This window comes from Methylophilus sp. (assembly GCF_052173275.1).
Lineage (GTDB): Bacteria > Pseudomonadota > Gammaproteobacteria > Burkholderiales > Methylophilaceae > Methylophilus.
This window is the reverse complement of record NZ_JBQMUL010000002.1, coordinates 3043541-3101211: the sequence shown is the minus strand read 5'-3', so window position 1 is coordinate 3101211 and position 57671 is coordinate 3043541. Positions and strand designations below refer to the sequence as shown.

The following is a 57671-nucleotide window of genomic DNA, read 5'->3' as shown; positions in this document are numbered from 1 at the left end:
ATTGTCGTTGGTGAATATATCGCTATCAATCAAACAAAGGTTTGTGATTCCAGACATACACAACAACTCAGCTACTCTTGAACCGATTGCCCCGACTCCAGCAATAGCAACCCGAATATCTTTAATTTCAGTTCCACCACGCTGAGCATAGTAGTAGGGACTTAATTCTTTGACTGCATAAAAATTCAGTTGGGATATCTCAGAATTCTGACTTCTTACAAATGAGATGGCGAAATTTGAATAACCAAAGACATTGGCTACCCTGATTACTAATCCCCCGATTCTTTTTTTTGATAACTGCAAATCAGGATGATTATTTAAGAAAGATTTCAACCAGTTAATATCTGGCTTTGAGCCCATGGAGGGTATGCGTTCAATGCTAGTTTTAATGACATTGGCCGTATGAAAAGTTGCTTGCTTCCCAGCAGTTGCTTGACCTGAAGCGGTAATCGAAACTAGTGAATGCTCTTTCTTGCCTACATTCACATTGAAAAAGACTGAATCAGCTGATCCAAATCCACCTTCAATCATCCGATTGCCAGTAACAAATCTCTCGGATAAATAATCCTGAAGCTCATTGGCAAATGCCTGAAGTTTTTCAGATGCGGTTAGTTTATTGGCATCCTCAATAATTACTAGTGCGGATTTGACGACAAACTCAACTACACCATCCACATCATCGGGATTGAAAACTACACCTTGTCTATCGGAAATGCAGATGTTGCCACACGGTGAAATGTGAGGGTGCCCCCAGAAGTAATCTGGATTTCTAATGTAAATTGTAGGCAACTCAAACATCAAGTCACCCTTAAACGATATTTGTAATGGAAGTTCGTTGATTGAAAAATTAATCTTCAGTAAAGCACTCGTGGATTCTTCCACGCAGACATCTACTGCTTTTACGTTTGTCAAAGCAGTAGATGCTAGTGCTTCAAGAGGATGAGCTTTTTTCAAGCAGAACTCCCTGTGACAGTCACAGATCGCGGAGTATTAGACTTCGCAGCCTCTGCTTCAGGCACAGGGAATTCATCACCAAATTGTTTAGCTAGTTTTTTACAAGCTTTATGAGTGTCAGTCTCGCTTTGAGCTTCGTTTAAAACTGAAATTAAACATTCAAGTTTGTCTTGCAAGTTTTCTTTCTGAAGCTCTGTGAGTTTGGCTACCAAACTTGTAAATGGTGAAACCGGGAGGTGAATGTCGAACATACCCCAATCCAGTTTATTTTTCATCATTTCAGCTAAGTCTTTCAGAGCCAGTAAATCACGTGGTTTATTGTCATTAAAAACATCATGATTAGGGACAAAGTACTCGCCTGCAAATACGGTCAAAGCAATACTTGGAAGGTTAGAGTGACCAAGTTTAAGATCACGCCATCTTTTAAGGTATGAAATGACTCTGAGGAATTGCTTACGGTCATCACCGCTAAATCGCTCATATACCCAGTCGATTAGCTCTTTGGGAGCTGAATCTTCCCAGAGAATTTTGTCTTCGTCTGAGTTGGTTTTTCCCTTGGCGATGTAATAATCATTATCTTCTTTGCAATAAATTGCCAAGTCCACATGGAAATCTACCTCGCTGCCCTTCATATAGTTAACTCGAACGCATGGATATTTGATTTCCACTGAACGATTACCTTTGTTTAAAGCGAAGAACACCTCTTTTTTAATTTCAAGTGCTGTGTACTCAGTACTATCCATGTCGAACACGATACCAACATCGATATCGTAATTTCCGTCCAATGGCATAACACCAGTGCCCATGGCATAACTACCCTGATTGAAGTGAGTCCAGGTTGGGACTTCTTCCGAAAGGCCTGCACTAAGGGCCTCTAGCAGGATTGTGCGTTTCTCACGCAATCCTGCTTTTTCATCACTGATCTTAATTTCTTCGTAATACTCTTTGAACTGTTGCTGACAATACATTCACTTCCCCTTTACGATTGAGAGTTGTGCCTTGCAATGATTACAACATATAGTACTTTAAGTCGGCACATATTCTATATGTAGGGGTGCTTGTAGGAATTTCAAGCCTTCTTGTGATTTTTTTTATAATATTTATTTTGAATAATGTTTTGTAATTTAACTTATAGAAGTTATATACCCAAACTGCAATATTGGTGGCAATTTGGGTATGGGCGAACTAGGTTAGCGATCAGTCAACTTTTTCTTTGCACGCAATTTCCGCATAGACTCACCTTTCAAATGCAGAACATGCGATTGGTGTACCACGCGATCCAATATAGCGTCTGCTAGTGTTGGATCAGGAAACAAATCATGCCATTGCTCGAAGGGATATTGAGTTGTGAAGAGTAAAGAGCCTGAGCGCATTCTTTGATCGATAATATCCAATAGAACATGACCCACCGAGATATTTATCTGGCCATGTCCAAAATCATCAATAACTAATAATGCTGGTTTAATGAGTTTGGTTTTCAGGCTGGCTAATGACCCGTCAGCCAATGCTGTCGCAATATCTGAAAGCAGCTGATTACTACGTATGTATATCACCGATATGCCGAGCCTGCATGCTTGGGTTCCAATAGCAGTTCCTAGCCAGGTTTTACCTGTACCAGTCGCGCCGCGAATCGTTAAGTTTTGCTTTCGATGTACCCACTCACATGTCGCCAATGTTGAAATCAATGGCTTATCCAAGTCTCTACTAGGCCTGTCATCCAGATCCTCTAATGAACACCTTTCCGGAAGGGAGCATCACATATTCAGTTGAAAGTGAACTATTAAATATACGATTATTAAGTATCTGCCCTCCTGAAGCACAAAGACCGTATTTTCAAGAGGGATTTTTAGTTGGAAGTTTCCCAGCTTATCGTATGCAAAGACGTCCTAATTTAGATATTGGAGTTAGGCTCATAGCCAAATTTGAATTAAATAGCCTCAACTTTTGGGAAAAGAATTTTCATGCCATTCCAGTTGATGCCCTATTTCCAGAAGGGGACAAGCTTCAAGATATATGCTTGGAGCTAAAGTCTGAATATGGTCTATAAATAACTTAGTAAGAAAATTATTTAAACGAGAATTGCTTTATTAAATGTTTAATTCAAACTCGTATGTCAAATGCACTTTGTGACCTGGCTTTCTCGAAATTAGGATTTAATGCCCTTTGGTTTCTTCGTCCTGTCTCGGTTGATTAATGGTAGTGGCGTATTCAGGAAGTCCAGATCGAGCTGTCGTGTTGATGCGTTGTATGCCCATCGCACGAATTGCTCTAGTAGCGTATTGTTTTCACGGGTAAGACGAGCTATCTCCGCCTCTAGAAGTTTGATACGCTGGGCGGCAAGTTGAAGCTCAGGAGACTCGGTATTTTTACTCTTTCGCTCCTGACCAGTAAGTTCTTTTTTACGGGCTACAAACCCAGACCTGATGCGCTCATGATTGTTTAACGTCTGACGTGCATATGACAGGTGCAGCTGTATGGTGATAGCCTCTATGAATAATTTCCAGCTAAGCTTACCGCTCCAGCCATCAAGAATCTGAACGATGCGCTCGATTGTCGCATCATCCAGATTGGGTGCTCTAGAACTAGTTAATTTAGGCATGGTTATTCTCTATTTTAGTTGATTGGTTTTCTAGGTATTGCTTAAGCTCGTCCAGTGATTGGAAATTAATGCCGCATACCGAGCCGTGTTTTTCGAGGCGCAGCTCCATTGATTGAAGTATTCTGCTCGCCCCGTTGGGGCCTGCCAACACAATTCCAGCGCCATCGACGATTTCTGTATTTTCAAAGAAACCTATAATTTGTGTAGTGCGTTCAAGCACGCTTTCGTAACCAGACACCCACTTATCTGCTCCATATTCTTCCTCAGTCAACGCTTTATGGGCAATATCTAATAAGGTTTCCGTTTCCTTGTGCAAGAAACGTACCTTGTGCTCACACTCGCTGTCCCCTTTGATATAGACAGACTTTTCGCAATGGATATGATCGCCATGTAGCGGACAGGGCTCGCTTGCAAAGTTGTGGATGCAATAGCCGAGTTCGGTGGTGTGTGCCGATATGACCTTGATGCCTGGGAATTCTGCTCGTAACTTATACACACGCGTGTCGGTAGTAACTAGCTCGTTATCTTCCTGACTTTTGTCACCAATAGCTTTAGCGACCTTGGACACCAAGTCTGGCCCTAAGGCTTTACGAACTTTGTCAACCACGTCCCGATCCGACTCATGGTCATAGGCACGGTTTGTCGTCACTTTTCGACCCGAGAGTTTAGCAATTATCATTTCGTCTAGGCCACCAGCCTGCATCACAGTATTGCCGTAGTGCCGTAGCATATGTGTAGTTAGGTGAATCCTAGTACCATCAGGATTGCGAAGATTATGTTTCTCGAAGATATTTTGGATTTTGGAAGTGGTTTTTGCAGAAATCCGTGAATTTACTTGGGAATAATTAACAGGATGGATCATTCCAACATAAATAGCTCTACCAGACATTTCATTTAGTCTGGAAACACAGAGAGCTTCACTATATTTTAGGTTTTGGGTTATATCGAGGACAGGAAACCCGGCAGGGAGCAAAGAAAGAATTGCTTGTTCGACCTCTTGGAATCTCAACAGATTTGTCCTGCCGAATTTGCGTAAATTCAACTTCAGATAGTGGCAATAGGCAGTAATAGAGGTATGTTTGCCATCAAAAAGGATGGCATTCAGTTCATCATAAGATAGCCATTCCTGAGTACGGAAGTGCTCATGTTTGGACAATAGATATATCTGGTCGGGGTTCTCTTCATACCATTTCGCCACTACCCTCGCTTGATCAGTCATGGCAATCAGTTCATCGACCGCAACTTGGGCAACATCCTTCATAATAGGTAAAACATCTTTTACCAAAGGTGCGTTGTTCTTTGCAGGAAACCATCTTAGGCCCATCCGTTGCTTCTTCGAGCCGTCCTTCCAGACAATACAATTCTTGGGCAAGGTTAGCGTTTCTACGATACGGTCAGGTGAACATAACATCAAGTAGGTGATGTTGCCAATGAAACGTTCAGCAAAGCCTTGGCTGTGGTTTCTAATATGAGCAAGTGCTAAAAGCGCTTCGGGGGATGGCAGTCTTTTATTCCGGACCGCGTCAAACTCCTTATCGCTTCGGCGACGTTGTATCTCTGGCGACGGAACAAAGGTTGTCCATACTGTAGGGAGTGATACCAACCTTTGATCTACCATTTCCCTGTAGATTAAATCAAGCTGATTGCTTATGTAGTATGCGGATTCATAGTTTTCTACGATCTTCTGAGTTGCAAAATTTAACTCTTGAGGCGTAATACTCCAGGGATCAGAATTACCATTTAGGGTCCTTTGTGCATACTCCATGTACCTTAGGGCTGTGAGCTTGCTGTCAGCACTTCCGAGCCCTCTAGTTGAGTGTAAATGATTGAACATCGCTTTAGCAAAAGACAGGAAAGGTTCATTAAATGGCGTGCCTTGGTACTTTTTGCCAGTTGAAAGCTCATCTCCATACATATCTAGACGGGTGAAGTGCAACCTATTCTCAGACTTGGCCTTATTCTTAGGAAACATATGCCCAAATCCCCAGGCGTTACTTTCGAATGATTGGTCATAGCCTAATGGTTTTATAAGTCGGTTATTTTTAACAAATAGCTCGAGTGACGCTTTAGCATCAAGCTCTGAACGCGAAGGGATGATTAGAATATTGTTCATGGATGCTGTCTGTTGAGTTCTCTGCAACGTAAGATGATCTCGGCGCAAGCAAGGATTGCGCGATCATTGATACTGGCAATTCTAAGATCGGTGGTTTTGATTAATGCCTCGCGCCTGGCTAGCATAAAGGCCAGTGCCTCTTCATGAGGTCCATCTAGCCATGGCTCGAAGCGATTACAAGGGTAGCAGGCAATCGGTTTACAGAAATTGCAATCTCCATGTTGCCCGCAACTGCCCATCCCACTGCCACTTTGGTCCACACGAAAGTCGATTATCCGGCTCGAACGGTTTGGCTGGGAGGCTTCATCTTCACCGGAGATCAGCCGTCCCATAAACGCCTTGGCAAGAGGTGCCATGGCATACGCCGTTGCTGCATCAATTTTGTCCATTAGTCGCTGTGTTAAGGCGATGTACACCTGTGCGGTTGAATTTTGTGTGTGCCCGAGACAGCGTGCTATAACTTGAACCGGATGCCCTTCTTCCGCTAGACGAGTGCCGTAGGTATAGCGAAAACGACGAGCACTAACTTTCATAGCACTTTCTAGTCTCTCCGACGGGACAGCAAGACGATCAAACAATGCCATGATACGAGTTATGATGTCTTGGTTTGTAAAGTGAAACTCAAACCCTTTTGGGTCAGGATCTTTCTTAATTTCTAATGCTGGGAATAGCGGTGCTTGCCAAGGGTCAGGAAGTATGTCCTTGTACTGTTGCCACACTGACAACACGTACAAATAAAGGGGTTCTCCAAGATGCCGGCCAAGCAGGCATGGCATAAATTTGTCACGAGCGATAGTGTTCGTCTGTTTGGCAATCGGCATGTTTAGCCAGTAGTCAGCACCTTCAGATTCGGGTGTATGAAAATCTACCAGCTTAAGAGCCGCAAATTGGATTGGGCGTGCACCTAGCGCCATCAAAAGTTTAACTAGGAAATAATCGGCTTCGTTCCATTTGCCATCAGCATATGACTCGTTGGTTTGCTGGTCAATGGACTCGAATTCGAGATCAGTAAACGGCCCCTTCTTTGGGCACAGCGTTGAGACTGCAATCATATCGGGTGGGCGTTTAATCTTGATTTTGGCTAACAGGGGATTTAAATTAGGATCAATTCCCTGCACCCCCAAATTGCACCACTTGCGGAGCAACATCCTGCAACCCTGTGTGTACTTATATGCTGTTTTGCTACTCGCCATGAAGTTTTGGATGTCAACAACACTGATTGTGTTGATGAAATCTGATTTTTCAGAGACTATGAATCGAGTGAGTGCTATAAAAGAATGAAATTCTCGATAAATGGTATTGCTTGCCCTTATTCCCAATAGATTGATAAGGGTATATTTCAACCCAAAGATCAATGGCTCAGCTTGTGGCGGCAACAAGTCAAAGTTAAAGTTAGAGGTTGAAAGTTGATCTCTGATTCTCCAATGCTGAAGACGAGGATTGTATTCAATTCCAGACTTTGTGTGGGCAACCTCAGGAAGGTCATTTGGAAAGGTTGCGAGAAACTTTTTAGCGGCAGACTTCATTTTTTTCAACCATGGATATATTGTTCTGATATGTAATTTGTGCAGAATGAGCCCTGCGCATAGTCGAACGTTTTGTGTAGTAGTCTGGACTATTGCTGTTATCGCTCCACCCATTAAGGCGAATCATAGCTTTCCTTATTTCCACCTGGCTCATTCCAGCCTTATCAAGTGATTCATACAAATTGTCATTGAAGGTGTGCCTCAGGATGTGAGGAGTAAGAAAGTTTAGTAATGACGATGATTGCTGGAGAGGAACAAAAAGCTTGTTAACAGAACTGAGCGAGAGTTCCTGACCTTCTTCTGAAACAATTAGCATTGGTTTTTTTCGCGCCGCTTTGATTGCATAGCGCGTACCATTCACATACTCATAGATTCGCTGCGAAAGTGCTCGTGAAAGCGGAATTGGTCTGGCTTTAGTTTTTGCATTGGGTTCGTCTAGTCGACTATCGAGTTCATCGTCTGGTCGCCTAGCCACGTAGAGTTCATTGCTTTTTATATCGTTAATCCTCACGCCAAGCAATTCACCCCTTCGTAGGCCGAGTTCAATCATCATATGGACGATCAAAGCATTTCGCTCCTTGGAATGCGAAGTATCCCATGGGTTATTCAGGTGGTCTGGTTCAATGATTTCCATAAGGATTTTTTGTGATTCAGGAGTGAGTCCCATACGTTCTGGTTCTCCGCTGCGACCTCTAGACGAAGGAGTGCGCTCCTCAATTGCACTTAGTACAAGATCTCGCAATTCGATCATGTCGCTTCTGTTCGAACCTTGATGCATCCTCATAATCCGACTGTTTGCAAACCAAACAAGGTACTTGCGGATATAAATTAGTCGGATTGCCGAAGTCCCAGGTTCTACCTCGCCCATTGCTTTTTTTCTGGTTAGATTCAATCTTGCTTGTTCTAACGAAATCATCTTGCGTGGTTGACCAATAGGTTTATCTATTTCCCAGATTGCGTCCATTTCAAGTTTTGTTAATGCGACTAAGCGGTCGATTTCTCCATAAGTCAGAAATTCACCCTGCTCAAAGCGCCGATCTAAGTTAATGCTCTCTCTATCTAGCATTGTTTGTAGCACCATCACCCCACGAAGCGCTTGTTTAATTGTGTTAGAGGCGAGGTTGCGTCCACGCAATACAGAGATAGCAAATACCGTAGGCTCAAAGAGTGGTATTCCACTTGAATCTATGAGAAGCGGTAACCGCTCACCGGTTTGTAATCGAATAGATTTGATACGATATTGTTTCATTTGTGGACAATCTTATTAGTTGCTCAATAACAATACTAATGTTATTTCTAAAAAAAATGTCCATAAGTAAATTACCAATATATTTACTGGTTTAAATGATATATGTAGTCATTTACAGTGTAGTTCCGTATAAGTGGATAACGGCATTGCCAGTATAGACGGCGTCAGTGCCGCCAAAGCCTTAGGCATGCAGGTGCTGATCACTGACCACCATTTGCCAGCCGAACAAACGCCAATCGCCGATTGCATTGTCAACCCCAATCAGCGAGGCTGCGATTTTCCGAGTAAACATCTGGCTGGTGTAGGGGTGATGTTTTATGTGCTGATTGCCCTGCGCGCTGAACTCAAGCAACGCGGCTTATTGGCAGATGAGGCAGTGCACCTGGGCAGTTTGCTGGATCTGGTGGCTTTAGGCACCGTGGCTGACTTGGTTAAACTGGATGCGAATAACCGTATCCTGGTGCGGCAGGGCTTAAAGCGCATCCGACAGGCGCAGGCTTGCCCTGGCATTCTGGCGATTTTAAAACTGGCGGGGCGTAATGCCGAGCAAGTCACGGCACAAGATTTGGGATTTTATGTAGGTCCACGCCTGAATGCAGCTGGCAGGCTGGATGATATGACCATCGGTATCCGTTGCCTGCTGGCAACTACGCCACAAGAAGCCATGGTTTACGCGCAGCAGTTACACGTGTTGAATGCCGAGCGTAAACAGATCGAGGCTGAGATGCAGTGGGATGCCATGGCCGACCTGACGCAGGATTTCCAGGATAGCCAATACACCATCAGCGTGTTCCAGCCAGACTGGCACCAGGGGGTGATCGGCATTCTTGCCTCGCGCATCAAAGAAAAGTTTCACCGGCCGGTGATTGCATTTGCCGATGCTGGCGAAGGCCTGATCAAAGGCTCGGGGCGTTCGATTGCCGGGCTGCACCTGCGCGATGCACTGGATCTGGTGACTAAGTTGCAACCTGATTTGATCCTCAAGTTTGGCGGGCATGCCATGGCGGCTGGCCTGAGCATACGCGAACAGGACTTTGCGCGTTTTCAGCAGACGTTTGAGCAAGTCGTGCAGCAACTGATCAATGCGGAAACCCTGCAGCAAGTGCTGGAAACAGATGGCGCGCTGGCGGTACAGGAAATGACGCTGGACAATGCGGAAATCCTCGGCCATCAGGTCTGGGGCCAGGGCTTTCCACCGCCATTGTTTTATGATGATTTTGAAGTCATACAGCAGCGCATTCTGGGTGAAAAACATCTTAAATTGCGCCTGCAAAAGCAGGGCGCGCAGTTCGAGGCCATTTATTTCCAGCATGCCACCTTGTTGCCTGAGCAGGTGACGCTTGCCTATGCCCTGCAAATCAACGAATTTAATGGCACCAGGAATCTGCAATTACAAGTCGTACATGCCGATATTACTTGACGCAGCAGACGCGCATTTAAACGCCCTCACGCAAGTTGCATGCATATTGCCGTTCTCAGCGCAGGGGTTCAGCCAGCGTTTTCCAGCCAGGCAAGATTTAGCCTTAGGGTGAAGCTCTTAAATACGGTAAAATACAGCCTTCATTCAAGAGGTTAAACATGGCGCGTCCATTTAAAACACCTAAACCAGGTTCCCCCGTAAAACGTCCAGCAGCCCCCCAGCCACCTGTTGCAGAAGTAGAAAGCGACGAGCCGGGTGCTTCCGCACGTGCTGGACATCGCTTGCATAAACTGCTGGCACTGGCTGGGTTTGGTTCGCGGCGCGATATGGAAACACTGATTGAAAGTGGCCGCATCACGATTAACGGTCAGGTAGCGCTGCTAGGGGCCGTTGTCATTGAGCAGGATATCGTACGTCTGGATAGCCGTATTCTGCATTTGCCGTTTGAACCTGAACTGCCGCAGATATTGCTTTACCACAAGCCGGAAGGCGAACTGGTCAGCCAGGATGACCCGGAAGGGCGCGCCACGGTATTTGATAAATTGCCTAAAATTAAGCAGGGCAAATGGATTGCGATTGGCCGCCTGGATATGAACACCAGTGGCTTGCTGATCTTTACCAACTCAGGTGAGTTGGCTAACCATTTTATGCATCCGCGGTATGAAGTCGAGCGCGAATATGCTGTGCGTATCCTCGGTGAGCTGACCGAAGATCAGCTCGCGCAACTGAAACAGGGTATTGAGCTGGAAGACGGCCCGGCCAACTTTGAGAGCATCCATGCCAGTGGTGGCGAAGGTGTCAATAAATGGTACCAGGTGGTGATTAAAGAAGGTCGTAACCGCGAAGTGCGCCGTCTGTTCGAGGCATTTCATTTGCCAGTCAGCCGCCTGATGCGCGTGCGCTTTGGCCCGATCAACTTACCGCCACGCCTGAAACGCGGCACCATGCTCAAGCTGGAGCAAAAACAGGTGGTGGGTATCCTGGAGTGGGCTGGTTTACCGGTGCCACATAAGCCACTCAAACAATTAAGTCCGCGTGAAAAAGACCGTGCGACCAGCGTATTTGTGCCCAAGGTACGCAAACAACGCCGCAGCCTGCTGGAAAGCGCGAATGGCCCCGCGCCTGCAGAAAAACCTGCACGTCCGGCGCCGCCACCCGGTTCTCGCCGTATTCGTCAGGATTCCGATCTGAAACAGGCATCGCGTCAGAATGCACGCGTGAACACCGGTGCTAAAAAGCGCAGCGACCGTGACCGCGGACGCGGTTAACTGCTTAAATAAACCACAATGAGGTTTATTTAAGCGATATGAGACGCATTGGGTAAGTTTTTTTACGTTTTATGCGTTTAAAGCTATGACCGTAAATCAAGTATCGAAATACTCAAACTGATTCCTTAGCTGGCTTGATACTTGATCAATACCTGCAAGGGTTGGCCGTTAAATCATGGTTTTGCACCGCAAGCGATGAAATCTGGGCAAGCTGATTGCCGGCGTTTGATGGGCGATATTGCTCCATGACAGGCCATGTTGCTAATAGCGCACGCAGGCATCCACTGCCCTCAATACCGACCTATTTACAAAACAATGACCTTCTATAACCAGTCCCTGGACTGCGGGAAGTCACTTTTTCTTTAGGTCTGCTTATTCTTTAGGTCTGTTTGGCGTTACTCTGCTTGCAAGCCAGCTTCGATCAAGTCTTCTTTAGTCAGCATAAATACAAACTGGTCTCCACCACTGGTATCCAGCCAGGTGAATGGCAGGTCAGGGTAGGCTTCATGCAATGCATCCCGGTTGTGACCTATCTCTACAATCAATACGCCACCATCATTCAGGTAGTCACTGGCCTGTGTCAGCAAGGTGTGTGTATGGTCCAGCCCGGCTTCGCCGCTGCCTAGTGCCAGTTGGGGTTCCTGGCGATATTCTGCCGGTAATTCAGCCATGCTGGGCGCATCGACATAAGGCGGGTTGCTGATGATGACATCATATTTGCGCCCTTTAAGTGCCGTAAACATATCGGACTGCACCGTTTGTACCTGTGCTTCCAGGCCGTAGCGCTGAATGTTGATATTGCTGACCTCAATCGCATCCGCTGAAATGTCGATGACATCTATGTGCGCATTCGGGAAAGCTTCCGCCAGCAAAATGCCCAAACAGCCGGAACCGGTGCAGATATCGGCGGCGGATTCGACCATTTCCGGAAACTCTACCCAGGGTTGCAAACCATTTTCCAGCAGTTCGGCGATAAACGAACGTGGCACGATCACACGCTCATCGACGTAGAATTTATATCCGCGCAACCAGGCTTCGTTGACCAGGTAAGCGGTCGGTGTGTGCTCGGTGACACGTTTTTCAATCAGTGTGGCCAGATGCTGGTTTTCTTCGGTGGTCAGGCGTGCGTCCAGAAAGTTATCCAGGGTGTCATGTGGCAGGTGCAGGGCGCTCATGACCAGCCAGACGGCTTCGTCATAGCTGTTGTCGGTGCCATGGCCATAAAAAATATCTGAATGTTCAAAACGGCTGACCGCGTAGCGCAGCCAGTCACGAATGGTTTGTAGAGTGTTGGTCATTAATTTATTTCAGTAGTAATTGCATGGTGCGCTTGTAGGTTTCCTTGAGCGGTTCAATATCCGCCACTGCTACGCATTCATTCAGTTTGTGGATAGTCGCGTTCAGAGGCCCGAACTCGATCACTTCGCGGCAAATGTCGGCAATAAAGCGGCCATCAGAAGTGCCGCCTGTGGTGGATAATTCAGGTGTGATGCCGTAACTTTGTTTAATCGCCTCGCTGATGGCTGCCACCAGTTCACCGCGTGGCGTGATGTAAGACTGGTTATGTTCCCAATCCAGCGTATATTCCAGCGCATGTTTGTCCAGAATGGCATGCACGCGTGAGCGCAGGCTGGTTTCTGCACTGCCCTGGCCATCGACTTCAGGGCAATAGCGGAAGTTGAACAATATCTCGACTTCGCCCGGCACGACATTGGTCGCCCCGGTGCCGCCATTCATATTGGAGATTTGCCATGAGGTAGGCGGAAAGTATTCGTTACCGGTATCCCACATGGTTTCCACCATGTCTTTAATCGCCGGGGCAACTAAATGGATCGGGTTTTTCACCAGGTGCGGGTAAGCGATATGGCCCTGTATGCCTTTGACGGTGAGTTTGCCGGATAATGAGCCACGTCTGCCATTTTTGATCATGTCGCCTACCAGCTTGTTGCTGGTCGGTTCGCCGACGATGCAGTAGTCAAACGTTTCGCCACGCGCCTGTAGCGCTTCTACCACTTTCACCGTGCCTTCAATGGCAATAGCTTCTTCATCAGAAGTGACCAGCAAGCCAATCGAGCCGGGATGATCGGGGTTCTCGGCAATGAATTCTTCAATACTGGTGATAAACGCCGCCAGCGAGGTTTTCATATCGGCTGCACCGCGGGCATACAGCATGCCGTCTTTGATCGTCGGTTCAAACGGCGGTGTATGCCATTGGTCCAGCGGGCCAGTAGGTACTACATCGGTGTGCCCGGCAAATACAATCAAAGGGCTGGTCGTACCACGGCGTGCGTAAAAGTTATCTACCTCGCCAAAGCGCATGCGCTCGATCTTAAACCCCAGCGGTTCAAGGCGGTCTATCATGGTTTGCTGGCAGTCGGCATCTTCCGGCGTCAGCGAACGGCGTTTGAGTAAATCAATGGCAAGTTCCAGTGTCTTGGACATAAGCATTATTCTTTGGCAAAAAGTTGGGAGTAATCGGCTTCGTTAAAGCCAAGCGCGATGATCTGGTCGTTATTGACCAGCAACGGGCGTTTAATGACTGAGGTTTTGTCCTGCATCAGCGGTAATGCACTGGCTGCATCCAGCACGGCATTTTTTTCGGCATCGCTCAGGTTGCGCCAGGTCATGCCACTGCGGTTGACCAGCTTCTCCCAGGGTTGCTGGGCTAGCCATTGCTGTGCGGTGGCGGTGTCCAGGCCGAGTTTTTTGAAATCGTGGAATTCATAAGCGATGGCGTGCTGGTCTAGCCAGACGCGCGCTTTTTTGACGGTGCTGCAATTGGGGATGCCGTAAAGTTTCATGGCGATAATTCTTGGTCAAAGAAACCATTTTACCAGCCAGTGAGTTGGGTGTTGCAATTTATTCGGTGTACATGGCACGGATGGCGCATTCAGCTTGCATGCAGGTGATGCGCGTGAAAGTTAAAACAGGCTTTTGGTGGTCGATCTGAGTTGCAATTCACTGAATACATCAAACAGGAATTTCTGTTCTACCGGTTTGGAGAACAGGTAGCCCTGCATCTGGTCGCAGTTGATGCTGACTAAAGCCTGGCGCTGGTCTTCATCTTCAACACCTTCGGCGACCACATTCAGATCCAGCGCATGCGCCAGCTTGACGATTGCTTCGACAATCGACAATGAGGTGTGTGAAGCGGCCACGCTTTTGGTTAATGACCGGTCCAGTTTCACTTCGCTGATTTCCAGATCTTGCAGATGGCTCAGGCTGAACGGGTGTAAACCAAAATCATCCAGCGAGATCTTTAAGCCCTGCTTTTTAAAGTGGCGCAAGGTCTCTTTAAACTGGGCCTGGTGATGGATAGCCGTCGTTTCCGAAACTTCAAGGATCAGGTTACGCGCTTCCACCTTGTGCTCTTCCAGGATGGACTGGATATGCGCATCCAGGTGTTTGTTCCTGAATTGCTGGTTAGACAGGTTGACTGAAATGCTCAGGTCTATGCCGCGGTCGCGCGCCTGGCTAATGGTGCTGCAGGTTTGTGAAATCACCCAGGCGTTGATTTCTTCAATCATGCCAAAGCGCTCGGCAGCCTCGATAAAGTGGGTAGGCGAGAGCAGGCCGCGCGTTGGGTGTTGCCAGCGTAACAGGGCTTCTGCGCCATGCACCAGGCGGGTAACAGCATCGACCTTGGGCTGGAACAGTAACCTGAACTCCTGCTCGGTAATGGCTTTTTTCAACTCGATGCGTGTTTGTTGCATCTCGTCTGAAGCCTGCTCGATTTCGGCGTCGAAGAAACGGTACTGGTTTTTGCCGTTTTCCTTGGCCTTGTACATAGCGGCATCGGCATTCAATTTGAGTTTTTGCAGATTGCCATCCTGCGGATACATGGAGATGCCGATGGAGCAGGAAATCTCGATCACATGATTTTCGATCACAAAAGTCTCGCGCAGCGAATCAATAATGCGCTGGATGACAGTCACCGCGCTCTGGTGATTTTCGATCTCGCTGAGCACTGCAATAAATTCATCGCCGCCAGCCCGTGCCACGTAATCACAGTTGCGGATAGCGTTGCTGATGCGTTTGGCGACTTCGATCAACAGCAAGTCACCAATGTGGTGACCAAACTGATCGTTGACCGGTTTAAAGTGGTCAAGATCGATATAGGCCAGCGCCAGCGATTCGCCATTGCGGTCACAGCGCTTGGCGCTGATGGCGAGATGCTGGTTGAGCGCATCGCGGTTAGGTAAATGGGTGAGCGGGTCGTAGGCGAGGAATTTTTTGTTAGCGGTTTGCGTATTGCGGAAAGTCAGTTTGCTTTGCGTGATATCGACATTGCGCTCATAAAAAATCACCAGGATAAATGAGGTGATAAACAGCAGCACCGGCGCCAGGGTGAGTAGCAGCACCAGATAATTACCCGCCTGGTCGGTAGGCTGGCCGATAAACATATTGTTGTGCAGGATGCTGAGGTTGATCGCTGCATGCGAGGCCAGGAAGCCCAGCGCGATCTCAATTGAAAACATTATTTTCAGGCGTTGCAGGGCTTTGCCTTCGTAACTCTTGATCCAGAGCATGGTGACAATGGCGAGGGCGGAGGTCAGGCAGGTGAGAAAGAATGCGAATAGGGCGGTCCATGTATCAATGCGGGCGTTGATCGTGCCAGCGCTGATCTGGTAGAAATAGGAGAGCAGGTAACCACTGATGGCGGCTGCGAATGACGCGTATAGCAGTTCACGCAGCGGCAGTTTCTTTTTATTGACGGTATTGAGTAAGGAGAGCGCCAGCATATAGGCGCACAACAGACTGCCGATAAAATCGACCGGGTGTTCAGTGATTTTGGGGAAGTTATCTGCGGACATCTGGTAGCCGCAATGTAGCAGGAAGACACCCAGCGCCACGATAAGCGCATTTTTCCTGAGCATGGAATCATGGTGTTTGGCAGTGACTTTGCGCAGTCTTTCAACCAGTTCAAACGCAAAATAGCACCCGACCACACTGAGTGTGAACAGAATCGGAATGAAAATTTGCGTTGTCGTCATATGAGTAAGTACACGATTATTTTGATTGTTTGTGTTGTGACACTACTACGGTTTTTTACCTGTACGGTTTGTTGCTGATCAATTTGTTGCTTGTTAAGTATGTCTCCACATTAAATACTTCCTGTTGTGATACATCATGACGGGAATCATATGCATAACGACCTTTACAACTGATAACTTGAGCCCGGTCAAAAAACCAAGCCAAATCAGACGCAGCCACCTGGCTAAGCCAGGCAAGGTAGGGGCAGTGATTCCCGTTGATTTAGGCTTGAATTAGATGCCGCGTAATAATTCGTTAATGCCAACTTTGCTCAATGTTTTGGCATCGACTTTTTTCACGATCACAGCGCAATACAGGCTGTATTTGCCATCGCTGGAAGGCAGGTTGCCAGACACAACCACTGAACCAGCTGGCACGCGGCCATAATGAACTTCGCCGGTTTCGCGATCGTAGATTTTGGTAGATTGACCAATATATACACCCATGGAGATCACGCAGTTATCTTCAACGACTACGCCTTCAACCACTTCAGAACGTGCGCCGACAAAGCAGTTGTCACCGATGATGGTTGGGCCTGCCTGTACTGGTTCCAGCACGCCGCCGATGCCTACGCCGCCGGATAAATGCACGTTTTTACCGATTTGTGCGCATGAACCTACTGTCGCCCAGGTGTCGACCATAGAACCTTCACCGACATAGGCGCCGATGTTGACATAAGAAGGCATCAGCACGGTATTTTTGGCGATGAAAGAGCCTTTGCGCACGATTGCGTTAGGCACCACGCGGAAACCGCCAGCTTTGAAATCTTCTTCAGTGTAGTCGGCAAATTTCGGGTCTACCTTGTCAAAATAACGGGTGACGCCATCGTCCATCAGGTAGTTATCTTTCAGGCGGAAAGACAGCAGCACGGCTTTTTTCAGCCATTGATGCGTTTCCCATTGCTGTGTGTCGCCGATACGGCTGGCTACACGCAGTTTTCCAGCATCCAGGTCATCAAGAATGGAAGCAACGGTTTGCTTGATTTCTGCGGATGCATTCGCAGGGTTGATGTTGGCGCGGTCTTCAAAAGCCGCCTCAATAATGCTTAGACGTGGATCCATGATGTTCTCTAATGATAGGGATGAGTAAAACCCGAAATTTTAACCTAATTTCGGGTGTTTAGTGCTGATTGTATGTGGCAATGGTTGTGCCACGCACGCAGGCAGTTATTTAGACTTTGCCGCCAGGTAAAGTGGCATCACCTTTGGGGTTAACGCTTGCAGATCTTTGATGCGATTTTCGCTGGAAGGGTGGGTGCTTAAAAACTCAGGTGGGGCTTCTTTGTTGGCCGCCATCATTTTCTTCCACAAGCTGACAGCCGCCTCAGGGTTGTAGCCAGCGCGTGCGGCTAACTCAAGGCCCATGCGGTCGGCTTCGCGTTCCTGCTCCCTGCCATTCGGCATGGAGAACAGCAGTTGGCTGCCCATGCCGGCACCTTGCGCAGCCATGCTCCCGGCTGTGCCGCCGACGACTGTCGCCAGGGCCTGTAAACCGAATTGCTGGATATAGGCTTGTGACATGCGCTCGCGTCCATGCTCACGCAAGGCGTGGGCGATCTCATGACCAATCACGGCGGCCAGTTCATCGTCTGTGGCATTCAGTTTTTCAGCCAGGCCAGAAAACACCATGATTTTGCCACCGGGCATACAGTAGGCATTCAGCTGGTCATTCTTTTCGACATTGACTTCCCATTTCCATTTCGCTGCATCCGGGCGGAAAACGCCGACCTGGGCAATCAGCCGGTTTGAAATGGTGGTGACACGGTTCAATAATGCTTTATCCGCGTTCAGGGTGTTGTTCTTCTTGGCGGTCTGCAATGTTTCGGTATAAGACTGTGATGACATCTCATTGACGGTGCTGGTAGGCAGCAGTAACAACTGGCTGCGCTGCACACCGGACACGCTGTTATTGGTTGTGCTGGCGCAGGCAGAAAGCAGGGCGCACATGACGGCGACGGAGGTGGTTTTAATCAATGACATTTGCTTTTCCTTTCTCGGTGCTGGAGCGTATCCAGTCCGAATAGAGTGTTATTTTTATACTGTTTGTGTGTGACAACAGAATGTTACCATCTCTAAATCTTGACTTGTGAACCCAGTTCTACCACCCGGTTAGGCGGTAGCTTGAACTGGTTGGTGATGGTTTCCGCAGTCCTGAACAAACCAATGAAAATCTTTTTACGCCAGAATGCCATGCCCGGTTTGTCCGAAGCGATCAGGCTCTCTTTGCCGACAAAGAAAGAGGTATCCATGGTATCCAGCGTCAGGCCTTGCGCTTCGGTCAATGCCAGGTCGCGCGGCAGGTCAGGTTCGTCCATATAGCCATAACGGATGGTGACGCGATAAAAGCCATAGGCCAGGTTTTCAACCGCGATGCGTTCTTCCTGGCTGGTGTAAGGGTAATCCTCAAAGCGCACGGTCAGGATGACCACGCTGTCATGCAAGACCTTGTTATGTTTGAGATTATGCAACAGTGCATGCGGCACACCGTCCGGGTTAGGCGTCATGAACACACCTGCACCATTCACGCGCGCAGGCGGGTGTGCGCCTATCGCCTGAATAAACGGCACCAGTTCCATCGATTCTGATCTGAGGATGCGATATAGCAATGCGCGCCCGGTCTTCCAGGTCCGCATCAGGGTGAAGATGATCAGGCCCATCAATAATGGCACCCAGCCTCCATCAGGGATCTTCAGGATGTTGGCGGTAAAGAAAGACAGATCAATCACCAGGAACACTGAGATCAGGCAAGCAGTTTTCAGTTTGCTCCATCCCCACAAATGATGAAAGACGACTGCCGCCAGCAAGGTGGTGATGACCATATCACCAGTCACCGCAATGCCGTAGGCCGCAGCCAGATCGCCGGAGCTGCCGAAAATCAAGACCAGGCCCATGGTGGCAAGCATCAGGCCCCAGTTCACCCTGGGCATATACACCTGGCCTTCGGTTTGTTCAGACGTATGCGCCACGTGCATGCGCGGGATAAATCCAAGTTGCAAGGCCTGGCGTGAGACTGAAAATGCGCCGGTAATCACAGCCTGCGATGCAATCACGGTAGCCAGTGTCGCCAGCAGAATCAGGGGGAATAGCGCCCAGTCAGGGGCCAGGTGATAGAAAGGGTTCTGGATAGATTCAGGGTCGGCAAGAATGAGTGCGCCCTGGCCGAAATAGTTACAGATCAGGGCAGGTAATACGAACAGGAACCAGGCCAGACGTATCGGTTTACGGCCAAAATGCCCCATATCGGCATACAGCGCTTCGGCGCCGGTCACTGCGAGGACGACAGCACCTAGCGCGATAAAGGCAATTTTGGGTTGGGTGCTAAAAAACAGGTAAGCGTAATAAGGGCTGAGAGCTTTGAGGATTTCAGGGTGGTGGCTGATATTGATGGCGCCAAGGATGCCAAGTACCGCAAACCATGTCAGCATGATAGGGCCAAAAAACGCGCCCATCACCGCGGTGCCTTTGCTTTGTGCCCAAAACAACAGAAACAGCACAAACAGAGTGATAGGTACTATCCAGTCATCCAGTTGTGGCGCGGCCACTTCCAACCCTTCGACCGCCGACAACACCGAAATCGCCGGGGTGATCATGCCATCGGCATAAAACATGCAGGCGCCGATAATGCCCAACATCATGATACGTTTACGCTGGTCCGGATCGCCACCTGCGTAACGGCTCGCTAATGACAGCAGCGCCATAATGCCGCCTTCGCCGCGGTTATCCGCCCGCATGATAAAAGCTACATACTTAAAGGAAACAATGAGCAGAAGCGCCCAGGTGATCAACGATAAAATGCCGTAAACATTGTCTTGCGTGAGCAGAAGCGGGTGATGGCCTACCGCAAATACTTCTTTCATCGTGTAGAGGGGGCTGGTTCCAATATCACCAAATACCACCCCGAGTGCGGCAAGCGCCATAGTATGGAGTGCCGCAGGCTGACTTTTTGTATTGTCCATTGTGTGAACGACGTAAAGCAAACGGTCATTATCTGTCAATTTGACAGCTTAACCAAAGACTTTCGCTGCTGCTTGCGTATGGGTGTGTTAATAGTAATTAATTATTGTTAATTGTCAGTTTTAGCGATTTGCGTGACCACGACCTCGGCAGCACCCTGGTGCAAGGTGAGGCGCAAAGGCTCGTCTTTCGCTAGTTGCTGCGAGTCTGTGACCGGTTGGCCATCCGCTTTCTGCACAATGGCATAACCACGCGCGAGCACCTGGTGAGGGTTGAGTTGTTGCAGGCTGGTCGCAAGATGGTCCAGCCGCCGCGATTGCTGATGCAACAGGTTTTGCATGGCCAATTGCAGACGATGCTGCCATTGCTGTAGTGATTGCTTTTGCTGCTGCAATTGCTGTGTAGGCGAAACCAGTCTGCGGGATAAGTAATCCAGCGTCTGTGCCTGTTTTTGCAACAGGGATTGCATGGCACGCTGCAGGCGTGACTCTAATTGTGTCACCTGTGCGCGCAACTGTGACTGGTCAGGGCAGGCGAGTTCTGCCGCTGCTGTCGGCGTTGCCGCGCGCAGGTCGGCCACAAAATCAGCGATGGTAAAGTCGGTTTCATGGCCTACGCCACTGATGGTGGGCAGGCGGCAATCTGCAATCGCGCGCGCCACCACTTCTTCATTAAAAGACCATAAATCTTCAATACTGCCACCACCACGGCAAATCAATAGTGTATCGACTTCCTGTCGCTGGTTGGCCTGACGGATGGCATTGGCGATCAGTTCTGCCGAGCCTTTGCCCTGCACCGGTGTCGGGTAAATGATCACTGCCATGCCGGGGTAACGTCTGCGTATCGCTGTCAATACATCGCGCAAGGCGGCAGCATCGGGCGAAGTGACCACGCCGATACGCTGTGGGTCTGCAGGAATAGGTTTTTTGCGGGATTGGTCAAACAAACCTTCGGCCTGCAAGCGCTGTTTCAATTGTTCATAAGCCTCATACAGCCGCCCCAAACCGGCGGGCTGCATAAACTCGATGGTCAGTTGGAAATCACCACGTGCTTCATACAGGGTCACAGTCGCGCGCGCTTCGATCGAATCGCCTTCGCGCGGCATGTTTTCCACCAGGCTGTTGCGGCCTTTAAACATCACGCAACGCACTTGCGCCTTGGCGTCCTTGAGTGAAAAGTACCAGTGACCACTGGCCGCACGCGTGAAATTGGAGATTTCACCGCTGATCCAGAACAAGGGGAAACTGGTTTCCAGTAGCTCTTTAGTGAGTCGTGTCAGGTCGCTGACACTTAAGAATTGCTTGGAAGACGTCGATAACAAACTAGCCATAGGCGCACATTATCCAACAGCTGGTTGTGGTTTGGCTATTTTTCTATCAAAAGCGGCAAGATTTTTCTGTGCATCCGGCAAGCGGATAGAGATGAAAGAATCAAAGATAAAAGTAACTTTTCCCCTCGGCTTTGTCGCCAGAATTTAACGATTACAGCGGATATTTAACACGTGCAGCGGGCACTTTGTCAGCGCATATGAGTCACTCATTAAAGCGTTGAGCATGGAGAGGTTGCTATCGTCATACCTAAAAAGGTGTCAAAAATGCAAGTAAAAACAGATATATATGCTGCACGTCAGGCACTGTTACTGATTTCGCTATTGTTTACCATGGCGTACCTGTCGCTATGGTCGTTATCGTCTTATGCGGACGAGGCTGAGGTGATGAATGAGGTGGTGAATCAGCCTGCGGAAGAGAGCGAGATCGAGAAAATGGTTCAGGCAAGTGAGCCTGAACCCAGCTATAGCCGCGAGCAGTCGAAAATGCAGAATGATGGCTACAAGCAGTTTATCAAGCTGCAAACCAGCCTCGCATCAGGTACTAAAAACGCGCTTGGTTTGAGCAGTTATGAGCAGGCCTATACCCATTATTGTGCGCTGGCGGGTGACGCACACAATGCCGATGCGCAATTTGCCATGGGCTGGTTTTACAGTACCGGCAAAGGGGTGGAAGTGAATCATGATATTGCAGCACGCTTTTTCAGCCTGGCTGCGATCCAAGGGCATAGAGACGCCAGGGAATGGCTGGATAAGGAGCCGGGGGATATGGCGCTGGCGAAACTGCCTGCGTGTATGCATAACCAGGAGAATTCTGCTGCACAAGTGTTGTTCCGCAAACGCGGCCCGGTGTATCAGCTGGTGAAAAAACATGCGCCGGTGTATGGAGTGGATGTCGATTTTGCCATGGCGGTGATCGCGGTAGAATCAGGCTTTAACCCGAAAGCCACCTCGCGAAAGAAGGCGCAGGGCTTGATGCAGTTATTACCGGATACCCAGGCCAGGTTTCATGTCAAGGATGCCTATGATCCAGAGCAGAATATCAAGGGTGGGTTGTCGTATCTGCGCTGGCTGATCGGTTATTTTAAAGGGGATGTGGAACTCGTTGCGGCTGCCTATAACGCGGGCGAAAATGCCGTGCAGCGGCATCAGGGAATTCCGCCTTACCCCGAAACGCGCAATTATGTGAAACGCATTGCCGTCTATTACAAAAAGAAACATCACGAGGTCAGGCAAAAATCCGCTATGCGCCAAAGTGAGATCGCCGCTGCTGCCTCCTGATACAGGTTTTTTATGCCACATGCATAAAAATGCGAGAACCATCTACCTGTCTAAGTCATCATAAGCGCATTATCTATTACAATTTCAGTCTTATTTAATGCGCGGGAGCATGCGATGTGTCAATGGTTTAAAGGCAAGGGTGGCTATGTACTGGGGTTTCTGGCCTGTTTCGGGATAGTGGCGCTGGCCTTGGCGATACAGGTACATTACAAGCTGGAACCCTGTCCACTCTGTATTTCACAGCGTATTATCTTTATGAGTATAGGCGTACTGTTTCTGGTGCATGCTTTTGTGCCGCCTAAATCCTGGTTAAGCAGCGGGCTGGTCGTGGTGGAGGTGCTTACCGCTCTGGGTGGCGTAGGGGTGGCTATCCGCCACTGGTGGTTACAAGTGCATAAAGATGAAATCATTGCCGACTGTGGTGTGGGCTTTGATTACATGTTTGAAAACTTCCCGTTGAAGAAAGCCCTGACGCTGGTGTTCCGCGGTACCGGTGATTGCGCTGCGATAGACTGGACTTTTCTCGGGCTCACCTTGCCGCAACTCGGCTTGATTAGCTTTGTTGTGTTTGGCAGCTATGCCCTATTCCTGTACCGCGCGAGACGTTGCAATCGCTGATTGTCAGCCGATCTTTTAAAGTAATACCGTCACAAAACACTGCCCTGGTTTTACGCCAGGGCGTTGTTTTTATAGCCTGGCAGATTGCCTGGAGATCGTCTCATGCCACTCCTGAAACTGGCTTTCGCATGAGTGCTCAGCCAATTGCGGCACCATATCATTGGGGATGTCGGAGGCGCGTAATTTGGCAGTTTCGCGTTTCAGGCAACCCAGGTATTTTGCCTTGGCATAAATCTCTTCGGTATGCATGCTGGCAATCGCCTGGTCTGCCTGATTGAGAGACTGGCACAACGGCGCTTGCTGGTTGTGTGAGGCGTAGCTGGTATTCTTTTGCATATGGATCACGTTGGCAATATCTTCGCCGCGCTTGTGTATCCAGCCTTCCAGGATCTCGTTGCCGCAACTTTCGTTCTGGCAACGCATGACACTTTTGATCAGCCAGGCGGCCTGCTTGGTCATGCGGTCTTCTGAAATGCCGCAGTTGTGGATGACATCATGCGAGCGTGACATATACAGTTTGTAATTGGCGCGCCAGCTGGCATGGCTTGCACAAGCGACTTTGCGCAAGGGGTTGGACGCTGTGCATTGGTCAGTGGGCAGGCTTTGCAATCGCTCGGGAGACCGGTTGCCGACACGGCGGCAAGCCAGTGAGATCGCTTGTCCATAAGCCTGTGTGATACCCCAGAACGACAGTCTGGCGCGGCTGAATTCCGGGCTGCTTTTCAGCGAACCATCATTTTTCCAGTCCAGCGTTTCTGATGACATGTTCGATTTATGAAACACGACCTCTCGTTCAGCTTCCATCGAGAATTCACTGCAAGAAGCCTGCACGAATTTGGTGGTGATAGTGTCGTCATGATCGTCTGCCCTGAGCTTGAAGCGGATCATATCGTCGAGTTGCCCGACTTGTAATGAATCCAGGTCTACAGCAACTGTCAGGAATTTTTCGCGGCCCTGCACCGTTTGCCATTGCTCTGCATGCACATTCAAGCTGATGAATAATAAAGCTGCTACAAACACTAAACTTCTGAACATCATAAATAAAAGCTAAACCGAAAAATAATTAGAAACACCAGCGAATATCACTTAAGCGATCGCTGAGGAATAGACACTATTGCGGCCAGCCTGTTTCGCTTCATACAGCGCTTTGTCCGCGCGGTTTATAAGCTGCGAAAGCGTATCGCCTGGTTGCAAAACGGCCACCCCGGCACTGATGCTGATGGGACCTGACTCGCTGATCTGCAAGGCGTGGATATGTTTGCGTATCTTTTCGGCCAGCTGGCAAGCCTGCTTCAGCGTGGTACGAGGTGCATAGATGATCAATTCATCGCCGCCCCAGCGCACGGTCATGTCATAAATGCGGCTGTGCTTTTTCATACATGTCGCAACGCTTTTCAGCACGGTGTCGCCCAGCACATGCCCATAAGTATCATTAATGGTTTTGAAATTATCGATATCGATCAGGATCAGCGCATCCGCTGTCTTCCTGTTGGCAGCGGGCAGGGAAGCCGCAAACGTGGTTTCAAAATGGTGGCGGTTACTGAGCCCTGTCAGGTGATCGGTACTGGAGAGCCGGGTTAAATTGAGTTTTTCTACTTCTAGCGCGTGATTGGCTGCTGCCAGTTGCTCTGTACGTTGCTTGACCTGGATTTCGAGGTCGCTGTTCAGGGCTTTTAAATAGCTTGTTTGCGTTTCACGCAGGCTCTCGTAATTGTGGATGATGAAAAACTGCGCCAGCAGGTAAAAGCCCAGGCTCAGCAGGTCCAGGTTGCTGTAATCAGAGGGGAACAATTCAAGCACATGATTGCCTATCACCAGGGAAAGCAAGATGGCCAGCATGGAATAACCGGCGACACGCCCTTTCAGGTAAAACGCTGCAGCGAGGATCAGTAATAACAGGCCGCTGCGCGTCGCATTGCCGTTACCGACAAAAAATACCGTGAGAAACTGTACAAAGCATAGCCAGAGGGCGATGCTGGCAATCAGCTCCACCATTTTGTGGTATCTATGTAGTATCCATAGCAGTATGAAAGCGATGCAGGAAAACAGGAGATCGACTTTGCCGAGGAAAGGATTGCTGTTCCAGCGGACCACGCTCATGGCCAGTGAGGCCAGCCCGGCGAAAGTAAATACGTTGTTAAGGAAAATGACTTTATAGCGAACGTTAACGGTGTCGGTTAACTCCGGAAAAAGCTGGATCGGACGTAACATGACGACCAGCACCTTGCTAATCCAGTTTTTCAATATTCGTTTCCCTTGGCAATTATTGTTTTTGTGATGCGGTCAGTTTATGTAAAATGGCTACTTGGTCAGCTAACTCAGGAACACCATGAGAATTTTACATATATTAAGCTGGCGAGTGTATTAAATTATCACCTCAATTCTGGATATTTGGATGGCGGATGATTCCGGGTCCGGAAAAACCTCTGTCGGTCTGTTATGAAACCATATAAAACTTTAGATGACTTTGTTGGCAACACGCCGCTGGTTGCTTTGCAGCGCATCAACCCCAATATCAGCAACACGATTTTGCTCAAGTTAGAAGGCAATAATCCGGCCGGTTCTGTCAAGGACAGACCTGCCTACAGCATGATCCTGCGGGCCGAACAGCGAGGCCAGATCAAACCTGGCGACACTCTGATTGAAGCCACCAGTGGCAATACCGGCATTGCGCTGGCCATGGTGGCCGCCATGCGCGGCTATAAAATGATTTTGGTGATGCCGGAAAACCAGACGATAGAACGCAGGCAAAGCATGAAAGCCTATGGCGCGGACCTGGTGCTGACACCCAAAGATGGCAGCATGGAACTGGCCCGCGATGTGGCGATGAAAATGCAGGCGGAAGGTGAGGGCATCGTGCTCGACCAGTTTGGTAATTCAGATAATCCGCTGGCGCATTACGAAGGCACCGGGCCGGAAATCTGGCGCGATACTGAAGGAAAAATCACACATTTCGTCTCCAGCATGGGCACCACCGGCACCATTATGGGCACGTCGCAATACCTGAAAGAACAGAATCCGGCTATCCAGATCATCGGCGTGCAGCCTGAAGATGGTGCCCAAATTCCAGGCATCCGCAAATGGCCAGAGGCATATATGCCGAAAATCTTTGATGCCAAACGCATAGACGAACTGCGCTACGTCAGCCAGAAGCACGCTGAAGACACCACGCGCAAACTCGCTCAGCAAGAAGGTATTTTTGCCGGCATTTCCAGCGGTGGCGCTTTGTACTCCGCACTGCAATTATCCAAGGAAGTGAATAACGCCGTCATTGTCGCCATCGTGTGCGATCGTGGTGATAGGTATTTATCTTCCGGAGTGTTCCCTGACTGATGCGCTGCTTGTGCCTGAGCCTGATTCTCTGGTCAGCACAAGCCTGTGCCATTACTCAGATCAGCCTCAGCGCAGACAGCATCAGCAGTGACCTGTTCCAGCTGGACCAGCCGAATGCGGTGCTGGATTTACGTAGCAAACAGCAAGTAAAAGTCACCGCCCAACGTTTGCAACTGGGTGATGCCACGCTGGATAAGCCGAATATCTCGCTGGACATCAGCCAGCGTCCGACCTTGCTGATCACCTCCGATCAACTGCAGATGCAGCCTTACCAGGTCAGGCATCCGCGCATCTTCCTCGATTATCGCCAGAAAACCCGGCAACCGGTGTTGTCGCTAGATGCCGAAGTCAAAGCCTTGCGTGACGAAATCTGGGGCAAGTTCCACCTGAATTGTCTGGTGCCTGCCCAGGCCGCCACCGAAACCTGGCGCTGCGAGGACGGCCTGTATGTGGATAGCCGTTCGCATATCCCGTTTAATCTATTAGTCACGCCAACCTGGAAAAGCATTGATAAAAGCGGCGAGATGGCAAAAGGCCTAGACCTTGAATTATCAGTCAAGCAGGCAAAGTTCAGCGATGCGGAAGGTTTGCACGCGGCGGACAAGCTCACTGGGAAAATCAATCTTTCCGCCCACGAGCAGGCGGGCGGCTGGCGCTGGCAAGGCGTGTTCGACTGGCAACAGGGCGAGCTGTTCTGGCAACCGTTTTACTTTGCTGATGGCAACAAGCGGTTTGAGATACGCGGGTTTTACCGCCAGCCGTATATGGATATCGAGCAGGCCACACTGAGTTTGCAAGGGGTGGGTACGCTGCATAGCCAAAGCCGCGTCAACCTCGTCAGCAAAGAATTCGAGTTTTTAAAAGTCGATGCCAGCGATGTGGATTTTAATGGTGTCTACCAGGCATTTATCCAGCCGCTGATCCCCAACTCTGCCTTCGGGCACTTGCATGTGTTCGGCAAGGCTGACTGGTCATTTGAAGCCAAAGGATTGCAGCCATTGAAATTCCATCTGCATATTATGGATGCCAGTGTGGAAGACCAGCTGGGCAAGTTTGGCTTCAGCCATTTGAATGCGGATATCCCGTGGGATTATGACCAGCCTAAACAGATCGCCATGGGTTACCAAGCCGGTCATATTTTAAAAATCCCCCTGGGGCAAACTAAATGGCAGGCTGAGGTCAACCGCTACTCAATCACATCGCCCAGCCTGAAGTTGCCTATCCTGGATGGCGCATTGGACTTTCAGGATATTTCTGCCGCCTGGATCAACCAAAGCATGGTCTGGCATGTCAAGATGGATATGCAGCCTATCAGCATGTCACAATTCAGCCAGGCGCTGGATTGGCCCACCATGCGTGGCCAGATCACCGGCGCGGTACCATTGATCACTTATGCCAACCATGAATTGCGCATGACGGGCGACATGCAGTTCAGGCTCTTTAATGGCATGGTTGGCATGTCTGATCTCGATATTGATGACCCGTTGGGCGCGGTGCCCAAATTGCACGCCAATTTCACCATGCGTGATATTGACCTCGGCGAGATCACGCGTACCTTTAACTTTGGCTCTATCAGCGGTAAGCTGGAAGGCGATATCAAGCACTTGCAGCTGCAGAACTGGAAACCGGTGTATATGGATGCTGTCATCCAGACCGCCGATGGCCCGTTTGAGAAGAAGATCTCGCAACGTGCGGTGGAGAATATCACGGCTTTGGGCGGCGAGGGCACGGCGGCAGCATTGCAGCGTACTTTCCTGCGTTTTTTCAAAGAGTTTGGCTATGAAAAGATAGGCCTGCGCTGCGAATTGCGCGGGGATATCTGCAAAATGGGTGGTGTGGAAGCGCTCCCGGATGGCTTTGTAATTGTAAAAGGCAAAGGCGCGCCTTCAGTCAATGTGAATGGCTATACGCAATATGTGAGCTGGAAAGATGTGCTGGCGCGCATGCAGCGCGTGACGGATAGCAATAGTAAGATCATTATTGATTAGATGGCAGGTCGATAAATAGGTTAATGCCTGCGAATGAAATCAAAAGCGGCAATAGATGATAGGAAAGGAAGCAGATTGAATTTTGCGATGGGTAAACAATATATGCGATGGCTGCATATGCCATGGCTAGCCACCAGCGTGACGATGGCTGCCGCCACTGTGCTGACTGCGTGCGTCACTATCAATATCTATTTCCCGGCGGCGGCAGCGGAAAAGGCGGCGGATAAGGTCATTGACGAAATCTGGCAAACGCCTGCCGGGCAAACGCCGGCCCCTACACCTAACTCATCATTCGGCCCAAGCCTGGCGCCTGCAGCCACACCCGCTGTCGCCCCGGCCGTTCATCAGGAGTCTGCCCCATGAATATCATCACCACAACAATCCGCCAATGGCTGCTACAAGTGCAACTATTTCAGCGTCAGGGCTATCACACCTTTAGCAAGGTGCTATTCAGCGTACTTGTGTTGGGTTTGTTCACAGCACAAGTACAAGCCGCAGCCGACCTGGATGTAAATACACCGGCGGTTGCCGCGGTGAAAGCCAGCATGCAAAGCCGCCACCAACTGCTGGCGCCGCATTACCAATCAGGTGCGGTCGGTTTGACTGCTGACGGATTTGTCGCGGTAAAAGACGCTGGTTTGGTGCCGCTGTCCCAACGTAGTGCGCTGGCGGCACTGGTCAAAGACGAAAATGCAGACCGCTCACGCTTGTATCAAGGCATCGCTGCCGCAAATGGTCACCCCGAGTGGGAAGGCGAGATACAACGTACTTTTGCCCAGCGCTGGATAGACCGTGCGCAACCTGGCTGGCTGGTGCAGCGTGACGGGCAGTGGCTGAAAAAATAACAGCTAAGGCCTTGTATAGAAAAGCATTATTCAGTAATTGCCAATGGACCGTGAAATATAGACCCTGTCTGTGACTTTTTGATTGCTCTGGTAAATCGAAAAACAAAGCAGTAAAAAGCCCGGCTTTCAATTTCAGGCATGGTCATTGCATGCAAATAAAGTGCATATTGCGATGGAAGGAGTTTGTTGTGGCAAATAATCTTTTCGTTCTACCTCGTCTGGGCCAAACCATCCGGCAGGAGGATTCAGGCATTTACTATATCCTGAATCAGCAGACCGGCCGCGTCCGTTCCCTGATACAACTGGTGCGTGAAAATCTGCACTGGTATATCTTGCAGTTACAGCCGATTGCCGATGGCCTGGATTATCGATGGTCTGTGTTGTCGCGTGAAAATGATTGCGCGTTGAAAACAGCGACCGACAGGCAAATCGCACATTATTTCTCCAAACCCGAATATACCGAACCTGTGGGCGCATGGCAAGTCATGCGCAATGCTGATTTTGGCTTTGGCAAATTCACCCCGATCGAAGCACCAGAAGATATCAGCTATGCCATCCTGACGTTTGAAGGTGATGAGATGAAAGCGCCTGTCCGCTTGCACAAAGCGCCGACAGAATGGCTGCACGAAAATAATCAGCAGGACATTCTGCAACTGGAAATTGCCTGAGGTTTAAGCGCTGCTTCACTTGTTCGGGGCGTGTATGCTTCCGAGTAAGTGGGTGGCGATGATTATATTTCTATAGCGAGCAGCCCGAAGATGCGTATTTTCGGCTGGTGAGGTCGCCACCGCCTGTGCTATGGTTACGACCATATTATTTTTGTGGGCAATCCTGCCGGATTGTGGCGCTCATGCTTCGCAGCCTTGTATTTGATATCGAAACCATTCCCGATGTTGACGGCATTCGTCAATTGCACGACCTGCCTTCCAGTTTGAGCGACGCTGACGTCGCCAATGTCGCTTTTCACCAGCGCCGCCAGCTAAATGGCACGGATTTTTTACCGCACCATTTACAACGCGTGTGTGCAATCTCTTGTGCCATGCGTGAAGGCAACCAGTTCCGGGTATGGACTTTAGGGGATGAAGCTTCAAGCGAAGCAGAAATCATCCAGCGCTTTTTTGATGGGATCGAGAAATACACACCCAACCTGGTGAGCTGGAATGGTGGCGGCTTTGATTTGCCGGTATTACATTACCGCGCGATGGTGCACGGCATTGCCGCGCCACGCTACTGGGACCTGGGTGAAGATGACAAAGATTTTAAGTGGAATAACTACATCAGCCGCTATCACACGCGGCATCTGGATCTGATGGATGTGCTGGCCATGTATACCGGCCGCGCCAATGCGCCACTGGATCAGATGGCCCAGTTGTGCGGCTTTCCCGGCAAGCTGGGTATGGATGGCAGCAAGGTGTGGCAGGCGTATTTAGACGGCGAAATTAAAGCCATCCGCGATTATTGTGAAACTGATGTTGCCAATACGCATCTGGTTTATTTACGTTTCTTGAAAATGCGCGGCCATTTAACTGATGCGGTTTACGCAGAAGAAATTCAACTGGTGCGTGAAACATTGGCCGGATACGCTGGCACGCACTGGAAACAGTTTTTAGCGGCTTGGGCCCCAGGTAGCTAATCTATCAACTGCTGCCCGGTAATGCGGCCCTGGTGTCATTGTTAATCTCGTCAGGCGTGACGTCATCCTGCCTGTTTTCTTCCCGTGAATCCTCATCGAGGGTGGCGTTCTTCCAGTTGAGTATCACGCGCTGATGCTTTTTAGCATTCGCGTTGAGCGTGTAACGCTGAGAGTTGCCTTGGTAACTGGCAATCACCGTATATTTGCCACTTGGTAAGCTGAGTAATAATCTTGGGGCTGCGTGTTCCAGGCTGAACACCGTCTGTTTCTTGGCATCAAGGATACTGATATTAACGTCATCCACCAAGCGGCCGATTTTGCCTTCAGAAAACAGAAAATATAAATTGAATTGTTTTTTGAATGATTCCAGCGCTTCGACTTCTTCTGAGCCTATGCCGCCAGTCACATAATTCACACCCTGTGCATCCTGCTGAATGGCGATCTCGTCTGCCAGGCAGACTGGCGATGTAAAGAGTGCCATCACCAGTGCAATACTCAGACTCCATTGTTTTAACATATGGTCTCCCTTATTTTGCAGTGCTTGTTGAGGGATTGTAAGCCCAATTCAGGTAAAATAATAGCTATGAGAAGCAACCGTCAAAGAACCCGCCTGTCGCCAGCGTCCATGGCGAAACAAACTCCCCGCATCGCTGTCATCGAATCCCTGGACCAGGAAGGCCGCGGCGTCGCCCATGTCGATGGCAAAGTGGTTTTTATTGAAGGGGCCCTGCCGTTTGAGCAGGTGCGATTTGCCACGCACTATTCAAAGCCTACTTATGAAGTGGCGGCGACGCTGGAAGTATTGAAATCATCCAGCCAGCGCGTCACCCCAGGCTGTAGCTATTTTGGTACCTGTGGCGGTTGCGCTATGCAGCATCTGGAGTTTTCTGCGCAGGTGGCTGCCAAGCAACGCCTGCTGGAAGCCGATTTGTGGCATATAGGCCGTATCAAACCTGAGAAAATGCTGCCGCCGATACAGGGCACGCCCTGGCAATATCGTCATAAAGCGCGTCTGCGCGTTAAATATGTCGAGAAAAAAGGCGGTGTGCTGGTTGGCTTTAATGAAAAAGGCACCAGTTTTGTGACCTTTATGGATAGCTGCCAGGTACTGCCTAAAGCGATTTCTGACCTGATCGTGCCGCTCAAAGCACTCATAGTCCAGTTAAGTGTGAAGCAATCATTGCCGCAGATTGAACTGGCGGTGGGTGAAGATGCAACGGTGTTGTTGCTACGTATCCTTGAAGCGTTGGAAGAACGTGACCTGCCATTATTGCAAGCGTTTGAAGCAGCACACAGCGTGCAATTCTGGACACAGACCAAGGGGCCGGACACCGCCAAGCCTTTGTTCGGGCATAGCGACCGCCTGCATTACAGCTTGCCGGAATACAATCTGGAATACCCGTTCAGCCCGATAGAGTTCACCCAGGTCAACCCTGGCATCAACCGGGTTATGATTCGCCGCGCCATGCAGTTGTTACAACCGCAGGCAGGTGAGCGCATTGCCGACTTTTTCTGTGGGCTGGGTAACTTTACTTTGCCGATCGCCCGTAGCGGCGCGCAAGTCTATGGTGTGGAAGGTGCGCAGGCACTGGTAAAACGTGCGATTGAGAATGCAAATTTGAATCACATCGACAATGTGGAATTCGCTGAATCAGACCTGTTTGATATGACGCCGGAATTGTTGCAAGGCCTGGGCTATTTTGACAAATGGCTGATCGATCCGCCACGCGATGGCGCGATGGAGTTGATCAAGTCACTGCCGGATGATGGTGAGGGCGCACCAAAACGTATCGTCTACGTCTCATGCAACCCTTCCACCCTGGCACGCGATGTCGCCATCCTGACGCAGTCCAAAGGCTATCAGTTGAAAGCCGCAGGCGTGTTGAATATGTTTCCGCATACCGCGCATGTAGAATCCATCGCGCTGTTTGAAAGAGCCTGACGTGTCGTTGAAGAAAGTCGTCGTCGGCTGGCAGCTGGTACTCATGCTTGCATTGTCCGGCTGTCAGCCAGACAGCGAGCCACGTGCTTTGGTATTTGCGGTAGCACAGGCACCGGTGAACCTGGACCCGAGATTTGCCACAGATGCCGCTTCTGAACGTATCAATCACCTGTTGTACCAGCGGCTGGTTGAGTTTGATGCTGCCTCGCGTGAAGTGCCAGGGCTGGCCGCGTGGCAAATGCAGGATCCGCAGCACTACCGCTTTCATCTGCAACAACCCACCGCCAGTTTTCATGATGGCAAGCCCCTGACCGCCGCCGATGTGAAAGCAACTTATGAAAGCCTGCTAGCACTCAAAAACTCGCCGCACACGGCTGAATTCAAGCATATAAAAAACATCACTACGCCGGATACGCAGACCATAGCGTTTGAACTGAGCCGCCCGGACCCGCATTTTGCCGCGCGGCTGATCATTGGTATTTTGCCAGCAGACAAGATCGCCGCTGGACATGATTTCGGGCATACGCCGCTGGGCAGTGGCGCATTCAAACTTGACCGCTGGGACAGTGAATTGCAATTAATCAGACTCAGTGACGGACTCAAAATCCGCTTCAGTGAAGTCAAAGACCCAAACGTGCGCGTGCTGAAACTTCAGCGTGGCGAGGTAGATCTGATCCAGGGGGATCTGCCGCCAGAACTCATCAAATACCTGCAAAAACAATCCGATATCACGGTGCAAACCGTGGTCGGCGCCAATTACTCTTATCTAGGCTTGAACGTGCAGGCGGAGTTCTTGCGCGATGTCAGGGTCAGGCGCGCCATTGCGCATGCGATCGATACGCAGGCGATTATCGATAAAGTGATGGTCAGCCACAGCCGCCAGGCCAATGCCATTTTGCCGCCCGAGCACTATGCGGGCAACCCCGCCTTACAGGCTTATGGTTATCAACCTGCGCTGGCGCGGCAATTACTGCAATCCGCTGGTGTGAAATTGCCATTAACGCTGGTCTATAAAACCAGTACCGACCCGCAGCGCGTGCGATTAGCCACTATTTTGCAATCACAGATGCAGGCCGCGGGCATTGATCTGCAAATCAAGAGCCTGGATTGGGGCACTTTTTTTGCCGATGTGCAAAAAGGTAATTTCCAGATGTCCGGGCTGACCTGGGTCGGCATCAAAACACCTGAAATCTACAGCAAGGTATTTGGCTCAGGCAGCATGCCACCTGCCGGATTCAATCGTGGCGGTTACCGAGATGCCGCGCTGGATGCCTTGCTCAAGAACGAGGACTGGCCGGCAGTCACCCGCCGTATCCATGAACAATTACCGTATATCCCGCTCTGGTATGAGGGGCAGTTTGCGGCCTACCAAAGTAGCGTGAAATCCTACCAGCCTATGCCGGATGGTAATTGGGATGGCCTGGCGAGTATTGTTTTCCAGCCTACGCAACAGTAAGTCTAATTAGCGCTGAAAATCGAATCAGCGCTAGGCATGCACGCCAAACCAGTGGCCTATCAGTGCAGTCGCGGCCATGGCAAGTGCGCCCCAGAGTACGATACGGCTAACGCCTTTCCACACGCTGGCTCCGCCTGCATTTGCCGCCACTGCACCCAATAAGCCTAAAAAGGGCAGGGTGCTGACAATCAGCCAGGTTTGTACCTGTGCGTGAGGAGCGAGCCAGGCGGTGAGCAAAGGCAGGGCGGCGCCACTGGCAAACGCGAGTGCCGAAGCCAGTGCTGCATGCAAGGGGTTCGCCTGGTTCAACTCATGCAAGCCCAGTTCATCACGGGCATGCGCTGCCAGTGAATCATGATGGGACAAAGCCTGGGCGACCTGCTGTGCCAATGCTGGCGATAATCCGCGCTGTACATAGATACCCGTCAGTTCACGCAACTCGCTGTCCGGATTATCCTGCAGTTCCCTGGCTTCACGTGCGAGGTCGGCTTGTTCGATATCCATTTGTGAACTGACCGACACGTATTCCCCGGTGGCCATCGAAAGCGCGCCTGCCACCAGTCCGGCAACCCCTGTCACCAGTAGCGCGCTGTTGTCAGTACCGGCAGCTGCCACGCCCATCAGCAAACTCGCGGTAGAAATAATGCCGTCGTTAGCGCCTAATACAGAAGCCCTGAGCCAGCCACTGCGTTGTAAAAAATGCATTTCGTGATGCGGCATGATGAATACCCGGCAAAATAGAATGGCTGTGATTGTAATGTAAACACGGGGAAAGTGTCTGCGTGAGCTGGAGGGGATGTTGTTTAATAGCCGTCATCCTATATGCCGGTTTTGCATGCTGTGCTTTTTGCACGTCATTGCGTTCCATTGTCCGTGTGAGTGTTTCGTTTCTACATTCATGGCGCGCCGCAGTCTGGCATGAAATCCGCGCCTCATGCCTGATTGTGAATCTAATCGGGCGCAAATCGCTTAGAATAATGTTTATGCATATAGAAATATCTATTCCTGAACAATCACTGACCTTGTTTGACGACAAAGGCACGCAAGTCAGCCGTTATGCGGTATCCACTGCCGCCAATGGCGTCGGCTGCGTCAAAGACAGTGGTTGTACGCCATTAGGCACGCATATCATCCGCGCCAAGATCGGTGCCGATGCGCCAGAAAATACCGTTTTTGTGGGCCGTCGACCCACTGGCGAGATTTTTGCCCCAGACCTGAAAACGCAGTTTCCTGAGCGGGACTGGATATTAACCCGTATTCTCTGGTTGAGTGGCACGGAACCGGGTAAGAACCGGCTGGGCAATGTCGATACCATGCAGCGTTACATCTATATTCATGGTTCGCCAGAGGCCACCGAGTTTGGTGCACCTGGCTCGCATGGATGTGTGCGTATGCGCAATGCGGATTTAATCGCCTTGTTTGACCAGGTGCCGATAGGGACGACGGTGAATATCCTTGATCAGGGCTCCAATGTCCAAGAGGTCGGGCATCAGGCAGTGGGTGATCAAACCGTAAAAAGCCTGATTAGCGAAAGCCGCACTAGTCCTAACCAGGCCAATAGCGATAGCGCCGGAGCGGATAATTAAGCGCATCAGTACATTGCTACCAGTCATTGTCGGGGTGCTTTGCCTAACCTTTGCCTTGTTACATATGGTGCCGGGCGACCCGGTCGATGTGATGCTGGGCGAATCTGCCAGCACGGCAGACCGGCTGATGTTAAAGGCCCAGCTTGGGTTGGATCAGCCACTGCATGTGCAATTCGGGCAGTATGTCTTCAATTTGACCAAAGGCGATTTCGGCGTTTCCATCCATACACAAATGCCGATTACGCAATTGCTGGCGAAGGCCTATCCGGCCACGCTGATACTCGCAGTGAGCGCACTGGCTATCGGATTATTGATAGGGATCCCCCTGGGTATCTGGTCCGCTTTAAAAGCCGGGCACTGGCAGGATGTCATGGTGACCATGATCAGCATACGTCTTGCCGCCATGCCTGCTTTCTGGCTGGGGCCGGTGCTGATGCTGGTGTTTGCCGTATGGCTGGGCTGGTTGCCAGTCAGCGGCATGGGCAGTCCTGCCGCTATCATCTTGCCGGCACTGACCCTGGGACTGGGCTTGAGCGCTATTTTGACGCGCATGACGCGCACCAGCCTGCTGGAAGTATTGAATGAAGATTATATCCGTACTGCGCGTGCCAAAGGCCTGAGTGAGCGACAGGTGTTATTGCGGCACGCGCTGCGCGCAGCGCTGTTGCCTATGGTCACCATTGTTGGCCTCCAAATGGGTAGCCTGCTGGCGGGGGCGGTGATCACAGAAACCATTTTCAGCTGGAATGGCATAGGCCGCCTGCTGGTGGATAGCATAGAAAAGCGTGATTACCCGGTGACGCAAGCCTGTGTGCTGGTGATCGCCTTGAGTTATGTGCTGATCAACCAGTTGACGGATGTGGCCTATCGCTGGCTGGACCCGCGTACCAGAGGCGCACGATGAAGATTTTTTCATTATCTACCCTGGCGTTTTGGTTGTGTGCCGTGATCATTGCGCATATCGCAGGTGCAAACCCCAACCACACCGATCTCGAGGCGATTTTGCAATGGCCCAGCGCACAACACTGGTTGGGCACTGATGACCTGGGGCGGGATATATTGGCGCGCGTGATTCGTGGTGTGGAAGTTTCTTTTCTGGTCACCGTGGTGGTCACGGCAGTGACGATGACGATAGGGATCAGCATCGGCTTGATTGCCGGTTACAAGGGCGGTAAGTGGGATCATGTCCTGATGCAACTGACCAATATTTTTCTGGCTTTCCCCGGTATTTTGCTGGCGATCGCCTTTGCCGCCGTATTGGGCGCGGGCATTAATAATCTGATTCTGGCCTTGTGTCTCACCGGCTGGGTGACCTACGCGCGCTTGTCACGCGGCCAGACGCTGGCATTGCGTGAGCGCTTGCATGTGCTGGCGGCCGAGTCTCTGGGTGCCAGCTCGTTGCGCGTCATGCTGCTGCACATCTTCCCACTATTGATTTCCATTCTATTAGTCGAAGCCGCTTACAGTATGGCGAGTGTGATGATTGCCGAAGCGTCACTGTCTTTTCTTGGTCTGGGCATACAGGCGCCAAACGCCTCCTGGGGCGCCATGTTGCGGGATGCGGTCAGGTTTATGCTGGTGGCTCCGCATTATGTACTAACGGTTGGTGTGTGCATGATGAGCCTGATCCTGGCGATCAACCTGGGTGGCGATGTGCTGCGTGACAAACTGGATGTGCGCAGCGAGAACAGGCCATGAAAAGAGCGCGCTGATGAGAAAACAGTATCGTTATTACGACCTGATCATGGCGGCGTTTGCCGTGGTGCTGGTCTGCTCCAATATCATTGGTCCCGGCAAAATCACCGAGATCCATGCCCCGCTCATTGGCTCACTGACGTTTGGTGCGGGCATTATGTTTTTCCCTATCAGTTTTATTTTTGGCGATATCCTCACCGAAGTGTATGGCTATGCCGCCTCCAGGCGCGTCATCTGGACCGGGTTTATTTGCCTGGCTTTTGCCAGCCTGATGGCATGGGTCATCGTGGCATTGCCGCCAGCGCCAGAGTGGCACGATCAGGCTGCTTATCAGTCTGTATTCGGTTCCACAGCTCGTATTGCCATCGCCTCACTGGTGTCATTTGTGGCAGGCGAGTTTGTCAACTCGTTCGTCCTGGCCAAAATGAAGGTCCTCACCCAGGGGCGCTGGTTATGGAGCCGTACCATAGGCTCTACCCTGTTTGGTGAAGCGGTAGATACGATATTGTTTTTCCCACTGGCATTTTATGGTTCTGGCGAGTTTCCAGATGCTATGATGCCGCAAATCGTGTTGGCGCAATTTGTCGCCAAAGTGCTGGTCGAAGTTGCTTTTACCCCAGTCACTTACAAAATCGTCGCTTTTCTAAAGCGTGCAGAAAATGAAGATTATTACGACACGCATACTGATTTCAGCCCGTTTAAACTTTAACGCGAGATAATCATCCATTCTTTTATCCATATACTTTGCCTATCGGAACCCCATTGAACCAAATTAACTGGTACGAAAAAAACAAAACACAAGCCGCTGACTGGCAATCAGAAGCCGGCAACCTGCCGCCCAAAGCCGTAGTCATCGCTGACGATACCACCAAAGCCGACGAAGCCTATCGCCTAGCGTGCGAAGGCACTGCGTTGCTTTACCGCGGTGATTTTCAAAATGCCAAACAACTATTGCAAGCCATTACGCGGCGTGTAGACCGCAAACCTGTCAAACCAGCCGCCACTTTGCTGGAAAGTTTTCACCAGCACCGTGCGCGCCAGATCGGCCGTGCCAACATCACTAATAAAGTATTGATTGAACTCAAATACGGCCAATGTGATTTGCCAAGAGCACCGGATGTGAAAGCCGCCGTCCAGGCCGCATTGATTGTCGATGAGAAAAAAGACAAACTGCCCGCCAGGCTGGTGTTGTCATTACGTGAACTGCTAGGCATGGTAGGCGCATATGAGTGGCGTAAAAAGGGGGTGCCTATCCAGGCGCTCAATGCCAATATTCACGCGCATTACGGCGTCTATTCGCCTGTGCGTGGTGAATATCTGGACCTGATAGACCAGGCACCGCTCAATAATCCGCAAGTGGCGTGGGATATCGGCACCGGCACTGGTGTCATTGCTGCTGTATTGGTCACGCGTGGCGTGAAGCAGGTGATTGCCACTGATACCAGCCAACGTGCATTGATTTGTGCTGCGGAAAACATACAGCAGCTGAATATGCACACCAATATCCAGCTGGTACAGGCGGATTTATTCCCCGAAGGCAAAGCAGATTTAATCGTGTGTAACCCGCCATGGTTACCTGCTAAAGCCAATACCACCATAGAGCAGGCGGTGTATGACCCTGATAGCCAAATGCTGAAAGGTTATTTAAGTGGCTTGAAAGCGCATTTAAACCCTAATGCTGAGGCCTGGCTGGTGATGTCTGATTTAGGCGAACTGATTGGTTTGCGCAAGCCAGATGACTTGGCCAACTGGATTGCCGAAGCAGGGCTGGAGGTGGTTGAGCGCTTAGAGACACAGCCTAAACATGCTAAAACGCAGGATAAGCAAGACCCGTTATTCGCGGCGCGGTCTAAAGAAGTAACCAGCCTTTATCGTTTAAAATTAAAATAAACCGGATTCTTTAACAGGAAAACATCAGGAAACATTATGTCTTTAGGTCCCGTGATGCTGGATGTGGTCGGCAAGGAATTAACTGCCGAAGATATCCGTCGTTTGCAACATCCGCTGGTGGGTGGCGTGATTCTGTTTGCGCGTAACTTTGAAAGTGGCGAGCAGCTCAAAGCGCTCACCGCCAGTATTCATGCCGTGCGCCAGCCACCATTGTTGATTGCGGTGGATCATGAAGGCGGGCGCGTGCAACGCTTCCGCGAAGGGTTCACCAAGATCCCACCCATGCGCGAATTTGGCCATATCTGGGATAAAAATCCACGTAAAGCCAAAGAGCTGGCGGTTGAAGCAGGGTATATCCTCGCGGCAGAGTTACGCGCACACGGTGTCGATTTCAGTTTTACGCCGGTGCTGGATATGGATTACGGCGACAGCCTGGTCATTGGTGACCGTGCGTTCCACCGTGACCCGCAAGCGATCAATGAACTGGCGTTCAGCCTGATGCAAGGCCTGAAAAAAGGCGGCATGGCGGCGGTTGGCAAACATTTCCCCGGTCATGGGTTTGTAGTGGCCGATTCGCATGTGAGTATTCCTGTCGATGAGCGCGAGTTTGACCAGATCGCGCAGAACGATATGCAACCATTCCGGCAGATGATAGATGAGGGCCTGCATGCGATTATGCCTGCGCATGTGATTTATCCTAAAGTCGATGAAAAACCGGCCGGCTTTTCGCCGCGCTGGTTACAAAAAGTGTTGCGTGAGCGCCTGGCATTCAACGGCGTGATTTTTAGCGACGATTTGAGTATGGAAGGCGCCACCGTGGCAGGGGATGTCACTGCGCGCACATTGGCCGCTCTAAATGCTGGCTGTGATATGGTGCTGCTATGCAATCGCCCGGATCTGGCAGATGAGTTGCTGGAAAACCTGGAATGGAGTATTTCTGCGCAAACGATTGCACGCTTAGCCCGCATGCATGGCGCGCATCACCCGGCGGATATGATCGCGTTACGCGAGTCAGCTGAGTATGTCGATGCAGTGAAGCGAGTCGCGCTGGTCGGTTTCAAGGAAGCAGATTTGTTTGCGTGAAGACTTTCTAATCCGGTCAGGATAAAGTAAGCTCAAGGATTCATAATCAGCAATATTTTCGCATTTACTCATCGGTAATCACTATGAAATGGATTGTTCTAGGGGTATTTTTAGCATCTGTCAGTTATGTGCATTTTCGGGGCAAAGTGCGGCATAAGTTTTACCGGCAGATATTTGATCACTCCGGTATTGTGTCGCCGTTCAATGTCTTTCTATACCTGTTCTCCAAAGCACCGACGACGCCTTATGTGCAAGTGAGCGAGTTCCCTGAATTAAAGGTGATCAGTGACCGCTGGCAAGATATCCTCAAAGAAGCCCTGCATGTACGTGACCAGGAACGCATCGCCGCTGCCAAAAACAATAATGACGCCGGGTTTAATTCATTCTTTAAAACCGGCTGGAAGCGTTTTTACCTGAAGTGGTATGACGCAGAACATCCTTCAGCCAGCATTTACTGCCCGCAAACAGTGGCCTTGCTGCAAAGCATCCCCAGTGTCAAAGCGGCCATGTTCGCCGAGTTGCCACCAGGCGCGCATTTAAACCCGCATCGTGACCCTTACGCAGGCTCATTGCGCTATCACCTGGGGTTAACAACGCCCAATAACGACCTCTGCTACATCAAGGTAGATGGCGAAGATTACAGCTGGCGTGATGGGCAGGCGATCATGTTTGATGAAACCTATATCCATGAAGCCTATAACAAAACAGATCAAACCCGCATCATCCTGTTTTGCGATATCGAGCGCCCCATGCGTTATGGCTGGGCGCAAGCCGTGAACCGCTTTTTAGCCAACACCATCGTGACTGCCGCCAGCTCGCCCAATGAAGAGGGCGACCAGACCGGCGTTATTAACCGCCTGTTTCACTATGCCTGGGTGGTGGGTCAATATCGCCGCCGCTTCAAACGCTGGAACAGGACGGTCTACCAGATCACCCGCATTCTGTTGATTGCATTGGCCATCTATGCCATCTGGAAGATTTAGGATTTATTGGCAAATCACCAAAAAGTGATGATTAAACTTGAAACTTTGTCCAATTACCCTTATCTTAGGTAGTGAAAGTTAAAAGGTTCTTGAAGTTAAAAGTAAAAACGTTTTATTGAGAGGAAGAAAATATTATGTCAGATATGCAAGTGTTAGGTCGTGAGGGTAATTTATCCGATACGCAGAACCGCGTGTTGCGTAACACATACGCCTTGCTCGGCTTGAGCATGGTACCTACCGTAATTGGTGCTTATGTCGGCCTGCAAATGAATTTTGGCTTTTTGGCAGCCCATCCATTTATATTCGCCATTGGCTTTTTGGCAGTGATGTTTGGTATGTTCAAACTGATCGCCGTTAACCAGAACAGCAGTATCGGTGTCTGGCTATTGCTGGCCATGACCTTTGCCTTCGGCATCATGCTGGGCCCTATTCTCCAGTACGCCTTGCATTTAAGCAATGGTGCTGAGATCGTAGGTTTGGCTGCAGCCGGTACCGGGATCACTTTCCTGACATTGGCTGGTATCGGTTCCTCGCCTGCACGTGACTTTAGCGGCATTGGCAAATTCCTGATGATAGGATTGATCCTGGCGATTATTGCCGGTCTGGCAAATATGTATTTCCAGATTCCAGCTTTGTCACTGGCGATTTCAGGTGTATCCGTACTGATTTTCTCTGGCTATATTTTGTATGATGTGAACCAGATTGTACGCGGCGGCCAGACTAACTATGTGATGGCAACCCTGAGCCTGTACCTGGATGTGTACAACTTGTTTGTTAACCTGTTAAACATCTTGCTGGCTTTGTTAGGCAATCGCGATTAGTTCATAATTAATCGTGTTGAAAGAACCCGCTTCGGCGGGTTTTTTTATGTCTACAACCAGTTTGCCGTTAACTTTATGTTTTGGGGTTGTTTGCAACCAGGCTGGTTTAATGCAACCAAATTAATTGATTGTAATGTTGTATTAAGGTTTCAACTGTATGATTTTATTGAGAAAAAATATATAACCGACATGGTTTGATTTTTGCACTCCTTCTCCCAAACGGGGGAAGTGAAGTGATAAATAATAAATTAAAGTCAGTGTTGTTTTTGGCGGCTTATTCGTGTGTGTCGATTGCTGCAGATGTAAATGATGAACCCGCAAATAACAATACAAAAGCGGCAGAGTCAAATGCAACGATTCAACTGGACGAGATCGAGATCAAGGCCAAGCGCCGTCGTATTATCACGCCGTTGCCAGGATTACCGATTGACAGGGAAACTGCGACCACTAATATCCAGAGCGCAACAGCTAAAGAAATTTCCGAGTCCAAAGCGACAAACGTGACTGAATTTCTTAATAGTAATATGCAGTCAGTCAATGTGACGGACTACACTGGTAATCCATTCCAACAGGATTTGAATTACCGGGGATTTACAGCTTCTCCTCAAATCGGCACGCCGCAGGGTATTTCTGTGTATCTAGATGGTGTGCGCGTCAATGAGCCTTTTGCCGAGGTCGTGAATTGGGATTTAATCCCTATGAACGCCATTTCAACTTTAAATATTATTCCCGGATCGAACCCAATGTTTGGTCAAAATACACTAGGTGGCGCATTGGCAATCACTACAAAGGATGGTTTTTCAGATCATTTTTTACGTGCGCAACAACTAGTTGGTGATTGGGGGAGAAAACAAACACAATTTTCTAATGGTATACATGGCGACAGAGTTGCTTTGTTCACTGCATACACGCATTTTAACGAAGATGGTTGGCGTGTGAATTCACCAAGTAACGTCCGTCAGCTCTTTAACAAAGCGACAGTTCGTTTTGATACAGGTCAAATTAATTTGACGGCATTAAATGTGGATACGTCGCTGATTGGTAACGGAGTGTTACCAATCGAAATGGCTGAAGTCGACCGCAAACAGGTATTTACTTCACCTGACGAAGCTAAAAATGGATTGGAACATTATAGTGTTTCTGGGACATGGTATGTAAATGATAGGATAAGCCTATCTGCCCTCGGATATCGGCGAGGCTTGAATCAGAATGCTGTTGGTGCAGACATTTATCAGGGCTTAAGAAGATTACAAGTTTTGAGTAGTGGATTAGATGCAAACGCTGATGGGTTAGATGATCGATTCATATCATTAAACGGCATCCTTAATCAATCCTCCTTAAAGTCTAATGCAGATGGATTTTCACTGCAAATGACGTATGAGGGTGATAAGCATCAAATTGCTATCGGCGCTGGTTTAGATCAAAACAAGATCGACTTCTTGCAATCTCAATCACTTGGCTCCCTTGATGCGAAACATGTCTTTCATTTTACAAATGACCCTTGGTTTGCCGATCAGGATAATCAATTCTATATACAGACTAGTGCTCCGGGCATCATCCGAAATGATTTAACAGGCTCTAGTCGAAGCAAGGCTATCTTTTTTACCGACACCTGGTCTCCGACTGAAACCTTACATATTACTTTCGGTTCACGCTTAAGCTGGTCTAACGTGAAAAATGAGCTGAGATCTGATCGTGGCAATGATATGTATAACTTCAGGCCACAGTTTTTTTTACCTCAATATCAAGCGTGTGCAGACATTAAAAAACTAGCTACCGATTTCAATCGGTTTATATGTACTACTGGAGACTACGATTATCGAAGTTTTAATCCCTCTTTAGGGGCAGCTTGGGAGGCAAAAGAGAATTTAACAGTATATGGAAATGTTAGTCGTGGCTCTCGTGTCCCTTCTGTGATTGAGCTTGGATGTGCGAAGGACCATACCGGGTTAGAAGGGACTAGCGACAATTTTCAATTTGGTTGCACTATCCCGACTTCGTTAACGGCCGACCCATATTTAAAGCAGGTACGATCAACGGGATATGAATCCGGTTTGCGAGGGACGGTCGGGGGCTTTGATTGGAATTTTGGTGCGTTTAGAACAGACCTTACTGATGACATTCTATTCATACCACTGGGGCAAAAAAATAGAGGGGTCTTCGATAATTTTGGAAAAACTCGACGTGAAGGCCTTGAGATGGGTTTAAAGGGAGTTTGGGGGAAAAGTACTTTTGGTTTGAATTACACCTGGATGAAAGCTACTTTTCAAAGTAGTTCACAATTAATCAATGATGCTAATAGTAGTAACTCAGCAGGAACATGTCCGACTTGCGGGCAAGCTTATGTGTATGTCACCCCGGGCGATCAATTACCAGGGATGCCGAATCATATAGTACAGGCTAACTGGAACTATCTAGTTACACCCGAATTTGATTTTACATTGAATATGGTCGCTCACTCATTTTCGTATGTTAGAGGTAACGAAAATAATGATCACGTACCGCGCGCAGGAGCGAGAGTTAACGGCACTCGCGATTTGTATGATTATACCGGTGAAGGAAAAATTTCAGGGTATGCAGTATTCAATTTGCGTGCTAACTATCGCTTCAATAATGGTATTTCATTATTTGCCAGGTTGGATAATCTTTTTAATAAAGAATACGCGACGGCTGGCAATCTAGGCCGTAATCCATTTAGTCCGCAAGGTGCGTTTCAAGTCAGTGCACCACTGGATTCTGGTGGAAATCCAGTGGTGGATTCAAATGGTAACTTTGTTCGTTTAGACAATAACTGGGTAAATTCTACTTTTATTAGTCCTGGTGCACCGCGAGCAGCTTGGGTTGGCATAAATTTCGATTGGGGCTGGGATAAGGTTAAAAAATCCCAGAGTTTAAAAGACCAACCTGATTAGCTGAAGGCGTTGCAAACTGGTTTATGGTGGTGGATGGTTTTTCGGTTGGCTGTTTAAAGCCACCATTTATTTTTCCCACACATTCTTTTGATGTTAATTATATTTAAGGAGGGAATGTTTTCAGGGTATGAGGTTTTAAGTTGCAGCAGTTTTAATTTTATAACTATCTGAAATATATGGTTTTTAAATGAATTTTGATGATTTTTCTTTGAAATGAAAAAATAAATATTTGTTGTTTTATGGTTCATGGCACATCGTTTGCGTTAAACAAAATTGATGGCATTAAAACTATTACAAATATGCATCATGGATTAGAAGTTAGTTTAAAAACTATATTTAGGAGAAATAGCAATGAAATTAAAATCATTGGTGCTAGCAACATTGTTGACCGTTTCTGCGACTACGGCTTACGCTGGTAATTATGTCCAATTGACAAATGGTAATGGAACGATCTTAAGTACCGTAAATGGCGGCATAAAGAGTGGAGCTCAAAACCCAAATGCTGACCAGTTTCATCTCTTGGTTCAAGATGCAACTTATTTACCTGGATACGAAGCCAGCAATCCGAATGGCTTTGTCGTTGCATCTACAATTGATTACGCCACTCACGTAGGCAATCCAAACAATCCCGCCAACATTAAAAGCACAGGAACATTAACGCTGCTGGATTGGCGAGTGACTACCGCTGTAGATTTGTCTCCAAACTCTAAACAAGCAACGATCTATGATTTTGTTTATCAAGATAGTGCTGATGGTAAGCTGGTTTTTGCAACTCGCTATCTAAATCAAGTTGCAAACAATGAAGAGGCAAACTTTCTCTATCGCTATAACTTTTCTACAACGGGTACTTACACGCCTCAGGTAGCTTGGCTATTTTCGAGCGATAACGATTTGCGCATGTATGAAGCTGCGCTTACAGATGACCATAGCTTTAATTCTGTCGTAAGTTACAACCAAAATGTAGTTCGTCAAAAAGGTGACTTCAGTGTTTCTGAAGGTAATCCCTGGAGTGGATTGTTTTTAGTAAAGACTGATGCTCAATACTATTCTCTGGGTTCAAAAGCTATTGGCTACTTTCAAGCTGGTGAAGAGGGACAGCCAGTTGTTGGCGGTTTTATCAGCGGCTTCGTGGCATCAGCAACTGCAGTGCCTGAGCCAGAAAGTTATGCCTTGATGATTGCAGGGCTGAGCTTGGTAGGTTTTGCAGCACGCCGTCGTAAAGATCAAGGTGTCGCATAAAACTATATGCCATGAAAAAAAAGGAGCGGGGAGCATAAGCAACCCCGCCATTTAATTAATTTTAATTTGTGAGGAAAGAATACTATGAAAGCAACAATCTTGAAACAATCTTTTGCTGTTGCAGCTTTCGCGCTGGCAGCTACATCTAGCGCTTATGCTGGTGGTTTTGTTAATGTTTTAGATAATGGCGCTCGTACAGGGGGTAGCACAAACAATCCTAGTACTGACCCGTTTTATTTGACGGCCGGTATTTCATCAACATGGACACTGCAAAATTCAGTTACTTCAACTGTTTATTCACCAATCAACAGTGCTGCAGTAGGTATTTTCACTGATTCAGTATGGCTGGATAGCGCCACTAACTCATATATTATTGGTAGCTATTTTCAGTTAGACAATGATGTAAATGGCATTACAGAAATCAACTCTATCGTACGTAGTGGTTTTGCTGATTACACAGGCACTATTTCTGCGGCTTGGATATTTGCTTCTGACATTTACGCTTCTGCCCCGGTAGATGGATACCGTTTACGTGATCCTTCACGTTCTGGTTATTATCAGAATGGTTCCAATGGCAACCCTGCGCCGAGTGATCCTGCACCAGTCTATAATTCAACAACTGCAAATACAGGCGCTTATTATGATGCAGACAAAGTGGCTATCCGTACTGACGTGAGTATTGATGAAGACAGCCCAAACAGTGCATTGTATTTGCTGAAGATCAGTGCTGATCAATACAGAATTGATTGGACAGCAAATGCTGTGCACATTGTTCAAGGTGGTTCTGTATCCGAAAATGGCCGTATTCGTCAAGATATGTTCTTGAGCGGTTTTGCTGTTACTGCCGTACCAGAAGCTGAAACATATGCCATGATGATGGCTGGTTTGGCGCTGATCGGTACGATTGTTCGCCGTCGTAAAACTGCTTAATTAACTTTAAGTAGTGATAAATAAACCCGCCGATGGCGGGTTTATTTTTTTGTGAGTTGGCTGCAGATGTGAATATCCGCAGTACTCATTTTATTTCTCTTATTTATTTTTTGGTTTTTTCAAGCCGCCGTTGTTTGAAAAAAGCACTTAATAGCTCGCCACAGTTTTCTGCCAGCACGCTCCGCTCAACTGCGCAATGATGGTTCAGTTTTTGTTCGGCCATTAAATCCATCACACTGCCACAACACCCCGTTTTTGGGTCGCTGGCGCCGTAGACTAAACGGGAAATTCGCGCATGCTGGATGGCGCCGCTGCACATGGCGCAAGGCTCCAGCGTGACATACAAGGTGCAATCCACTAATCGGTAATTACCCAGGTGTGTAGCCGCTGCACGCATGGCCTGGATTTCAGCATGTGCGGTGGGGTCGTTCAGGCTAATGGGGGCATTCTTGCCGCTACCAATCACTACGCCGTTTTTGACAACCACTGCACCGACCGGGACTTCCCCCAGCGAGGCCGCTTCTTCAGCAAGCGCAATGGCCATGCGCATGTAATCTTGGTCTTGCATGGGTTTATTTGCTGCTGGGTTTATCGGCCAGACGGATCAGGATATATACCAGGCTCATGGTGAAGGCGCCTGCCAGCCAGATGCCGATTTCCTGGTAGGTCGGTGTGGCGTCTTGTACCGGCAGCACGATCAGTTTGCGCAGGAACATGACGAGGACGACTTCGACGAAGGTTTCAACCAGCAGTTTGTGGCCGCGCAGGTAGCGGATCTCGGCTGAGATCAGCGCAGAGATGGACCATAGCAGCATCAATGTACCTAGCGCCCGTAAAAAGCCGTGCACCAGCGTGTTGGTAGAGGCTGCTTCTTTGACATCGATAAAAAATAGCCAGGTGAACATGATCACCGAGATGGCCAGTGCCAGGCCGATGATGATGTGGGCCAGCCCATTCAGCCATAGCATGGCTTTGATGGCGATGCGGTTAAGCGGTTCAAATTCTTCAGGTAGTTGTTCTTGTGACATGATGCTTCCAGCAGACAATGCAGATGAAATGATAAATCATTTGCTGAGCAATTGCTCCAGTGTGAGTTGCGACAGGTGTTTGATCAGCCATTGCATGGCCTTGCCCATATCGGCAGGGCGTTGCTGGCGCCAGGCAATAAACGTCGGTGCGACCGGCTTGGGTTCTGCCACTTGTTTAATCAGCAGCAAGCCCTGATCGGCTGCCGTTTGCGCCATTTGTTTTGGTAAATAGCCAATCGCGATCCCGGCAATCTGCGCCTGCAGTTTGGTGCGCATATCCGGCACTGTCAGCGTGTCTTGTCCGGTTAGGATGCCGGAAGTACGTGGTGGCAGGTTGCGTGAACTGTCGGCCGCGGCGACGACGCGATGTGGCACGATATCATTGGCGTTTAATGATTCTGGCACGGATGCCAGTGGGTGGTGCGGTGCGATGGCAAATACAAATTCCAGCTGGCCCAGCAGGTGCGTGCCGAATCCGTTGCCGGGTGGCGAGTCGCCAGGCGCACCTATGGAGATATCCGCTCGATTGGTTTGCAAGGCGTCCCAACTGCCACCATAGACTTCGCGCAACAGCTTGACGCGGGTGCCAAAGCCTTGCTGGTAGAACGCTTGCAGTAAGTTGAAGATCGCTTCAAAATCAAACAGGTCACTGATGGCGATGGCGATATCAGTTTCCACTCCGGTCGCTATCCTGCGCACCCTGCATTCCAGCGTTTGGGCTGCGTCCAGCAAATAACGACCTTCTTTGAGTAATTCCGCACCCGCCTGAGTCAGGGTTGCGCGGTGACCGCTACGGTCGAATAACTCTATGCCTAGATCTTCTTCCAGTTTGCGCACGGTGTAAGTCAGCGCAGAAGGCACGCGATACAAGGCTTCTGCCGCCGCCGCAAAGCTGCCTTTGCGGTCTATCATATCGATCACTTCCAGTGCTTCCAGGCTGAGTTTAATGCTCATAAGTTCTTGATCAAAAAAATTGAATGACTGATGCAAAATGTTTTGCTATCAATCATGTTAGTGTTTTTTTATCATACATTTAATCTTTCAAACGGAGTGAATAAATGTTGAACATTCGCCCTTCAAATACACGTGGTTACGCTAATCATGGCTGGCTGGAAAGCTTTCATAGCTTTTCTTTTTCCAGCTATTACGACCCGGCCCATATGGGGTTTTCGGTGTTGCGCGTTATCAATGACGACAAAGTCGCGCCCAGCAAAGGCTTTGGCATGCATGGCCATCAGGATATGGAAATCATCACCTATATGCTGGCGGGTGAGTTGCGCCATACCGACAGCATGGGTAACGGGTCAGTCATACGTGCTGGCGATGTGCAACGCATGACGGCTGGCACGGGTGTGCGCCATAGCGAGATGAATGCTTCTGATGCGACCACCGCGCATCTGTTGCAGATATGGATCACGCCTGCGACGTTAAATCTGGCACCGGGCTATGAAGAAAAAACCATTCCTGTCGCAAGCAAATTGAATCGCTGGGCGCTGATCGCCTCGCCCGATGCATGGGATGGTTCATTAAAAGTACATCAGGATGTGACACTCTGTGCCACAGTGCTGGAGGCTGGCCACAGTTTGCCGCTGGAAGTCAGCGAGGGTCGCAGTGCCTATATGCATGTGGCACGTGGCGAGGTAGAGATTGACGGCGAGCGGTTGCAGACTGGTGATGCACTCAAGATAGACACCGCGACGCAATTAGAGATGCGTGCGCAGCAAGAGAGCGAAGTATTGTGGTTTGATTTGCCTGGCAGTGCCGAATAGTTTTTGATTTTAACGATCTTTAATTTAAGGGAGTATAAAAATGACGCAAGTTTCAATTGTGTATCACAGTGGTTATGGCCATACCGCCGAGCAAGCCAAAGCAGTAGGGCGCGGCGTTGAGAAAGTGGCAGGCGCAAAGTTGCACCTTTTCACCGCAGAAGAAGCCCAGCAACAGTGGGATGTACTGAAAGCCAGCGATGCGATTATTTTTGGTAGCCCAACCTATATGGGCTCCGCTGCTGCTGCTTTTAAGGCATTTATGGAGGCCAGCTCGGAGAAGTGGTATGTGCGCGAGTGGCAAGACAAGATCGCCGCCGGATTCACCACTTCTGCCAGCCAGAGTGGTGACAAATTGAGTACTTTGATCCAGCTGGCCGTGTTTGCAGCGCAACATGGCATGATCTGGGTAGGTCAGGATTTATTACCGGGGAACAATAACAGCAAGGGGTCGGTCAACGATTTAAATCGTTTAGGCGGCTTCTTGGGCGCAATGGCACAGGCAAATGCGGATCAAGGCCCCGAATTTGGCCCGATCCAAAGTGATTTGCTGACTGCCGAGCATTTGGGTGAACGTGTTGCAACCATTGCTAAACGATTTTCTGTAACTAAATAACAATCCAAAATAAATTAAGGAGTAAGCAAGTGAAAAAAATATTTCTAGCCATCAGCATGCTGGCAGCGTCTCAGGCCTGGGCTGCCACGGACACATACAATATTGATGCCAGCCACAGTTTTGCCAATTTCAGTATCCGCCATGTGGTTGCCAAAACTTCCGGTACTTTTAATGATGTGACTGGCGTGATCACGCTTGATCCCGCCAATCTGAATACCGCGACCGTGCGCGCCACCATTAATGTCGCCAGCGTCAACACCGGGTTTGCCAAACGCGATGAGCATATCAAGGCCGATAAATACCTGGATGTCGCCAAATATACGCAGATCCAGTTTGAAAGTACCAAAGTCACCGCTTCAAACCAGAACCAGGCTATTCTGCAAGGTAAATTGACGATTCATGGCGTGACAAAGCAGGTGGATATTCCTGTGCGCGTATTAGGCTTTGGCGCTGACCCCTGGGGCGGCCAGCGTGCAGGCTTTGAAGGGCATGTGACAATCAAGGCTTCTGATTACGGCTACGGCTGGGCCACGGGTGCCAATGCGCCAGTGGGTGACGAGATTGAAATCACCTTGTTGATCGAAGGCGTCAAGGCTAAATAAGGTTTATTGAGCGCAGCACACATGCGGATGCCTGGCGCATATGCGCTACGCTCCGTTTTGTCGTTTTAAAGTTTCTTGAAAAATAAACATGGAGAGTGGTATGGCATTGGATTTATTTTCCCCGGCAAAACTAGGCGCAATCAGCTTGAAAAATCGCGTGGTGATGGCACCCCTCACACGTAATCGTGCAGGCGAGGGCGGTGTGCCGCAAGCGATTAATGTCACCTATTACGAGCAGCGTGCCACCGCAGGCCTGATTATTACCGAGGCAACACCGATCTCGCCGATGGCCCATGGCTACCCGGCTTTGCCAGGCATTTATACTGATGCCCAGATCGCAGGCTGGAAAGAAGTGACTGATGCTGTGCATGCGCAGGGCGGGAAAATTGTGATCCAGCTATGGCATGTGGGTCGCATCTCTCATCCAAGTTTATTGCCTAATCAGGCGCAGCCGGTAGCACCTTCGGCCATCAAGCCAGCTGGCCAGGCGTTTACCTATCAGGGTTTGCAGGATTATGTCACCCCGCGTGCGCTCGAGCTGGATGAGTTGCCTGTCATCGTGCAAGATTATGTGCATGCGACACGTTGCGCGATTGCCGCAGGATTTGATGGCGTAGAAGTGCACGCTGCCAATGGCTATCTGCTCGACCAGTTTTTACGCGATGGCAGTAATCACAGGGAAGATGCTTACGGTGGTTCGGTAGAAAACCGCGCGCGCTTGTTGCTGGAAGTAGTGCAAGCGGTGGTGGAAACCATAGGTGCCGATAAAGTCGGCGTACGTATTTCGCCAGTCAACCCGTTTAACGACATGAAAGACAGCCAGCCGCAGCAGACATTCAACTATGTTGCCAATGCATTGAACCAGTTTGACCTGGCTTACCTGCATGCGGTCGAAGGTGGCATTCATGGTGGTGGTGAGTCTGAGCCGTTTGATTTTGATGCGCTGCGCAAGCTGTTTAACAATGGCTACATTGCCAATTTGAGTTACGACAAGGCACGCGGCAATGCGGTGATTGCGAGTGGTCATGCCGATGCGGTCGCTTACGGCGTGCCATTCATCGCAAACCCTGACCTGGTCGCGCGCTATGCCAAAGATGCGCCATTGAATGAAGCCGATTCTGCGTCTTTCTACGGCGGAAATGCGCAAGGTTATACCGATTATCCGTTTTTAACGGCTTAATTTTTACCGGGTTTTTACCCTCAGTGCTTGTCGCTCACAGTGTGCGGGCGTAGAATTCGCGCAAAGCAAATTCAATTGAGCTAACGCTCCGTACATTGTGAGTTAAATTTCTGCATGTCCCAATCCGACCCAAATATCCCATCCAACAAATTAGTTGTCGCCAACTGGAAAATGCATGGCAGCCTGGCGCTGAACCAGGCATTGATCGAAGGCTACCTGCACGGGTTGCAATCCCTGCCGCAAACCGATGTGGTCATCTGCGTGCCTTACCCTTACCTGGCACAAGCGCAATCATTATTGGCGTCTAGCCGGCTGGGCTGGGGGGCGCAAAACCTGGCCAAATTTGAGCAGGGTGCTTACACCGGCGAGGTCGGTGCCAGCATGTTGCGTGATTTTGGCGCGCAATATGTGATTATTGGCCACTCCGAGCGCAGCACTGCCTATTGTGAGTCGGATGAAAACATCGCTGAAAAAATGATGGTCGCCAAACGTCACGGCCTGAAACCTATCCTGTGTGTCGGTGAAACCTTGCTCGAGCGTGAAGCAGGCGTCATGGAGCGCGTGGTGGGTAAGCAACTGGAGACTATTATCCGACTGTTTGGCGCCGAGGCTTTTGCGGATACGATTGTTTCTTACGAGCCTATCTGGGCGATTGGTACCGGCCTGGCTGCGACGGCAGAACAAGCTGTCGCTATGCACCAGTTTATTCGCGACACGGTGGCAAGTGCCGATAAATCAGCCTCTGCCAAGTTAAAAATCCTCTACGGGGGCAGCGTAAATCCACAAAATGCGGTACAATTATTAAATCAGAAGGAAATAGATGGTGCGCTGGTCGGCCGTTGCTCATTAGATGTAGAGCAATTTATAAAAATATGTCAGGCCGTCCCTGTAAAATAGTACCTCTAGCTAAATAACAAGCGTGCCACAAGCGCAATTGTTATTCATTTATCGGATTAAAGGATTATGGAAAACGTCATTCTCGTCATTCATGTGTTGGCAGCTGCTTCAGTGATTGGCCTGGTCTTATTACAGCACGGCAAAGGCGCTGACATGGGCGCAGCGTTCGGAAGTGGTGCCTCAGGTAGTTTATTCGGGGTTTCCGGCTCTTCCAATTTGCTGAGTAAGCTGACATCGATTTTTATTACAGTATTTTTTGCAACCAGTTTGACGCTGGCATTTATGTCCAGTCATAAAGCGGGTTCTGGCAGCGTGGTGAAAGCTCCGTTGACACAACAGGCTCCGGCCAAAGGCGAAGCGGTTGAACCCGCCAAGCCGGTTGAAAATACACCCAAAGATATTCCAAACTAGTTTTTTTAAAGCCGTCGTGGTGGAATTGGTAGACACGCTATCTTGAGGGGGTAGTGACGAAAGTTGTGCGAGTTCGAGTCTCGCCGACGGCACCAGTGACGTCATGTGTGTTCTAACTGTGATTGTGTTTTGATTGCAGGTCTGATGACATATTAGCGACGTTGGCTGTTTGGGAATTGTTTGCTTGGGCGTGTTTCGTTGTGTGCTTGTCAGGCCGTTAGGTTTGCAGTGAAATGACTTGTTAACATGATCGATGAAGGCAAATCAGTGTTAGAAAATTATTTCCCGATTTTAATGTTTACCCTGGTGGGCTTGGGCGTTGGCCTGGGACCTCTCATCGCTGGTAAACTAGTCTCGCCGCATCGCCCTGATGCGGAAAAAAACTCTCCTTATGAATGTGGCTTTGAAGCGTTTGAAGACGCGCGCATGAAATTTGACGTGCGCTATTACCTGGTTGCCATTCTGTTTATCCTGTTTGATCTCGAAATTGCTTTTCTTTTCCCCTGGGCGATCGTCATCCAGGAAATTGGTCCGGCCGGGTTTTGGGCCATGATGGTGTTCTTGTTTGTGCTGGTAGTCGGTTTCATCTTTGAATGGATGAAAGGGGCTTTGGAATGGGACTAACAGGAATGCAACTGATGAAAACGGGGTTGATGCTATGAGCATTGAAGGCGTACTGGAAAAAGGCTTTGTCACCACCACCCTGGATACGGTGATCAACTATACGCGTACCGGTTCTTTATGGCCGATGACATTTGGCCTGGCTTGCTGTGCGGTTGAAATGATGCATGCAGGTGCAGCACGTTACGACCTGGACCGCTTCGGCATTGTTTTTCGCCCCAGCCCGCGGCAATCGGATGTGATGATCGTCGCCGGCACGCTGGTGAATAAAATGGCACCGGCTTTGCGTAAAGTCTATGACCAGATGGCGGAACCACGCTGGGTGATCTCTATGGGTAGCTGTGCCAATGGCGGCGGCTATTACCATTATTCTTATGCAGTCGTGCGTGGTTGTGACCGGATTGTGCCAGTCGACGTGTATGTGCCGGGTTGTCCACCGACAGCAGAGGCTTTGCTTTACGGCATCATCCAGCTGCAGAAAAAAATCAAACGAACCAATACCATCGCCCGAACTTAACTAGCCAGCCCAAGAAACTACACTATGTCCGCAAAACTAGAACATTTGTCCGCACAGCTCAAGCTAGCATTGGGTGATGGCGTGGTGAAGCTGGAGCAGAGCCTGGGCGAGATCACCGTTGAAGTGCATGTGAAACATTTGCTGGCGGTGGCAGATAAGTTGAAAACCCATGCCGAGCTCAGGTTTGAGCAACTGATCGATCTGTGTGGTGTGGATTATTCCGATTATGCTGATGGCCGCTGGGAAGGCCCGCGCTTTGCCGTGGTGCTGCACCTGTTATCTGTTGGGCTGAACCAGCGCGTGCGTATCCGTGCATTTGCCGCTGACGATGATTTCCCTGTATTCCCCACGTTGGTCGATATCTGGCCGGTCGCCAACTGGTTCGAGCGCGAAGCGTTTGACCTTTACGGCATGATGTTTGAGAACCATCCGGATTTACGTCGCCTGCTGACTGATTACGGTTTTGTCGGCCATCCCTTCCGTAAAGATTTCCCCATGATAGGCAACGTGGAAATGCGTTATGACCCGGTGCAGCAACGTGTCGTCTACCAACCGGTCTCTATTGATCCACGTAACAATGTGCCGCGCCTGATCCGCGATGAAGGAAAACATCATGGTTGATCGTTTATCCGTTTCAATCAACCACAGTCATTCATTCTCTTTTCAAAGTTCTGCCTTTGCTTTGGCTGAATATTGCATGTTTGGGGCTTGCTAGCTATGGCAGAAATTAAGAATTACACCATGAACTTTGGCCCGCAGCACCCTGCGGCGCATGGTGTGTTACGTCTGGTGCTGGAACTGGATGGCGAAGTGATCCAGCGTGCAGACCCGCATATCGGTTTGTTGCACAGAGCGACTGAAAAACTGGCTGAAAACCGTACTTACCTGCAAAGCGTGCCTTACATGGATAGGCTGGATTATGTCTCCATGATGGCCAACGAGCATGCCTATGTGATGGCGATCGAGAAGATGCTGGGCCTGGAAGTGCCGGTGCGTGCGCAGTATATCCGTGTCATGTTTGATGAAATCACCCGCATCCTCAATCACCTGCTGTGGCTGGGTGCGCATGCGCTGGATGTGGGGGCGATGACAGTATTCCTGTATGCCTTCCGTGAGCGCGAAGATCTGTTCGATGTATATGAAGCGGTGTCTGGCGCGCGTATGCATGCGGCGTATTACCGTCCAGGCGGCGTGTATCGTGACTTGCCGGAAAAAATGCCGCAGCACGAAACCACCAAATTCCGCAGTGAAGCAGAGATCAAGAAACTGAATGAGAACCGTCAGGGTTCCATGCTTGATTTCATTGAAGATTTCACCAACCGTTTCCCCACTTATGTGGACGAATACGAAACCTTGCTGACAGATAACCGTATCTGGAAACAGCGTACGGTCGGTATCGGCGTGGTGACGCCTGAGCGCGCATTGGCACTGGGGCTCACTGGCGCGATGTTGCGTGGTTCTGGGATTGCCTGGGATTTGCGCAAGAAACAGCCTTATGAAGTCTATGACAAGATGGATTTTGATATTCCATTGGGTGTCAACGGCGACTGTTATGACCGCTACCTGGTGCGCGTGGAAGAGATGCGCCAGTCCAACCGTATCATCAAGCAATGTATAGACTGGTTGCGCGTCAATCCCGGCCCGGTCATCACTGATGATAACAAAGTGGCGCCGCCTAACCGCGAAGGCATGAAAACCAATATGGAAGACTTGATCCACCACTTCAAGTTGTTTACCGAAGGTTTTCACGTGCCCGAAGGCGAAGCCTATGCCGCCATTGAGCACCCTAAAGGCGAATTCGGTATTTATATGGTGTCAGATGGTGCCAACAAGCCTTACCGCCTGAAAATACGGGCGCCGGGCTTTGCGCATCTGGCCGCGCTGGATGAAATGACCAGAGGGCATATGATTGCCGACCTGGTGGCGATTATTGGTACACAAGATATTGTGTTCGGCGAAATCGATAGATAACCGGACTGACGTGATAGACCCGGATCGAAAAGATATTAAGGTACAAGCATGTTGAGTGCAGAATCGATAGAGAAAATTGAATACGAACTGTCCAAGTATCCTGCAGACAGGCGCCAGGCGGCAGTGATGTCAGCCCTGCGTATTGTGCAAATGGAACGCGGCTGGTTATCCAAGGAAAGCATCACCGAAGTAGCGAAGTACCTGCGCATCCCCGAGATCGCCGCACTGGAAGTCGCCACTTTTTACAATATGTATGATCTGGAACCGGTCGGCGAGCACAAGATCACCATCTGTACCAATATCTCCTGCATGCTGCGCGGCTCTGATGAGATTGTCGAACACCTGCAACACAAGCTCGGTGTGGGCTTTAATGAAGTCACTGCC

Annotated in this window: 55 protein-coding genes, 1 tRNA gene and 2 pseudogenes (2 of these 58 running past the window's edge); 36 read left to right on the top strand and 22 right to left on the bottom strand. The window is 49.5% G+C overall.

Annotation, left to right across the window (positions count from 1 at the left end; all coding sequences use genetic code 11):
* The 3 genes from ACTS9Y_RS16050 to ACTS9Y_RS16040 all read right to left on the bottom strand — a co-directional run.
* Positions 1-954, bottom strand: partial view of a ThiF family adenylyltransferase gene (locus ACTS9Y_RS16050; RefSeq protein WP_442583967.1) — the 5' portion only. It extends 645 nt beyond the left edge of the window; the window shows 954 of its 1599 coding nt (coding positions 1-954); the start codon lies at positions 952-954; the stop codon falls past the left edge of the window.
* The gene (locus ACTS9Y_RS16045) at positions 951-1922 is read right to left on the bottom strand and encodes a cyclic GMP-AMP synthase DncV-like nucleotidyltransferase (RefSeq protein WP_442583968.1); all 972 of its coding nucleotides are present in this window, start codon (positions 1920-1922) and stop codon (positions 951-953) included. Before ACTS9Y_RS16045 ends, ACTS9Y_RS16050 begins: the two co-directional genes overlap by 4 nt.
* Before the next feature lie 222 nt (positions 1923-2144).
* Positions 2145-2651, bottom strand: a complete 507-nt coding sequence (locus ACTS9Y_RS16040; protein WP_442583969.1) for an ATP-binding protein — start codon at positions 2649-2651, stop codon at positions 2145-2147.
* 32 nt (positions 2652-2683) lie between these two features.
* Here ACTS9Y_RS16040 and ACTS9Y_RS16035 point away from each other — a divergent pair, with 32 nt between their 5' ends.
* Positions 2684-3001, top strand: coding sequence for a hypothetical protein (locus ACTS9Y_RS16035; RefSeq protein WP_442583970.1), 318 nt, complete (start codon positions 2684-2686; stop codon positions 2999-3001).
* A 99-nt stretch (positions 3002-3100) separates the two neighbouring features.
* Here ACTS9Y_RS16035 and ACTS9Y_RS16030 read toward each other — a convergent pair whose 3' ends face one another.
* From ACTS9Y_RS16030 to ACTS9Y_RS16015, 4 genes are read right to left on the bottom strand one after another with little or no spacing between them, the layout of a single operon-like run.
* Entirely contained in the window at positions 3101-3553 is a 453-nt protein-coding gene (locus tag ACTS9Y_RS16030) for a hypothetical protein (protein WP_442583971.1), read from the bottom strand.
* Entirely contained in the window at positions 3546-5666 is a 2121-nt protein-coding gene (locus ACTS9Y_RS16025) for a hypothetical protein (protein WP_442583972.1), read from the bottom strand. Before ACTS9Y_RS16025 ends, ACTS9Y_RS16030 begins: the two co-directional genes overlap by 8 nt.
* Complete coding sequence (locus tag ACTS9Y_RS16020; protein WP_442583973.1) at positions 5663-7192, bottom strand: site-specific integrase; 1530 nt, start codon at positions 7190-7192, stop codon at positions 5663-5665. Before ACTS9Y_RS16020 ends, ACTS9Y_RS16025 begins: the two co-directional genes overlap by 4 nt.
* Entirely contained in the window at positions 7176-8441 is a 1266-nt protein-coding gene (locus tag ACTS9Y_RS16015; RefSeq protein WP_442583974.1) for a site-specific integrase, read from the bottom strand. The genes ACTS9Y_RS16020 and ACTS9Y_RS16015 overlap by 17 nt, the downstream gene beginning before the upstream one ends.
* A 133-nt stretch (positions 8442-8574) precedes the next feature.
* On the opposite strand from ACTS9Y_RS16015, the pseudogene ACTS9Y_RS16010 reads away from it, so the two are divergent.
* A pseudogene (locus ACTS9Y_RS16010) lies at positions 8575-9861 on the top strand (single-stranded-DNA-specific exonuclease RecJ); the annotation flags it as partial.
* A gap of 158 nt (positions 9862-10019) precedes the next feature.
* A complete protein-coding gene (gene rluB / locus ACTS9Y_RS16005) occupies positions 10020-11129 on the top strand; it encodes a 23S rRNA pseudouridine(2605) synthase RluB (protein ID WP_442586885.1) in 1110 nt (369 codons plus the stop codon).
* A 395-nt stretch (positions 11130-11524) separates the two neighbouring features.
* On the opposite strand, the gene prmB is transcribed toward rluB, so the two are convergent.
* The 8 genes from prmB to xseA all read right to left on the bottom strand — a co-directional run bounded on the left by prmB (position 11525) and on the right by xseA (position 21446).
* On the bottom strand, positions 11525-12427 hold the full coding sequence (gene prmB, locus ACTS9Y_RS16000; RefSeq protein WP_442586884.1) for a 50S ribosomal protein L3 N(5)-glutamine methyltransferase: 903 nt from the start codon (positions 12425-12427) through the stop codon (positions 11525-11527).
* 4 nt (positions 12428-12431) lie between these two features.
* Positions 12432-13571: a succinyl-diaminopimelate desuccinylase gene (gene dapE, locus ACTS9Y_RS15995; protein WP_442586883.1), complete on the bottom strand. Its 1140-nt coding sequence runs from the start codon at positions 13569-13571 to the stop codon at positions 12432-12434.
* Positions 13572-13576: 5 nt separating this feature from the next.
* Complete coding sequence (locus ACTS9Y_RS15990; protein ID WP_442586882.1) at positions 13577-13930, bottom strand: ArsC family reductase; 354 nt, start codon at positions 13928-13930, stop codon at positions 13577-13579.
* A gap of 120 nt (positions 13931-14050) precedes the next feature.
* A complete protein-coding gene (locus tag ACTS9Y_RS15985) occupies positions 14051-16123 on the bottom strand; it encodes an EAL domain-containing protein (protein ID WP_442586881.1) in 2073 nt (690 codons plus the stop codon).
* A 273-nt stretch (positions 16124-16396) separates the two neighbouring features.
* Positions 16397-17224, bottom strand: a complete 828-nt coding sequence (gene dapD, locus ACTS9Y_RS15980; protein ID WP_055826029.1) for a 2,3,4,5-tetrahydropyridine-2,6-dicarboxylate N-succinyltransferase — start codon at positions 17222-17224, stop codon at positions 16397-16399.
* A gap of 105 nt (positions 17225-17329) precedes the next feature.
* Positions 17330-18142: a M48 family metallopeptidase gene (locus ACTS9Y_RS15975; RefSeq protein WP_442586880.1), complete on the bottom strand. Its 813-nt coding sequence runs from the start codon at positions 18140-18142 to the stop codon at positions 17330-17332.
* Positions 18143-18234: 92 nt separating this feature from the next.
* Positions 18235-20118: a potassium transporter Kup gene (locus ACTS9Y_RS15970; RefSeq protein ID WP_442586879.1), complete on the bottom strand. Its 1884-nt coding sequence runs from the start codon at positions 20116-20118 to the stop codon at positions 18235-18237.
* A 107-nt stretch (positions 20119-20225) separates the two neighbouring features.
* On the bottom strand, positions 20226-21446 hold the full coding sequence (gene xseA, locus ACTS9Y_RS15965; protein WP_442586878.1) for an exodeoxyribonuclease VII large subunit: 1221 nt from the start codon (positions 21444-21446) through the stop codon (positions 20226-20228).
* A 264-nt stretch (positions 21447-21710) separates the two neighbouring features.
* Here xseA and ACTS9Y_RS15960 point away from each other — a divergent pair, with 264 nt between their 5' ends.
* A complete protein-coding gene (locus ACTS9Y_RS15960) occupies positions 21711-22724 on the top strand; it encodes a transglycosylase SLT domain-containing protein (RefSeq protein ID WP_442586877.1) in 1014 nt (337 codons plus the stop codon).
* A 114-nt stretch (positions 22725-22838) separates the two neighbouring features.
* Positions 22839-23342: a disulfide bond formation protein B gene (locus tag ACTS9Y_RS15955; RefSeq protein ID WP_442586876.1), complete on the top strand. Its 504-nt coding sequence runs from the start codon at positions 22839-22841 to the stop codon at positions 23340-23342.
* Positions 23343-23411: 69 nt separating this feature from the next.
* Here the strand turns inward: ACTS9Y_RS15955 and ACTS9Y_RS15950 are convergent, their stop codons facing one another.
* Both ACTS9Y_RS15950 and ACTS9Y_RS15945 read right to left on the bottom strand, forming a co-directional pair.
* Positions 23412-24380, bottom strand: a complete 969-nt coding sequence (locus tag ACTS9Y_RS15950) for a hypothetical protein (protein ID WP_442586875.1) — start codon at positions 24378-24380, stop codon at positions 23412-23414.
* A 48-nt stretch (positions 24381-24428) separates the two neighbouring features.
* Entirely contained in the window at positions 24429-25586 is a 1158-nt protein-coding gene (locus ACTS9Y_RS15945) for a GGDEF domain-containing protein (RefSeq protein WP_442586874.1), read from the bottom strand.
* Positions 25587-25781: 195 nt separating this feature from the next.
* Between ACTS9Y_RS15945 and cysM the strand changes: the two genes are divergently transcribed.
* The 6 genes from cysM to ACTS9Y_RS15915 all read left to right on the top strand — a co-directional run bounded on the left by cysM (position 25782) and on the right by ACTS9Y_RS15915 (position 31141).
* Entirely contained in the window at positions 25782-26675 is an 894-nt protein-coding gene (cysM, locus tag ACTS9Y_RS15940) for a cysteine synthase CysM (RefSeq protein WP_442586873.1), read from the top strand.
* Positions 26675-28663 carry a hypothetical protein gene (locus ACTS9Y_RS15935; protein ID WP_442586872.1) on the top strand — a complete coding sequence of 663 codons (1989 nt, stop codon included), beginning with the start codon at positions 26675-26677 and terminating at the stop codon, positions 28661-28663. The genes cysM and ACTS9Y_RS15935 overlap by 1 nt, the downstream gene beginning before the upstream one ends.
* Positions 28664-28750: 87 nt before the next feature.
* On the top strand, positions 28751-29026 hold the full coding sequence (locus tag ACTS9Y_RS15930) for a hypothetical protein (RefSeq protein WP_442586871.1): 276 nt from the start codon (positions 28751-28753) through the stop codon (positions 29024-29026).
* Positions 29023-29508 (top strand): YdbL family protein, encoded by a 486-nt coding sequence (locus ACTS9Y_RS15925; RefSeq protein WP_442586870.1) that lies wholly within the window; start codon positions 29023-29025, stop codon positions 29506-29508. Before ACTS9Y_RS15930 ends, ACTS9Y_RS15925 begins: the two co-directional genes overlap by 4 nt.
* 188 nt (positions 29509-29696) lie before the next feature.
* On the top strand, positions 29697-30176 hold the full coding sequence (locus ACTS9Y_RS15920) for a hypothetical protein (protein WP_442586869.1): 480 nt from the start codon (positions 29697-29699) through the stop codon (positions 30174-30176).
* Positions 30177-30358: 182 nt separating this feature from the next.
* Positions 30359-31141 (top strand): 3'-5' exonuclease, encoded by a 783-nt coding sequence (locus tag ACTS9Y_RS15915; RefSeq protein WP_442586868.1) that lies wholly within the window; start codon positions 30359-30361, stop codon positions 31139-31141.
* A gap of 4 nt (positions 31142-31145) precedes the next feature.
* Here the strand turns inward: ACTS9Y_RS15915 and ACTS9Y_RS15910 are convergent, their stop codons facing one another.
* A complete protein-coding gene (locus tag ACTS9Y_RS15910; protein WP_442586867.1) occupies positions 31146-31658 on the bottom strand; it encodes a hypothetical protein in 513 nt (170 codons plus the stop codon).
* A 108-nt stretch (positions 31659-31766) separates the two neighbouring features.
* On the opposite strand from ACTS9Y_RS15910, the gene rlmD reads away from it, so the two are divergent.
* Together rlmD and ACTS9Y_RS15900 are read left to right on the top strand one after the other, a co-directional pair.
* Positions 31767-33083: a 23S rRNA (uracil(1939)-C(5))-methyltransferase RlmD gene (gene rlmD, locus ACTS9Y_RS15905; RefSeq protein ID WP_442586866.1), complete on the top strand. Its 1317-nt coding sequence runs from the start codon at positions 31767-31769 to the stop codon at positions 33081-33083.
* Between the two features lie 43 nt (positions 33084-33126).
* Positions 33127-34539 carry an ABC transporter substrate-binding protein gene (locus tag ACTS9Y_RS15900; protein WP_442586976.1) on the top strand — a complete coding sequence of 471 codons (1413 nt, stop codon included), beginning with the start codon at positions 33127-33129 and terminating at the stop codon, positions 34537-34539.
* Between the two features lie 30 nt (positions 34540-34569).
* Here the strand turns inward: ACTS9Y_RS15900 and ACTS9Y_RS15895 are convergent, their stop codons facing one another.
* A complete protein-coding gene (locus tag ACTS9Y_RS15895; protein WP_442586865.1) occupies positions 34570-35259 on the bottom strand; it encodes a VIT1/CCC1 transporter family protein in 690 nt (229 codons plus the stop codon).
* A gap of 263 nt (positions 35260-35522) precedes the next feature.
* Between ACTS9Y_RS15895 and ACTS9Y_RS15890 the strand changes: the two are divergent.
* The 11 genes and pseudogenes from ACTS9Y_RS15890 to ACTS9Y_RS15840 all read left to right on the top strand — a co-directional run.
* Positions 35523-35999 (top strand): annotated as a pseudogene (locus ACTS9Y_RS15890) (L,D-transpeptidase family protein); the annotation flags it as partial.
* 118 nt (positions 36000-36117) lie between these two features.
* A complete protein-coding gene (gene nikB / locus ACTS9Y_RS15885) occupies positions 36118-37029 on the top strand; it encodes a nickel ABC transporter permease (protein ID WP_442586975.1) in 912 nt (303 codons plus the stop codon).
* Positions 37026-37823 carry an ABC transporter permease gene (locus tag ACTS9Y_RS15880; RefSeq protein ID WP_442586864.1) on the top strand — a complete coding sequence of 266 codons (798 nt, stop codon included), beginning with the start codon at positions 37026-37028 and terminating at the stop codon, positions 37821-37823. The genes nikB and ACTS9Y_RS15880 overlap by 4 nt, the downstream gene beginning before the upstream one ends.
* 13 nt (positions 37824-37836) lie before the next feature.
* Positions 37837-38529, top strand: coding sequence for a queuosine precursor transporter (locus ACTS9Y_RS15875; RefSeq protein ID WP_442586863.1), 693 nt, complete (start codon positions 37837-37839; stop codon positions 38527-38529).
* 53 nt (positions 38530-38582) lie between these two features.
* Positions 38583-39710 (top strand): methyltransferase, encoded by a 1128-nt coding sequence (locus ACTS9Y_RS15870; RefSeq protein WP_442586862.1) that lies wholly within the window; start codon positions 38583-38585, stop codon positions 39708-39710.
* Between the two features lie 36 nt (positions 39711-39746).
* A complete protein-coding gene (nagZ, locus tag ACTS9Y_RS15865; RefSeq protein ID WP_442586861.1) occupies positions 39747-40793 on the top strand; it encodes a beta-N-acetylhexosaminidase in 1047 nt (348 codons plus the stop codon).
* Positions 40794-40876: 83 nt separating this feature from the next.
* Positions 40877-41776, top strand: coding sequence for an aspartyl/asparaginyl beta-hydroxylase domain-containing protein (locus tag ACTS9Y_RS15860; protein ID WP_442586860.1), 900 nt, complete (start codon positions 40877-40879; stop codon positions 41774-41776).
* Between the two features lie 134 nt (positions 41777-41910).
* Positions 41911-42597, top strand: coding sequence for a Bax inhibitor-1 family protein (locus ACTS9Y_RS15855; protein WP_442586859.1), 687 nt, complete (start codon positions 41911-41913; stop codon positions 42595-42597).
* A 233-nt stretch (positions 42598-42830) separates the two neighbouring features.
* On the top strand, positions 42831-45509 hold the full coding sequence (locus ACTS9Y_RS15850; protein WP_442586858.1) for a TonB-dependent receptor: 2679 nt from the start codon (positions 42831-42833) through the stop codon (positions 45507-45509).
* Between the two features lie 351 nt (positions 45510-45860).
* Positions 45861-46748 carry a PEP-CTERM sorting domain-containing protein gene (locus ACTS9Y_RS15845; protein WP_442586857.1) on the top strand — a complete coding sequence of 296 codons (888 nt, stop codon included), beginning with the start codon at positions 45861-45863 and terminating at the stop codon, positions 46746-46748.
* A gap of 84 nt (positions 46749-46832) precedes the next feature.
* Complete coding sequence (locus ACTS9Y_RS15840; RefSeq protein ID WP_442586856.1) at positions 46833-47678, top strand: PEP-CTERM sorting domain-containing protein; 846 nt, start codon at positions 46833-46835, stop codon at positions 47676-47678.
* A 103-nt stretch (positions 47679-47781) separates the two neighbouring features.
* Here ACTS9Y_RS15840 and tadA read toward each other — a convergent pair whose 3' ends face one another.
* The 3 genes from tadA to ACTS9Y_RS15825 are packed head-to-tail and all read right to left on the bottom strand — an operon-like array spanning position 47782 to position 49660.
* Positions 47782-48246, bottom strand: a complete 465-nt coding sequence (gene tadA / locus ACTS9Y_RS15835) for a tRNA adenosine(34) deaminase TadA (protein WP_442586855.1) — start codon at positions 48244-48246, stop codon at positions 47782-47784.
* Between the two features lie 4 nt (positions 48247-48250).
* Entirely contained in the window at positions 48251-48706 is a 456-nt protein-coding gene (locus tag ACTS9Y_RS15830; protein WP_442586854.1) for a phosphate-starvation-inducible PsiE family protein, read from the bottom strand.
* 36 nt (positions 48707-48742) lie between these two features.
* Positions 48743-49660, bottom strand: coding sequence for a LysR family transcriptional regulator (locus ACTS9Y_RS15825; RefSeq protein ID WP_442586853.1), 918 nt, complete (start codon positions 49658-49660; stop codon positions 48743-48745).
* A 104-nt stretch (positions 49661-49764) separates the two neighbouring features.
* Here ACTS9Y_RS15825 and ACTS9Y_RS15820 point away from each other — a divergent pair, with 104 nt between their 5' ends.
* From ACTS9Y_RS15820 to nuoE, 12 genes are all read left to right on the top strand, one after another.
* Entirely contained in the window at positions 49765-50475 is a 711-nt protein-coding gene (locus tag ACTS9Y_RS15820) for a pirin family protein (protein WP_442586852.1), read from the top strand.
* Between the two features lie 40 nt (positions 50476-50515).
* Positions 50516-51088: a flavodoxin family protein gene (locus ACTS9Y_RS15815; RefSeq protein WP_442586851.1), complete on the top strand. Its 573-nt coding sequence runs from the start codon at positions 50516-50518 to the stop codon at positions 51086-51088.
* Between the two features lie 29 nt (positions 51089-51117).
* Entirely contained in the window at positions 51118-51690 is a 573-nt protein-coding gene (locus ACTS9Y_RS15810) for a YceI family protein (RefSeq protein WP_442586850.1), read from the top strand.
* Between the two features lie 100 nt (positions 51691-51790).
* A complete protein-coding gene (locus ACTS9Y_RS15805; RefSeq protein ID WP_442586849.1) occupies positions 51791-52870 on the top strand; it encodes an alkene reductase in 1080 nt (359 codons plus the stop codon).
* A gap of 114 nt (positions 52871-52984) precedes the next feature.
* On the top strand, positions 52985-53767 hold the full coding sequence (gene tpiA / locus ACTS9Y_RS15800; protein ID WP_442586848.1) for a triose-phosphate isomerase: 783 nt from the start codon (positions 52985-52987) through the stop codon (positions 53765-53767).
* Positions 53768-53833: 66 nt separating this feature from the next.
* The gene (secG, locus tag ACTS9Y_RS15795; protein ID WP_442586847.1) at positions 53834-54178 is read left to right on the top strand and encodes a preprotein translocase subunit SecG; all 345 of its coding nucleotides are present in this window, start codon (positions 53834-53836) and stop codon (positions 54176-54178) included.
* 10 nt (positions 54179-54188) lie between these two features.
* Positions 54189-54273, top strand: a tRNA-Leu gene (locus ACTS9Y_RS15790).
* 172 nt (positions 54274-54445) lie between these two features.
* Entirely contained in the window at positions 54446-54802 is a 357-nt protein-coding gene (locus ACTS9Y_RS15785) for an NADH-quinone oxidoreductase subunit A (protein WP_379030973.1), read from the top strand.
* A 34-nt stretch (positions 54803-54836) separates the two neighbouring features.
* A complete protein-coding gene (locus tag ACTS9Y_RS15780) occupies positions 54837-55316 on the top strand; it encodes a NuoB/complex I 20 kDa subunit family protein (RefSeq protein WP_055825969.1) in 480 nt (159 codons plus the stop codon).
* 24 nt (positions 55317-55340) lie between these two features.
* Positions 55341-55937, top strand: coding sequence for an NADH-quinone oxidoreductase subunit C (locus tag ACTS9Y_RS15775; protein WP_442586846.1), 597 nt, complete (start codon positions 55341-55343; stop codon positions 55935-55937).
* A gap of 96 nt (positions 55938-56033) precedes the next feature.
* Positions 56034-57287, top strand: a complete 1254-nt coding sequence (locus ACTS9Y_RS15770) for an NADH-quinone oxidoreductase subunit D (RefSeq protein WP_442586845.1) — start codon at positions 56034-56036, stop codon at positions 57285-57287.
* 48 nt (positions 57288-57335) lie between these two features.
* Positions 57336-57671, top strand: the 5' portion of a protein-coding gene (nuoE, locus tag ACTS9Y_RS15765) for an NADH-quinone oxidoreductase subunit NuoE (RefSeq protein WP_442586844.1). Its footprint extends 144 nt past the window's final position; 336 of the gene's 480 nt are visible here — the first part of the coding sequence; it begins with the start codon at positions 57336-57338; its stop codon lies beyond the right edge, outside the window.

Coding starts and splice junctions, on each gene's coding strand:
- xseA (WP_442586878.1), bottom strand. CDS start 21,446: ATGGCTAGTTTGTTATCGACGTCTTCCAAGCAATTCTTAAGTGTCAGC.
- ACTS9Y_RS15845 (WP_442586857.1), top strand. CDS start 45,861: ATGAAATTAAAATCATTGGTGCTAGCAACATTGTTGACCGTTTCTGCG.
- ACTS9Y_RS15880 (WP_442586864.1), top strand. CDS start 37,026: ATGAAGATTTTTTCATTATCTACCCTGGCGTTTTGGTTGTGTGCCGTG.
- ACTS9Y_RS15820 (WP_442586852.1), top strand. CDS start 49,765: ATGTTGAACATTCGCCCTTCAAATACACGTGGTTACGCTAATCATGGC.
- ACTS9Y_RS16025 (WP_442583972.1), bottom strand. CDS start 5,666: ATGAACAATATTCTAATCATCCCTTCGCGTTCAGAGCTTGATGCTAAA.
- ACTS9Y_RS16030 (WP_442583971.1), bottom strand. CDS start 3,553: ATGCCTAAATTAACTAGTTCTAGAGCACCCAATCTGGATGATGCGACA.
- ACTS9Y_RS16020 (WP_442583973.1), bottom strand. CDS start 7,192: ATGAAGTCTGCCGCTAAAAAGTTTCTCGCAACCTTTCCAAATGACCTT.
- ACTS9Y_RS15975 (WP_442586880.1), bottom strand. CDS start 18,142: ATGTCATTGATTAAAACCACCTCCGTCGCCGTCATGTGCGCCCTGCTT.
- ACTS9Y_RS15775 (WP_442586846.1), top strand. CDS start 55,341: ATGTCCGCAAAACTAGAACATTTGTCCGCACAGCTCAAGCTAGCATTG.
- ACTS9Y_RS15930 (WP_442586871.1), top strand. CDS start 28,751: ATGGGTAAACAATATATGCGATGGCTGCATATGCCATGGCTAGCCACC.
- ACTS9Y_RS15955 (WP_442586876.1), top strand. CDS start 22,839: ATGTGTCAATGGTTTAAAGGCAAGGGTGGCTATGTACTGGGGTTTCTG.
- ACTS9Y_RS16045 (WP_442583968.1), bottom strand. CDS start 1,922: ATGTATTGTCAGCAACAGTTCAAAGAGTATTACGAAGAAATTAAGATC.
- ACTS9Y_RS15860 (WP_442586860.1), top strand. CDS start 40,877: ATGAAATGGATTGTTCTAGGGGTATTTTTAGCATCTGTCAGTTATGTG.
- tadA (WP_442586855.1), bottom strand. CDS start 48,246: ATGCAAGACCAAGATTACATGCGCATGGCCATTGCGCTTGCTGAAGAA.
- ACTS9Y_RS15895 (WP_442586865.1), bottom strand. CDS start 35,259: ATGCCGCATCACGAAATGCATTTTTTACAACGCAGTGGCTGGCTCAGG.
- ACTS9Y_RS15900 (WP_442586976.1), top strand. CDS start 33,127: ATGCTTGCATTGTCCGGCTGTCAGCCAGACAGCGAGCCACGTGCTTTG.
- secG (WP_442586847.1), top strand. CDS start 53,834: ATGGAAAACGTCATTCTCGTCATTCATGTGTTGGCAGCTGCTTCAGTG.
- ACTS9Y_RS15770 (WP_442586845.1), top strand. CDS start 56,034: ATGGCAGAAATTAAGAATTACACCATGAACTTTGGCCCGCAGCACCCT.
- rluB (WP_442586885.1), top strand. CDS start 10,020: ATGGCGCGTCCATTTAAAACACCTAAACCAGGTTCCCCCGTAAAACGT.
- ACTS9Y_RS15950 (WP_442586875.1), bottom strand. CDS start 24,380: ATGATGTTCAGAAGTTTAGTGTTTGTAGCAGCTTTATTATTCATCAGC.
- ACTS9Y_RS15935 (WP_442586872.1), top strand. CDS start 26,675: ATGCGCTGCTTGTGCCTGAGCCTGATTCTCTGGTCAGCACAAGCCTGT.
- rlmD (WP_442586866.1), top strand. CDS start 31,767: ATGGCGAAACAAACTCCCCGCATCGCTGTCATCGAATCCCTGGACCAG.
- ACTS9Y_RS15830 (WP_442586854.1), bottom strand. CDS start 48,706: ATGTCACAAGAACAACTACCTGAAGAATTTGAACCGCTTAACCGCATC.
- ACTS9Y_RS15990 (WP_442586882.1), bottom strand. CDS start 13,930: ATGAAACTTTACGGCATCCCCAATTGCAGCACCGTCAAAAAAGCGCGC.
- ACTS9Y_RS15915 (WP_442586868.1), top strand. CDS start 30,359: ATGCTTCGCAGCCTTGTATTTGATATCGAAACCATTCCCGATGTTGAC.
- ACTS9Y_RS15910 (WP_442586867.1), bottom strand. CDS start 31,658: ATGTTAAAACAATGGAGTCTGAGTATTGCACTGGTGATGGCACTCTTT.
- dapD (WP_055826029.1), bottom strand. CDS start 17,224: ATGGATCCACGTCTAAGCATTATTGAGGCGGCTTTTGAAGACCGCGCC.
- tpiA (WP_442586848.1), top strand. CDS start 52,985: ATGTCCCAATCCGACCCAAATATCCCATCCAACAAATTAGTTGTCGCC.
- ACTS9Y_RS15985 (WP_442586881.1), bottom strand. CDS start 16,123: ATGACGACAACGCAAATTTTCATTCCGATTCTGTTCACACTCAGTGTG.
- nagZ (WP_442586861.1), top strand. CDS start 39,747: ATGTCTTTAGGTCCCGTGATGCTGGATGTGGTCGGCAAGGAATTAACT.
- ACTS9Y_RS15840 (WP_442586856.1), top strand. CDS start 46,833: ATGAAAGCAACAATCTTGAAACAATCTTTTGCTGTTGCAGCTTTCGCG.
- ACTS9Y_RS15970 (WP_442586879.1), bottom strand. CDS start 20,118: ATGGACAATACAAAAAGTCAGCCTGCGGCACTCCATACTATGGCGCTT.
- cysM (WP_442586873.1), top strand. CDS start 25,782: ATGAAACCATATAAAACTTTAGATGACTTTGTTGGCAACACGCCGCTG.
- ACTS9Y_RS15815 (WP_442586851.1), top strand. CDS start 50,516: ATGACGCAAGTTTCAATTGTGTATCACAGTGGTTATGGCCATACCGCC.
- ACTS9Y_RS15875 (WP_442586863.1), top strand. CDS start 37,837: ATGAGAAAACAGTATCGTTATTACGACCTGATCATGGCGGCGTTTGCC.
- ACTS9Y_RS15925 (WP_442586870.1), top strand. CDS start 29,023: ATGAATATCATCACCACAACAATCCGCCAATGGCTGCTACAAGTGCAA.
- ACTS9Y_RS15960 (WP_442586877.1), top strand. CDS start 21,711: ATGCAAGTAAAAACAGATATATATGCTGCACGTCAGGCACTGTTACTG.
- ACTS9Y_RS15825 (WP_442586853.1), bottom strand. CDS start 49,660: ATGAGCATTAAACTCAGCCTGGAAGCACTGGAAGTGATCGATATGATA.
- ACTS9Y_RS15855 (WP_442586859.1), top strand. CDS start 41,911: ATGTCAGATATGCAAGTGTTAGGTCGTGAGGGTAATTTATCCGATACG.
- ACTS9Y_RS16035 (WP_442583970.1), top strand. CDS start 2,684: ATGAACACCTTTCCGGAAGGGAGCATCACATATTCAGTTGAAAGTGAA.
- prmB (WP_442586884.1), bottom strand. CDS start 12,427: ATGACCAACACTCTACAAACCATTCGTGACTGGCTGCGCTACGCGGTC.
- dapE (WP_442586883.1), bottom strand. CDS start 13,571: ATGTCCAAGACACTGGAACTTGCCATTGATTTACTCAAACGCCGTTCG.
- ACTS9Y_RS15780 (WP_055825969.1), top strand. CDS start 54,837: ATGAGCATTGAAGGCGTACTGGAAAAAGGCTTTGTCACCACCACCCTG.
- ACTS9Y_RS16015 (WP_442583974.1), bottom strand. CDS start 8,441: ATGAAACAATATCGTATCAAATCTATTCGATTACAAACCGGTGAGCGG.
- ACTS9Y_RS15805 (WP_442586849.1), top strand. CDS start 51,791: ATGGCATTGGATTTATTTTCCCCGGCAAAACTAGGCGCAATCAGCTTG.